Origin of the sequence: Pseudomonas sp. TWR1-1-3, assembly GCF_049896805.1 — a bacterium.
GTDB lineage: Bacteria > Pseudomonadota > Gammaproteobacteria > Pseudomonadales > Pseudomonadaceae > Aquipseudomonas > Aquipseudomonas bubulae.
In genome coordinates this window covers 738,731-793,709 of the sequence record NZ_JAFCUZ010000002.1, presented here as the reverse complement: position 1 = coordinate 793,709, position 54,979 = coordinate 738,731, and the positions used below count along the sequence as shown (strand labels likewise).

The following is a 54,979-nucleotide window of genomic DNA, read 5'->3' as shown; positions in this document are numbered from 1 at the left end:
CGCATGGTTTCATCGTCAAACAGATCGGCCAGTGGCTTAAGCAGCCCCGCAAGGTCGGGGTGCTGATCCAGATAGGCCTGACGCACTACCGGCGCGGCGGTGTAGTCCGGGAAGTAGTGCTTGTCGTCTTCAAGCAATTTGAGATTGAAGGCGCTCAAGCGACCGTCCGTGGTGTAGACCAGTCCGGCAAACACCTGGCCGTTTTTCAGCGCGGTGTAGACCAGCCCGGCGTCCATCTGGCGGATATTGCGACGGGTCAGGTCCATGTCGTAGAGCTTGACCATACCCAGCAAGCCGTCGGAGCGGTTGGCGAACTCGGTGTCCAGGGCCACCAGCGCATTTTTGTTGTCCGGTTCGCGCATTGCCTTGTTCAGGTCGCTGATGCTGTTGATGCCCGGAAACGCTTCGGCCACCTTTTGTGGCAGTGCCAGCGCATAGGTGTTGCTGAACTTGGACGGGTGCAGCCAGACCAGTCCTTGTTTAGCATCGACCTCTTTTACCCGGTCGTAAGATTGCTGGCTGTCGAGTTTGTCGGTGATGTGGTTGTAGGCCACCAGCGAAACGCCGGTGTATTCCCACACCATGTCCAGTTGCCCCGACTCCTGGGCCGAACGCGCCAGGCTGCTGCCCAGCCCGCCGGTGACCTGAGCGTTATAGCCCTTGCTGTTGAGGTATTGCGAAGTGATTTCCGCGAGCAGGGTTTGCTCGGTAAACACCCGCGCCCCAATGCGAATCAAGGGTTTTTCCGCAGCCTGGGCAATTCCTGCACACAGCAGGATGCAGCCTAGTAAAAAGCTAATTTTTTTCATGGTTATTCCTTTGCTCAGCCAGACCTTAAGCAGGTCGCAGACCGCGTTCCAACCACTGGCGGCTGATGAGTATCACCAGGCCGTCGAGCAGCAGTGCCAGCAGCGCAGTACAGGCGGCGCCGAGAATCAGTTGCGGCTGATTGTTGAGGGCAATGCCTGGAAAAATCAGGCTGCCCAGGCTGTTGGCGCCGATCAGGAACGCCAGCGGGGCGGTACCGACGTTGATCGCCAGTGCCACGCGCACACCGCCCATGATGATGGGCACGGCGTTGGGCAACTCGACCCGCCACAGCACCTGGCGCGGGGTCATGCCGATACCGACGGCGGCTTCCTTGAGCGAACCCTGGACGTTTTTCAAGCCTTCGTAGGTATTGCGCACAATGGGCAGCAACGAGGCGAGAAACAGGGCGAAGATGGCAGGGCCGCTACCGATGCCCAGGAAACCCAGGGCAATGGCCAGTACCGCCAGAGGAGGCACGGTGTTGCCGATGTTGAAGACTTGCATGAAGCGTTCCGCACGTCCGGCCATTGAAGGTCGGCTGAGGAAAATGCCGGCAGGTATCCCTACAAGGAGGGCGGCGAGCATTGAAGCGAGTACCAGGTACAGGTGGGCTTGCAGGTAGAACAACAAATCATCTTGATAGTGTTCGATAGTGCTGATGCCGATCCAGTGGACCAACAGGGCCAGAAGCGCGATAACGACCGCGCATCCTATAAGCCCTTTTCCATAGCGATTCGCCATAGACGGACTCCTTTTTTTTCAGTCGGCGAACACATCGTCGTGTGGCAAGGCCATTCCTGGCTGCCGGCAATATGTTCGCGAAGAGCAACAGGTGGTGGCGAAAATGCGCCCTCAACACCTGTCATTAGCGCAGCCTCGTCAGGCTAACTTGCTGATATTTCAGCCCCTGACGCTTTGTCGTATCAGGAGAGTGGACGCCTCCACTGTTTAAAAGGTTCACATTTTTTACGGCACATTGCCACCCTTGTCCGACGAGCCACGGTTCCAACGGTGGCTGTAGGCGCCTGATTTGAGCTATAATCCGCGCCCTTTTTTGAATCAATCGTCAGGCGATTTCCCATGACCAACCAGGCCGCCGAAGTCGCGAAACGCCGCACTTTCGCCATTATTTCCCACCCCGATGCGGGTAAGACCACCATCACCGAAAAGCTCTTGCTGATGGGTAAGGCGATTGCTGTCGCCGGTACGGTGAAATCGCGAAAGTCCGACCGCCATGCCACCTCCGACTGGATGGAAATGGAGAAACAACGGGGTATTTCGATTACCACGTCGGTCATGCAGTTCCCGTATCGCGACAACATGATCAACCTGCTCGACACCCCGGGCCACGAAGACTTCTCCGAAGACACCTACCGCACGCTGACCGCGGTCGACTCGGCGCTGATGGTCCTCGACGGCGGTAAGGGCGTTGAGCCACGTACCATCGCCCTGATGGACGTGTGTCGTCTGCGTGACACGCCAATCGTCAGCTTTATCAACAAACTCGACCGCGATATTCGCGACCCGATCGAGTTGCTGGACGAGATCGAAGCGGTCCTGAAAATCAAGGCGGCACCGATCACCTGGCCGATCGGCTGCTACCGCGATTTCAAGGGTGTCTACCACCTGGCAGACGACTACATCATCGTCTACACCGCCGGTCATGGGCATGAGCGCACCGAAACCAAAATCATCGAAAAGCTCGATTCCGATGAAGCCCGTGCCCACTTGGGTGACGAGTACGATCGTTTTGTTGATCAACTGGAACTGGTTCAGGGCGCTTGCCATGAATTCAACCAGCAGGAATTTCTCGACGGCCAGTTGACCCCGGTGTTCTTCGGTACCGCACTGGGCAACTTTGGTGTCGACCATGTGCTCGACGCGGTAGTGGACTGGGCGCCGAAGCCGCTGGCCCGTGTTGCCAACGAGCGTACCGTCGAGCCGGTTGAAGAGAAATTCACCGGTTTCGTGTTCAAGATCCAGGCGAACATGGACCCGAAACACCGCGACCGTATCGCCTTTATGCGCATTTGCTCGGGCAAATACGAAAAGGGCATGAAAATGCGCCATGTGCGCACCGGCAAAGATGTTCGTATCGGCGATGCGCTGACGTTCTTCTCCTCCGAGCGTGAACAGCTCGAAGAGGCTTTTGCAGGCGATATCATCGGTTTGCACAACCACGGCACCATCCAGATCGGTGACACCTTCACCGAAGGTGAGAGCCTGAGCTTCACCGGTATTCCGCACTTTGCCCCGGAACTGTTCCGTCGCGTACGTCTGCGCGATCCACTCAAGTCCAAGCAATTGCGCCAGGGCTTGCAGCAACTGGCCGAAGAGGGCGCCACCCAGGTGTTCTTCCCGGAGCGCAGCAACGACATCATCCTGGGCGCCGTGGGTGTGCTGCAGTTCGACGTGGTCGCCAGCCGCTTGAAAGAAGAATACAAAGTGGAATGCTCCTACGAGCCGATCACTGTGTACTCGGCTCGCTGGATTGATTGCGACGATAAGAAGAAGCTCGAAGAGTTCAGCGTCAAAGCTGTGGAAAACCTGGCCGTGGACGGTGGCGGTCACCTGACCTATCTGGCTCCGACCCGCGTCAACCTGGCGTTGATGGAAGAGCGCTGGCCGGATGTGAAGTTCCGCGCAACCCGCGAGCATCACTAAGCACTCAGGTGTCTGGTTGATAAAAAGCGAAGCCCTTGGGCTTCGCTTTTTTTTGCGCAAATTTTGTAACCGCTGCCGCAGACTGCGATCGAGCCCTTAGGAGCGCAAAGGCCTGCGGACCTATTCGCGCCTTGTCCGGTTTATTCGCAGGCACAGCTTCGGGGTTTTTGGTGGGGGTGTCTGCCTTGGTGTATTCGCCCAAACTGGCAAATGGCGAATTGCCTGAGCGCTATGCATTTAGTAGGCCGCTCTCGGATCTGGCACCTGGGCTCAACGACGATCTATCAGCAATTGCTGCCGCCAATGGCAATGTTGATCTGCCAGTGCGTATCAGTTCAAAAACAGCCGCAGATGGGCAGTCTGAAGTTTTTGTCGCTTTGGCGGATGGCGTAACTGTGCCGTCGAAAGTCAGGGTTGTAGCTGCAACGTTTAACGCACAGCTGAATGTTTACAGCGTAACCACCGAAGATGTGCCACCAAGGACGTTGACCTGGACACCCATCGTCGATCCGTGGAATAGCTCGACTACTTCCCCTGCCGAGCAACCAGTGCCAACGGTTTACACTGGCGCCACTGTCACGCCAGTGACGGGTATCTGGCTGGGGGCTGCGGCGCAGGGTGAGGGTGCTGCGGTGCCGTCACAGATTGCTGATCGGCTTCGGGGGAGGGAGTTCAAGAATTTCAAGGCGTTTCGAGAGGCGTTTTGGGTAGAAATAACGAAAGATCCGGTGCTGTCACAGCAGTTTATAGCTCCAAATAGAGCCCGAATGAGCATCGGTAAAGCAGCTAAGACCAGGAAAAGTGATGCAGTGGGCAAGCGGTCCTCATTTGAAATACATCATGTCCATGAAGTCGCTAAGGGGGGAGATATTTACAATGTTGAAAATATGTTGATTTTGACCCCTAAGCGTCACGTGGATATTCATAAAGGAGCGAAATGATGGAGCTGAAAAGTAGTTTCTCTGAGTATACGGAAGCCGAGTTCTTGGTGTTTATGAAAGAAATATTCCAGGAGAACATTGCTGAAACTGATGAACGCCTTGACAAGCTTCTGGCGCATTTTGAAAAAGTCACTGAGCATCCTGAAGGTGCAGACCTTATCTACTATGCCGCATCTGATTTGAACAGCACTCCAGAAGCTATAACCAAGAAAGTCAGTGAATGGCGAGCCGCCAACGGTAAGCCTGGCTTCAAATCTGCTTGATTTTTGCTTGTTCAGCCCAGCCATCCAGTGATCATGGGTGGCTGGGCTTTTTATTGGCTAAATGTCTACGGCTATCAATTCAACTATCTAACGCACGTGTCTTCAGTAGTCGCTGCCGAAGGCTGTGATCGCGTCCGAAGCAGTTTACGACTGCTACGCAGCCGGACGTAGCCTCGCGCTGCTCGTCAACGGCTACAAGTGAGCGTATGGCCCACCACACAGTATCGACAAACGCGGCTGCGTTACTCCGAATGGGTATATCCCAGCCTGTGAGTTTCTGGAAAAGCTGAGAGGGGCGGACTAGGTTTAAAGGGTGCTTTTCTCATAACAGGATGGAAATCGCGATGAAGCTTTTTCAACGCATTGTGCTGTTGCTCAAGGTGCTGGTGCTGCTGACGGTGAGTGCCTCGGCGGCTTGGGCGAGCAACCCGCTGAGCAGCACGGGGGCCGGGTTTTCAGTAACAGGCGTGCCGGGGCCGACACTTCATGCCATCTACAAGTCGGATTCCGAACCTGGGGACCAGGGGCAGGGCGGCAGTTCGGGGGATGATGACCAGACCGATGGTGATGGCGGCGGTGACGGTGGGGATAACGGCGATGAGGGCGATGAAGGCGATAGCCAGACGTAATGCATTACCCCTATGTGTAGCAGCTGCCGAAGGCTGCGTTCGATTGCGAAGCAATCGTAAAACCTGAGCTTGCGGTATGTCTGTTACTCCGCGGGCCTCGATTTTACGACGGCTGCGCCGCCGAACGCAGCCTTCGTTCCTCGGCAGCTGCTACGGGTCGTGTTTAGCTCTGCAAAAACTGCTCCGCGTGATGGCAGGCAACCTGGCGGTTGTCGAGCAGGCGCAGTACAGGTTCGTCTGTGCTGCACAACTCGGTCGCATACGGGCAGCGCTTGTGAAAGGCACAACCTGATGGCGGGTTCAGCGGGTTGGGCAGCTCGCCGACGATCTTGATTTTTGGCTTGAGCGGATCGGGGTGGATCGTCGGCGTGGCCGACAGCAGCGCCTGGGTGTAGGGGTGCAACGGCCGGGTGTAGATCTCTTCCTTGGGGCCCATCTCTACCGGGCGACCGAGGTACATCACCAGTACCGTGTCGGCCACATGCCGCACCACCGCCAGGTTGTGGGAAATGAACACGTAGGCGGTGTTGAACTCCTGCTGCAAATCCATAAACAGGTTAAGCACCTGCGCCTGGATCGACACGTCCAGCGCCGAGGTTGGTTCGTCCGCCACCAGCACCTTGGGTTGCAACATCATGGCCCGGGCCAGGGCGATACGCTGGCGCTGGCCCCCCGAGAACATATGCGGGTAGCGCTGGTAATGCTCGGGGCGCAAGCCGACCTGTTTCATCATGGCCTGGACTTTTTCGCGGCGCTCGCTGGCGCTCAGGCTGGTGTTGATGAGCAGCGGCTCGGCCAGTTGATCGCCGATTTTCTGCCGCGGGTTGAGCGAGGCGTAGGGGCTCTGGAACACCATCTGCACGTCTTTGCGCAGTTGTTTGCGCTCGGCCTTGTTGGCCCCTGCAACTTCTTGCCCGGCAATTTTCAGCGAGCCCGAGGAGGGCTCTTCAATCAAGGTCAACGCGCGGGCCAGGGTGGATTTTCCGCAACCGGACTCTCCCACCACGGCAAGGGTTTTACCGGCTTCCAGTTCAAATGACACGCCGTTGAGTGCGCGTACCAGCGCATGGCCTTTGAACATGCCACGGGATACTTCGTAGTGACGGGTTAGGTCGCGGGCGGTAAGAACAACAGTCATTACGCCACCTCCTGATTCAAGGGGAAGAAGCAGCGCACCTGGCTGTGAGCCTGTTGCTCCAGCGCAGGACGTTGTTGACGACATTGCTCTTGTACATACGGGCAGCGCGGTGACAGCAGGCAGCCTTTGGGCCGGTCATAGCGACCGGGCACGATGCCGGGCAAGGTCGACAGACGGGCAGCGCCCATGCTGTGTTCCGGGATCGCAGCCAGCAGCGCCTCGCTGTACGGGTGCGCGGGCACATCAAACAGCCCCGGCACGTTGCCGACTTCCACGGCCTGGCCGGCGTACATCACGCATACCCGCTGGGCGGTTTCGGCGACTACGGCGAGGTCGTGGGTAATCAGCACCAGGCCCATGTTCTGTTCGCGTTGCAGGCTCAGCAGCAGGTCCATGATCTGCGCCTGGATGGTTACGTCCAGGGCCGTGGTAGGTTCGTCGGCGATCAGCAGTTTGGGTTCACCGGCAATCGCCATGGCAATCGCCACGCGCTGGCTCATGCCGCCTGACAGTTGGTGCGGGTAGGCGTCCATGCGGCTGGCAGCCCCCGGGATTTCAACTTTTTCCAGCAGCTCGATGGCCCGTTTGCGCGCCGCCTTGGCGGACATTTTTAGGTGCAGGCGCAGCACTTCCTCGATCTGGAAACCCACGGTGTAGCTGGGGTTCAGTGCGGTCATGGGGTCCTGGAAGACCATCGCCATGTCCTTGCCGACGATCTGGCGGCGCTGACGCGCGCTGAGGGTCAGCATGTTCTTGCCGTCGAAGGTCAGCGCGTCGGCGCTGACGATACCGGGGTGCTCGATCAGGCCCATCAGCGCCATCATGGTCACGGACTTGCCCGACCCCGACTCACCGACAATTGCCAGTACTTCGCCTTTATCCACAGACAGGCTCAGGCCGTCTACCACCGGCACGGCCGTAGCGTCGCCAAAACGGACATTGAGATTCTTGATTTCTAACAGTGACATGGGAATCTCCTCAGGCGGCGTTCTTGAGTTTCGGGTCCAGCGCATCGCGCAGGCCGTCGCCCATCAGGTTGATTGCCAGCACGCTGAGCAAAATGGTCAAGCCAGGCAGGCTGACGACCCACCACGCGCGTTCGATATAGTCGCGGGCCGAAGCCAGCATGGTGCCCCACTCAGGGGTTGGCGGTTGTACGCCGAGGCCAAGAAAGCCCAGTGCTGCGGCGTCGAGGATCGCCGAGGAGAAACTCAGGGTGGCCTGCACGATCAGCGGCGCCATGCAGTTGGGCAGCACAGTGATAAACATCAGGCGCGGCAGACTGGCACCGGCCAGGCGGGCAGCGGTCACATAGTCGCGGTTCAGCTCGCCCATCACGGCGGCACGGGTCAGACGCACGTACGATGGCAACGACACCACGGCAATGGCGATCACGGTGTTGATCAGGCCAGGGCCGAGGATGGCGACAATCGCCACGGCCAGCAGCAAGGAAGGCAGGGCCAGCATGATGTCCATCAACCGCATGATGCCCGGGCCGAGAAGGCGCGGAAAAAAGCCGGCAAACAGGCCCAGGATCACGCCCGGAATCAGCGAGATGACCACAGACGACAAACCGATCAACAGCGACAGCCGTGAACCTTCGATCAGGCGTGACAGCAGGTCGCGACCCAGTTCATCGGTGCCCAGCAGAAATTGCCAGTTGCCGTCTTCCAGCCAGACCGGCGGGGTCAGCAGAAAGTCGCGGTATTGCTCACTCGGGCTATGGGGGGCGACCCACGGGGCGAAGATCGCGCAGAACACGATGATGGTCATGAAAATCAGACCCGCCACAGCGCCCTTGTTCCGGGAGAAGGCATGCCAGAATTCTTTGTACGGTGATGGATAAAGCAGGCTTTGATCCACTTCGGTCGTGCTTGGGGAGGTGCTCATGGTCAGGATCTCAGCGCTGGTGACGGATGCGTGGGTTGGCAAAGCCGTAGAGGATGTCGACTACGAAGTTGACCAGAATCACCAGGCAGGCGATTAGCAGGATGCCGTTTTGCACCACGGGATAGTCCCGGGCGCCAATGGCTTCGATCAGCCATTTACCGATACCGGGCCACGAAAAAATGGTTTCGGTCAGGACTGCACCGGCCAGCAGGGTGCCCACTTGCAGGCCGACCACGGTCAGTACCGGGATCAGGGCGTTGCGCAGGCCGTGCACGAACACCACGCGGGCGGGTGACAGGCCTTTGGCGCGGGCGGTACGGATGTAGTCTTCGCGCAGCACTTCAAGCATGGATGAGCGAGTCATCCGCGCGATCACGGCCAGCGGAATGGTACCCAGCACAATGGCCGGCAGAATCAGGTGGTGCAACGCGTCCCAGAAGGCTTCGGGCTCGTCGCTGAGCAGGGTGTCGATAAGCATGAAGCCGGTTTTGGGCTCTATGTCGTAGAGCAGGTCGATACGCCCGGACACCGGGGTCCAGCCCAGGCCCACGGAGAAGAACATGATCAGGATCAGGCCCCACCAGAAGATCGGCATCGAATACCCCGCCAGGGAGATACCCATCACGCCGTGGTCAAACAATGAGCCGCGTTTGAGTGCCGCGATCACTCCCGCCAGTAGCCCGAGGATGCCGGCGAACAACAGGGCGGCGCTGGCCAGTTCCAGCGTGGCGGGGAACAGTGCGGAAAATTCGCTCCACACGCTTTCACGGGTGCGCAATGACTCGCCCAGATCGCCATGTGCCAGTTTGCTGACGTAGTCGATGTACTGCTCGTGCAGCGGCTTGTTCAGACCCAGGCGCTCCATGGCCTGGGCGTGCATTTCAGGGTCTACCCGGCGCTCACCCATCATGACTTCGACCGGGTCACCCGGGATCATGCGAATCAGGGCAAAGGTGAGCAAGGTGATGCCGAAGAACGTGGGGATCAACAACCCCACTCGGCGGGCAATAAAACTAAACATCGTGTGGTGTTCCTTATCAGCCGGTCAGGCAGGTCCGCCGGGGTTGAGGTAAACCCTGGCGGGTTTTTATTGTTCTACTTCACCTGGGTTGTGGCGAAGTTGTTGTTGGTCAGGGGGCTAAGGGTATAGCCCTCGACGTTTTTGCGCATCGCCGTGAACAGCATAGGATGGGTTACGTTGATCCAGGGTTGGTCCTGATTAAAAATCATCTGTGCCTGTTGATAGAACTCGGCCCGTTGCGAGGGTTCAGTGATACCACGGGCTTTGGTGATCAGGCTTTCGAAGTCCTTGTTGCACCAGCGGGCGTAGTTCTCGCCGTTTTTGGCCGCCTCGCAGCTAAGCAGCGGGGTCAGGAAGTTATCCGGGTCGCCGTTATCGCCGCCCCAACCGGTCGACACCAGATCATGTTCGCCATTTTTGGCGCGTTTGAGCATTTCGCCCCATTCCATGACCCGGATATCCAGCTTGAGGCCGATTTGTGCCAGGTCGGACTGCAGCAACTGCGCACCCAGCATCGGGTTGGGGTTGGTCGGGCCGCCGCCGTTGCGGGTGAAGAGGGTCAGTACCGTGCCTTCAGGTACCCCGGCTTCCTTGAGCAAGGCCCGGGCCTTGTCCAGGTCGCGGGGCGGCCGTTGGATGCTGGTGTTGTAGCCCAGCATGGTCGGCGGGTAAGGGTTGACGGCCAGCAGTGCGTTGCCTTCGCCGTGGACGGAGTTCAGATAGGTCTGCTTGTCGAAGGCCATGTCGATGGCTTTGCGTACGCGCACATCGCTCAGGTACTTGTGACTGGTATTCATGGCGATATAGCTGGTCATCAGGGCGGCCAGCTCATCGACCTTGAGGTTGGGGTCCTTGCGGATGTTCTTGACCTCATCAGGCTTGGGGTACAGCGCGATCTGGCATTCGTTGGCCTTGAGCTTTTGCAGGCGCACGTTGCTGTCGGTGGCGATGGCGAAGATCAGCGCATCACTGGGCGGTTTGCCACGGAAGTAGTCCGGGTTGGCCTTGAAGCGTACCTGGGCATCCTTGTTGTAGCGCACGAAGATAAACGGGCCGGTGCCGATCGGCTTGGCATTGAGGTCGGCGGTTTTGCCGGACTTGAGCAACTGGTCGGCGTATTCGGCGGAGTAGATGGAGTTGAACGGCATGGCCACGTCGCGCAGAAACGGCGCTTCAGGGTGGTTGAGAGTGATTTTTACCGTCAGGTCGTCAACTTTCTCGACGCTCTTGAGCAGGTCCTTGAAACCCATGCTTTCAAAGTAGGGGTAACCGACCAGCGACAGTTTGTGCCACGGGTGATTCGGGTCCAGCTGGCGCTGAAAACTCCAGACCACGTCATCGGCGTTCAGGGTTCGGGTCGGTTTGAAATAATCAGTGGTGTGAAACTTTACGTCGGGACGCAGGTGAAATGTGTATTCAAGCCCGTCCGGGCTGATGTCCCAGCGCTCGGCCAGGGCGGGCTCCACATCCGTGGTGCCGGGGGCAAAGTCGACCAGGCGGTTGAGTATGGTCTCGGCCGAAGCATCGGCAGTCACGGCGGTGGTGAACTGAACGATGTCGAACCCTTCAGGGCTGGCTTCAGTGCAGACCACCAGGGTTTTCGCGCTGACACTCACAGTGGTGCAGAGCAGTGCCGCGGCCAGGGCAGTGCGTAGTGGGAATCTTTTCATTGCAACCCTCTCCAGAGTCGGGTGAGCCAGCGTAACGGCTGCGGCTGATTCGTCGAATCAGCCGCAGCCTTCGGGTTTGAGCAGTTTTTTACAGAATGTTGAACGGAATGGTGGTCACCAGGCGGAATTCGTTGATGTTGCCGTCAGACTGGTTTTTGCTGGCGCGGTGCGTGGTGTACGTCGCGCGAATCGCGGTGGCTTTCAGCGGGCCACTTTGGATTGCATAGGACGTGCCAACGCTGTACTCGTAATGGGTTTCGCCGTCCATGTTCTTCACGTCGTAGGCGGTGCCGGTGTACTTGGTGCCATCGATATCCCAGCCGCGGGCGTGGTAGGCGTTGAACTTGAGGCCCGGAATGCCGTACTGGGCCATGTTGATGCTGTAGGCCAGTTGCAGGGATTTCTCGTTCGGGCCGTTGAAGTCCGAGAGCAGGGAGTTGGCCAGGTAAATGCCGTTGGTTTCGTGCAGGTAGTCGAAGTATTCGTCGCCGACGATCTGCTGGAACGACAGGCTCAGGGTGTGGGCCTGGTGGGTCAGGGCGAAGGCCAGGCTGTAGGCGTCGTTGTTGATGTTGCCCAGGGCCTTGCTGCCGGTATCCAGGGTCTTGTAGTAGTTGAAGTTGGTATTCAGGCCCAGGGTGGCGTTGTCGCCCATGTCGTGTACGGCGCCGAAGTAGTACTGGTTCCAGAAGTCTTCAACGTGGGTTGCGTACAGCGTGGTCTTCAGACTCTTGAACGGCTGGTAGTTGAGGCCGGCGACGCTGGCGCGATCGGTTTCAACCCCGGTTGCGCCGTATTCGCTGCGGAACTTGCTCAGGCTCGACTCGGTACGCGGGGACACGCGGTCAAAGGAGCCGGCATCGAACGACAGGTTGTTGAACTCTTCACTGTGCAGGCCCACCCCTTGAAAGCTGGAAGGCAGTGCGCGGTTACCGATCACGTCGATGGTCGGGCTGCTGAAGTTCTGTCGGCCTACGGTCAGCGTGGTGTTGGAGATGCGGGCGCTGAGGTTGGCCAGGCCCAGCTTGCTCCACTGGCCGACGGCGTCGCCGTCGCTGTGGGTCAGGGTGCGGTTGTTTGGCCCGGCGATGTCCTTGGCGTCGCGATCCAGGGCAATGGCGTTGTAAGCCGCGACCTGGGTGCTGAAGCCTACGGTGCCTTCGGTGAAGCCCGACTTGTAGTCGAGGATGGTGCCCTGTACCCAGTTGATCCGGCGCGGGGTGGATTCACGGGTGCCGTGGTTGTTGTAGCTGAAACGGTCATCGCGACGCTTGAGCTCGTTGGCGTACCAGTTGCGGGTAGTGCCGCCAAGGGTCTGGTCTTCGACAAAGCCCTTGGTCTCGCTTTGAGCGCTGCTGGCTTTGAGTTCGGTCGGCATGAATTCATCGGCATTGGCCATCGCAGTGATGCTGCTGATGGACAAGGCCAATAACGCGCGGCTGGTGAGTTTCATGGTTGAGGCTCCTCTTTGGTTTCTTCTTTTTATGGCCGGTCTTTTTTGTGATGACTCGGCTGTTGTGAAACGATTTAAAGCATTGCAAACGTTTGCCTGGTGCAGATTTGGCGAAGTTTTAGCGGGCCATGGGTTAAGTGACCTGCTGAAAGAGCGGTGTTGTTTGTGATCTCTGTTGTGGGAGCGAGCCTGCTCGCGAAGGTCGTTGGCGATACCGCGCTGCTCTTGAGTACTTCGCGAGCAGGCTCGCTCCCACAGTGGCACTGTTCTATTGGAGTAATCAGTCCTTGAGGCTGACACCTGAGAAGGCGTTACGGCCAAAGGGGCTGACCGTGAACCCTTCGACTTTGGCGCTCAGCGGCTGGTTGACCGTGGAGTGCGCAATGGGGGTGATCGGCACCTGTTGCTTGAGCAACTGCTGGGCCTGTTTATAGAGCACTGTGCGCTGATCGCGATCGGTCACGACCTTGGCATTTTTGACCAGGCTGTCGTACTCCTTGTTGCACCACATGGAGTAGTTGTTGCCGCCGATTGCGTCGCAGCTGTAGAGGGTGCCGAGCCAGTTGTCCGGGTCACCGTTGTCGCCGGTCCAGCCAATCAGGCTGATGTCGTGCTCACCATTTTTGGTGCGTTTGATGTACTCGCCCCATTCATAGCTGACGATCTTGACCTTGAGGCCGATTTTGGCCCAGTCCGACTGCAGCATTTCGGCCATCAGCTTGGCGTTCGGGTTGTAGGGGCGCTGTACGGGCATGGCCCACAGGGTTATTTCGGTGCCGTCCTTGACCCCAGCGGCTTTGAGCAGCTCTTTGGCTTTTTCCGGGTTGTAGGGGGCGTCGGTAATGGTTTCGTCGTAGGACCATTGCGTTGGCGGCATGGCGTTGACGGCTTTTTGGCCTGCGCCCTGATACACCGCCTTGAGGATCTCGTCCTTGTTGACCGCCATGTCTAGGGCCTGGCGCACCTGCAACTGGTCGAACGGCTTGTGCTGCACGTTGTAGGCAATGTAACCGAGGTTGAAGCCGGGCTTTTCAATCACCTGCAGCTTCGGATCGGCCTTGAGGCCGGCAACGTCGGCCGGGCGCGGGTTGAGCGAGACCTGGCATTCGTTTTTACGCAGCTTTTGCATGCGCGCCGAGGCATCGACGCTGATCGAGAAAATCAGGTTGTCGAGCTTGACCTGGCTGGGGGCCCAATAGTCCTTGTTGGCGGCGTAGCGGATGTTGGAGTCTTTCTGATAACGCTGGAACACATACGGGCCGGTGCCGACAGGCTTCTGGTTGATATCGCTGGGCTTGCCGCTCTTGAGCAACTGGTCGGCGTATTCGGCCGACAGGATGGCGGCAAAGCTCATGGCCAGGTTTTGAATAAAGGCGGCGTCTACCGAGTTGAGTTTCATGACCACGGTCATGGGACCGGTTTTTTCGACGCTGGCGATGTTCTTGTCCAGGCTCATGCCGTTGAAGTACGGGAACTCGGTGGGGTAGGCCTTGCGGAAGGGATGGTCCGGGTTGAGCATACGGTTGAACGTAAAGAGCACGTCATCGGTATCGAAGTTGCGGGTCGGGGTGAACCATTTTGTGGTGTGGAACTTGACCCCGTCACGCAGGTGGAACGTCCACGTCAGGCCGTCTTCGGAAACATCCCAGCTCGTTGCCAGGGCCGGAACGGCTGCGGTGCCACCTTTTTCAAACTCAGCGAGGCGGTTGTAAATGGGCTCGGCCGCGTCGTTGTCGGTGGCGGTGGTGTACTGCGCGGTGTCAAAACCGGCCGGGCTGCCTTCGGAACAAAACACCAGGCTGTTGGCTGCGTTTGCGAGTGGGCTGCCGGCAAGTACGCCGGCGCCGATCAATACTGATAAAACCAGAGGGTTGCGCATGGCGTTCCCTATCCTTTTTTTATTTTTGAGTCCTGAGCGCGCCTTGATCGAAGGCGTACGGTTCAGGGCGTCGATGCCATCAACTACTGCGCCTCACCCGCTGCAATAGACTGCCCTTGGCCGAAGTTAAGCAGCCGGCGCTCAGCAGTAAATACATGGGATCTGACAATCTTGTAGGAATCGTCTTGGCTTCCTATAGCCTCTGATGTAGTCAGATATGGCTTTAGGCTGTAGGTGATTTCCACCGTCCTGGTAGATAAGTGAATGCAGCCTTGTAGCCGCATTCACCGGTCCTTGTTATTTGCCGACGCTGACCCCGTAGAAGGAGTTCAGGCCAAACGGGCTGATCTTGAAATCTTCTACGTTTTTGCGCATCGGTTGATACACCGTCGAGTGTGCGATAGGTGTCATCGGAATCTGGCTTTTGAGTCGTTGCTGCGCCTGTTGGTACAGTTTTGTGCGCTCTGCAATATCAGTGGTGGCCTTGGCGGCTTTGACCAGTTTGTCGAACTCCGGGTCGCACCATTTGGAGAAGTTGTTGCCTTCCAGCGAGTCGCAGCCAAACAGGGTGCCGAGCCAGTTGTCCGGGTCACCGTTGTCGCCGCTCCAGCCAATCAGCATCGCGCCGTTCTCGCCGCCTTTGGAGCGCTTGATGTACTCGCCCCATTCGTAGCTGGTGATCTTGGCCTTGATGCCGATCTTGCTCCAGTCCGACTGGAGCATTTCAGCCATCAGCTTGGCATTGGGGTTATACGGGCGTTGCACCGGCATGGCCCACAGTACGATCTCGGTACCTTCCTTGACGCCTGCTTCCTTGAGCAGTTGTTTGGCTTTTTCCGGATCGAAAGGTGCGTCCTTGATGCTGGTGTCATAGGACCATTGGGTCGGTGGCATGGCGCCAACAGCCAGTTGGCCTGCACCCTGGTACACCGAATCGATGATCTGCTGCTTGTTCACCGACATGTCCAGGGCCTGGCGGACCTTGAGCTGGGACATCGGGTTTGGTTCGTTGCTGCCCTTGATCTTGTCCATCACGTTGTAGGCGATGTAACCGAGGTTGAAGCCCGCTTGATGGGGCATCTTCAGATTCGGGTCTTCACTCAGGGCCTTGAGGTCGGCCGGACGCGGGAAGAGGGTGACCTGGCACTCGTTCTTCTTGAGCTTCTGGACGCGTACCGAGGGGTCGGTGGTGATGGCGAAGATCAGGTTGTCGATCTTGACGTCTTCTGGCTTCCAGTAGTCCTTGTTGCCGGTGTAGCGGATGTTCGAGTCTTTCTGGTAGCTCTTGAACACAAACGGGCCGGTGCCGATCGGTTTCTGGTTGATGTCGGCAGGCTTGCCATCCTTGAGCAGTTTGTCGGCGTACTCGGCGGACTGGATGGATGCAAAGTGCATCGCCATGTTCTGGATAAACGCGGCATCGACCGAGTTCAGGGTGAACTTGACGGTCTTGTCGTCGATTTTTTCCACCTTGGCGATGTTTTTGTCCATGCCCATGTCGGTGAAATAAGGGAATTCGGTGGGGTAAGCCTTACGGAACGGCATGTCTTTGTCGAGCATGCGGTTGAACGTGAAAAGCACGTCGTCGGCGTTGAAATCGCGGGTTGGCTTGAAGTAAGGGGTGGTGTGGAACTTGACGCCATCACGCAGGTGGAAAGTCCATGTCAGGTTATCTGGCGAGACATCCCAGCTGGTCGCCAGGCCGGGCTCAACCTTGGTGCCGCCACGTTCGAACTGGCTCAGGCGGTTAAAGATGGTCTCGGCCGACGCATCAAAGTCAGTACCGGTGGTGTACTGGCCAGGGTCAAAACCTGCCGGGCTGCCTTCAGAGCAAAACACCAGGTTGGAAGCAGCGTGGGCGAAAGGTGCACTTGCCAACAGGCTGGCGCCTACTAAAAACGGAATGACCGCGTGTTTGAACATGGTGGCCTCATGATTTTTGTCATTTTTGGTTTGAGGGCGACCTTATGAGTCGACCCGGCGATACTTATGCACAGCCCATACCCAATGCAATATGTGGAAGCAGTTGAAGCTTGAAAAGGTGGGACGATCGTACAGGAATGTCGCTTTTATATAACTTATGACGCATTTGATCGTTTGCGCATGGCATTTCGACTCATTTGCTTACATCTGCGGGGGGCTTTTGCGACCTTCTTGCACTGTTTTAGGACAGTGTTGTTACTAATCAATACCCTTGTGCGGGAAACATTGTTGTGAAGGGCAGCGCTGCTGCAGGTAATCACCTTGAAATTCTAGAACGATTGCAGGCGTTTTCCCGGGGGCATAAAAAAACCCCTGAAACGGTCTGGCTTCAGGGGTTGGCAGGGCGTATCAGGCTTACTGCATCTGCACTTCAATCACGCCATCGGCACTCATGCTGACTTCACTGGTGCCGGCTTCGACTTCCGGGGTAGGCGCCGAGTCCATCGCCGGGGCTGCGGCCTTCATCATCATTGCGCTGCGCAGGTAAGGTTGCGGGTAGCCGTTGGTGTTGAGGTTCAGGTTGACGATCTTGTAACCCTTGCCGCCCAGGGCGTCGGTGGCCAACTGGGCGCGAGCCTTGAACGCATTTACAGCGTCCTTGAGCAGCGCGTCTTCGCTGGTTTTGCGCGTGGCATTGGCGACGGTGAACTGCATGCTGCCCATTTTCAGGGTTTGCATCAGATCGCCGGTGAGCTTGGACAGAGCTGCAAAATCGGTGCTTTCAAGGCGCAGTTCTGCGCGTTCACGCCAACCGGTGATCTTCTGGGTTTTGTTGTCGTAAATCGGGTAGCTGTTGCGATTGCCCTGGCGCAGGGTGACTTCCTTGACGGATTTGGCCTGGCCGATGGCTTTGTTCATCGACGTAGTGATTTCTGCGGCCAACTTGGCGGCGTCGGTATTTTGCGCTTCGGTATAGAGCGTCACGATCATCAAGTCGCGAGGCACTTCCTGGCTGGCTTCGGCACGCAGGGAAATCTGGTTGTAATGAATGTCGTCTGCCAGGGCCGGCAGGCTGGCAAGTGCGCCGATGCTCAGGGTCAAAAGGGCAGCGGTGCGTTGGAAGTTGGACATGGAAGCTCCTTGATTGAGAACAGCAATGGCCATATGACTCTAATCAGTGGCCATCAGTTCGCCCAATTACATTTTCGATACATATGGTCTCCACAGATTGCGTAGCAGTTGCCGAAGGAACGAGCTGCGTTCGAGCGCGAAGCGGTCGTCAATGCTGAGAACCAGGTTTAACTGATAGATCGCAATGTCTGATTTCGCGACTGCTTCGCAGCCGAACGCAGCCTCGTTCCTTCGGCAGCTGCTACGAGGGCGTTTTTTGCGCAGGCTTTTAGCCGCATTTCCATAAAAAACACTGTGGCTGTTTGCCGCACTTTTGCCTGCGGGGCCGCCTGCTTGGTTATACTCCCGGTGATCCGCCTGGAGCGCTCATCAGGAGAGCTCATGCTCGCCCCCGTTCAGTTATTGTCCGCAACACGCCAGAACCTCTGGCGTCTTACGTTTATCCGCATGTTGGTGCTGGCCGCGCAAGCGGGTTCAGTGGGCTTTGCCTATCTATTCAACCTGCTGCCATTACCCTGGTTTCAGCTCAGCATCACCCTTGGGTTTTCCATGCTGTTGTGCGCGTTTACCGCGATCCGGTTGCGCACCACCTGGCCGGTGACTGAGCTGGAATATGCGCTGCAACTGGCCTGTGACCTGTTTATCCACAGTGCCCTGCTGTACTTTTCGGGTGGCTCGGCCAACCCGTTTGTTTCGTATTATCTGGTGCCGCTGACCATCGCCGCCGTCACGCTGCCCTGGCGCTATTCGCTGGTGCTGACCGGGATTGCGCTGGCGCTGTATACGCTGCTGTTGATGCAGTTCTACCCTATAGATACCGTGCCGTTCTTCCGCGAAAAGCTGCAGATTTATGGCATGTGGTTGAGTTTTGCGCTGTCTGCGGCCGTGATTACATTTTTTGCAGCCAAGATGGGCGAAGAGCTGCGCCGTCAGGAAGAACTGCGCGCCCTGCGCCGTGAAGAAGGCCTGCGCGACCAGCAATTGCTGGCCGTGGCCACGCAGGCGGCCGGCGCAGCCCATGAACTGGGGACGCCGTTGTCGACCATGAGCGTGCTGCTCAAGGAGATGCGTCGCGATCACCTTGACCCGGATTTGCAGGACGATCTGAGCGTGCTTCAGGACCAGGTCAAACTGTGTAAGGAAACCCTGCAGCAACTGGTGCGTGCCGCCGAGGCCAACCGTCGGCTGGCGATCGAGGTTCAGGACGTTACGCAATGGCTGGATGAGGCTCTGAACCGCTGGCACTTGATGCGGCCTGAAGCCACTTATCGCTTCCAGTGCCTGGGCCACGCGCCGGTTCCGCGCCTGGCGCCGCCACCTGACTTGACCCAGGCGCTGCTCAACCTGCTCAACAATGCCGCCGATGCCTGCCCGGAAGGGCTGGAAGTGACAGTCGACTGGGATGCGGTTGATCTGACAATCAGTATTCGTGACCACGGTCCGGGTGTACCGTTGGCCATCGCCGAACAAATCGGCAAACCCTTTTTTACTACCAAGGGCAAAGGCTTCGGTCTGGGCCTATTCTTGAGCAAGGCCAGCGTGACCCGCGCTGGCGGCTCGGTAAAACTCTACAGTCATGAGGATGGCGGTACGCTCACTGAGCTGCGCCTGCCACGTGTCGCCCGAGGAAATGAAAATGAGTGAAGAAATTCAGGTCGAAGGCGAAGAACTGCCGCATTTGTTGTTGGTAGATGACGACGCCACTTTTACCCGTGTGATGGCTCGCGCCATGAGCCGACGCGGTTTTCGCGTGAGCACGGCAGGTTCCGCCGAAGAGGGGCTGATCCTGGCACAACAGGATCTGCCCGATTTTGCCGCGCTGGATCTGAAAATGGACGGCGATTCCGGCCTGGTCCTGCTGCCCAAGCTGCTGGAACTCGACCCGGAGATGCGGGTGGTGATCCTCACCGGTTATTCGAGCATCGCCACCGCCGTTGAGGCGATCAAGCGCGGAGCCTGCAACTACCTGTGCAAACCAGCCGATGCCGATGACGTGCTCGCCGCCTTGCTGTCCCAGCATGCCGACCTGGAAACCCTGGTGCCGGACAACCCGATGTCGGTTGACCGCCTGCAGTGGGAACACATCCAGCGCGTGCTGGGTGAGCATGAAGGCAATATTTCGGCCACTGCCCGCGCCCTGGGCATGCATCGGCGTACCTTGCAGCGCAAATTGCAGAAGCGTCCGGTGCGACGCTGAACGGGAGCTGTAGCATTTGCATTGCGCCTTGCATGCTGACGGCTACAGCTTCTAACCTGTAACAAGACGTGTCCCAGCGTCGTGGGCCGGTTGTCCTGACCGGCTTGCAGGTTGCTCTTTACTCCGAACGAGCCTGAACGATGAATCAGAACGCCGAGCCTTCTGTAGTGAATGATGCTGTGCGTGGGGATTTCATCCCTCGGGTGTGGCGCCTTATAACCCCCTACTGGCGCAGTGAAGAACGCGCCAGGGCGTGGTTGCTGTTGATCGCCGTGGTTGCCTTGTCGCTGGTCAGCGTGGGCATTTCGGTGTGGATCAACCACTGGTACAAGGACTTCTACAATGCCCTGGAAAACAAGGACGCCAAGGCGTTCTGGAGCCTGATCGGCTACTTCGGCATCATTGCCGCGGCGGGTATTGTCGGCGCGGTGTATCGGCTCTATTTGACCCAGATGCTGACCATTCGCTGGCGCCGCTGGCTGACCGAGCAGCACTTCGCACGCTGGCTGGCCCACAAGAACTATTACCAGCTGGAGCAGGGCGGCTATACCGACAACCCTGACCAGCGCATCAGTGAAGATATCAATTCGTTCACCGACAGCACCTTGACCCTGGGCCTGGGGCTGATCCGTAACGTGGTCAGCCTGGTGTCGTTTTCGATCATCCTGTGGGGCGTTTCTGGCAGCATCGAAGTCTTTGGCGTCACCATCCCCGGCTATATGTTCTGGTGCGCGCTGTTGTATGCCGCTGTGGGCAGTTGGCTGGCGCATCTGATCGGTCGGCGGCTGATTGGCTTGAGCAACCAGCAACAGCGCTTCGAAGCTGACTTGCGTTTCTCGATGGTGCGGGTGCGCGAGAATGCCGAGAGCATTGCCTTGTACAACGGCGAAGCCAATGAGCATGAGCAACTGAGCACGCGTTTCAACAAGGTCTGGAAAAACTTCTGGACGCAAATGAAGGTACAAAAACGCCTGACGTTTTTCACCGCCGGTTACTCGCAGATCGCCATTATCTTTCCGTTTATCGTCGCGGCCCCGCGTTACTTTTCCGGCAAGATCGAGCTGGGTGAGCTGATGCAAATCAACTCGGCCTTCAGCAATGTGCAAGAGAACTTCAGCTGGTTTATCGATGCCTACGTGACTCTGGCGGCATGGCGTGCCACCTGCGACCGGTTGCTGAGTTTTCGTCAGGCCATGACCGACAACGAGCAGCGCAGCCCGGCGATTGATGTGCAGCATCTGGGCGAAAACTTGCAGATCCATGACTTGAGCCTGGATCTGGCCGATGGTCGCCCGCTGCTGCATGACGCCAGCCTGCAGGTGCAGGAGGGTGAGAGGCTGATGCTCAGCGGTCGCTCCGGCAGTGGTAAGAGTACCTTGCTGCGGGCGATGGGCGGGCTTTGGCCTAGAGGGGGCGGGGCGATCTGCATGCCCCGCGAGCGTGCGCTGTTTCTGCCGCAAAAACCCTACTTGCCCATAGGCACCTTGCGCGATGCCCTGAGTTATCCACAGACCGGGGACACCTACACCCTTGAGCGTTATGAAGAGGTGCTGCGTACTTGCCGGCTTGAGCACCTGATTCCCAAGCTTGATGAGATCAATCACTGGCAACGGTTGCTGTCCGGTGGTGAGCAGCAGCGCCTGGCTTTTGCCCGCGCGCTGCTGTATCGCCCGCAGTGGCTGTATATGGATGAATCAACCTCGGCAATGGACGAGGAAGACGAGGCCATGGTGTACCAGGCCCTGATCGATCAACTGCCGGGCTTGAGCATTGTCAGCGTGGGCCATCGCAGCAGCCTTGCGCGCTTTCATCCGCAGCATGTGCGGATCGTGGCGGGGCAGCTGGTTGCACAGTAGAAGAGGCGGGCGCGCGACATGCTAGAGTGCTGCTTCCCGTTTTCTGGAACCTGACATGAGTCTTCTATTTCGCAGTGTTGCCCTGAGCCTGCTGCTGGCCAGCCTGCCTCTGGCGGCGGCTCCTGTGGCCACACCGCTGTTGCACGGGCAGTTTCTGCCTGCCGATGATCTGCAAGTGCGCAGCGAAGTGCCCGAGCAACAGCAGTTGATGCTGGTGACTTCGTACTCGGTGGTGGTGGGTAGCCAGCGCCAGTCCAATCAGCAGCCAATCCCGGTGACTTCGCCACTGCTGGTGCGCTTGAAGGGCAAGCCGATGAGCCAGGGCGCTACCGTGCGCCAGGTGCTGATTTCATTTGATGGCGAAAGCAAAAGCCTGAAAAAGCCCGTGTTCGACAGCAAGACGCGAACCCTGAGCTTGTCTTATCCACAGAGCCAGTACCGGGTCGTGATTGATTTGCTGCGTAATGACACGCTTTATGTCCAGTTCTTGACCTATGCCAATGGCCATATTTGGGCCGACTTGCACACCGGCAGCGTGCGCGCACGATAAGCCTTGGGTAAACTGCGGGCCCCGTGAAGTATCAACAGGCTGGAGCCGGACATGCGTAAAGACAAAAAGCAGTTGATTGGTGATGAGATCGGCGACGAGCAGATCAAGTTGTTCCTGGACTTTGAGCCTGTGGACGCTACTTCACCGTCGCTGCACAAACTGATCAAGGCTTATCGTGGCCTGCGCATCGATGACTTCGGGCGCTTCCTGGCTTTCTTCAAGGAAGCTGGCTACGACCTGGATGGCAAAGACGAACAGGGTCAGACGTTCGTGGACATCATCAAGGACCAGCGCAATGCTGACGAGTACATCGAGCTGATCAACCAGGCTCGCGGTTGATCCACACCCTGTAGATACTCTGTTGCAGGTCAAGCCCTATTGTGGGAGCGAGCCTGCTCGCGAACGACCTTCGCGAGCAGGCTCGCTCCCACAGTTGCAGTGTTCCTGCAGCTGCTACGGATCTTGTTTCATGTTCTGATTCACGAGTTACCTTGCATTGGGCTTACGCCTTTGCAGTGCCCCGAATCAGGGCAACAAAAAAGCCCCTCGCCCTGAAATAGGGCGAGGGGCTTTTTATGACGCATGAAACGTCAATGTTGCATTAAGCGATACTGGTGCTGGCTGTTTTAGGCGTAACCAGTTCCAGCAGCTCGGAGTTGCGGGTGCTGATTTCGCGGTACAGGTCGGCGTCGGTTTCGAGGACCTTTTCCCGTGCAGGGAAGATTTCCTTGAGCTTGGTCGCCCACTCGCCCGTGGCTTTCTGCGCAAAGCAGCGCTCGATCAGGTCCAGCATGATCGAAACGGTTACCGAGGCGCCCGGCGAAGCCCCCAGCAGAGCGGCCAGCGAACCGTCTTTGGCCGCAACCAGTTCGGTACCGAACTGCAGCACACCGCCTTTTTTCGGGTCTTTCTTGATGATCTGTACCCGTTGCCCGGCAATCTCAAGACGCCAGTCTTCAGCCTTGGCCTGTGGATAGAAACGACGCAGGGACTCCAGGCGTTGTTCCATCGACTGGCGCACTTCGCTGACCAGGTACTTGGTCAGGTCCATGTTGTCGCGAGCCACGGCCAGCATCGGCCCGATATTGCCCAGACGGATCGACATCGGCAGGTCAAGGAACGAACCATGCTTGAGGAACTTGGTGGTGAAACCGGCATAAGGTCCGAACAGCAGCGACTTTTTGCCATCGACCACACGGGTGTCCAGGTGCGGCACCGACATCGGCGGCGAGCCGACGGCAGCCTGGCTGTAAACCTTGGCCTGATGCAGCTTGACCACTTCCGGGTTATCGCAACGCAGCCATTGGCCGCTGACCGGGAAGCCGCCATAGCCTTTGCTTTCTTCGATGCCCGAGGCTTGCAGCAGCGGCAAGGCCGCGCCACCGGCGCCCAGGAATACGAACTTGGCATCAACGTGGCGAGTATTGCCGCTGTTGGTGTCCTTGATGCTTACTGTCCAGCCGTTACCGTTACGCTTGAGGCCGGTGACTTTTTTGCTGTACTTGATCTGGGTGTCCGGTGCACTGGCCAGATGCTTGAGCAGTTGCTGGGTCAGGGCGCCGAAGTTGACATCGGTGCCATGTTCCACGCGGGTGGCCGAGATGAGCTGATCCGCAGGGCGGCCCGGCATCATCAGGGGCATCCACTCGGTCATTTTGGCCTTGTCTTCGGTGTATTCCATGTCGGCAAACGCATGGTGCTTGCTCAGCACGTCAAAGCGTTTTTTCAGGAACGACACGCCTTTTTCGCCTTCAACGTAGCTCAGGTGAGGAACCGGGCTGATGAAGGACTTGCAGGAACCGAAGGTGCCTTTTTGCGCCAGGTAGGCCCAAAACTGTTTCGACACTTCGAACTGGGCATTGATATGCACAGCCTTTTTGATGTCGATCGAACCATCAGCCGCCTGCGGCGTGTAGTTCAGCTCACAAAGGCCGGCGTGACCGGTGCCTGCGTTGTTCCACGGGTTGGAACTCTCCGCAGCACCTGAGTCCATTTGCTCAACAACTTCCAGCTTAATGCCGGGGTCGAGCTCTTTGAGCAGTACGGCGAGGGTGGCACTCATGATGCCCGCCCCAACCAGTACTACGTCGACTGCTTCGTTATGCGCCATTAACGCGTCTCCAAAATCTACGGCACCAAATTGACGGCATAGCTGCCAGGTGTCCGGGGCGTGGTTCTGATTAGCCCCGGGCCACTCATGGCCAGGATCGCCATGTCCGATTCTTCGCAATTTCTTGCAACTTTAGCGGACGCCACCAACCGGGCCTTCAAGGTTCATATGAACGCATTTCAGTACTCGGGAGGCAATTCGACTTAATGTCTAGAGCGTCCGTTTGTGCAACCAAATCCGTAAGCGGACAGGCTTTCAGTCTCGTGCTGTGGAGCCGACTTCGATCCTGCTTGGTGAGGCAATATCAGACGCTAATGGTGCATGTTCAGACGCAAAACTTTTCATTTGCTCGCCACACTCTTGTGAAGTTGTGAAACCCGTTTTTTTCACGCTCTCTTGAAGACGTGAACCTCAAAAAAGGGCTACCGCACGCTGGGCACCGAACCAGTGGCCGAGCGTTGTGGCAGCTCTGGCAGACCATGCAGAAAGTGGGGGTTACGCAATGAAATTCAAGCGCGCCAGCTTCACATGATCTGTGTGGGCGGCTCTCTGTGGGCGGTTTTGGGGTGCCAATACAAGCGCATTAGCGATGTTGCGGGGCCCGATCAGGAGACGTCCTTATAATCGGGGGGAGATTGTAGCGAAGAAACGTGGGCAATTGATCCTGTTAAATGACTTTTATTGGTGCGCCGTTCAGAGGCCCGGCAGCGGGTGCCCTGACGAATGCCTTGCGGGCGAGGCAATACGGGCGTTGGCAGGTAGCACCTGGTGCAACCAGTTAAGGCGGATTTCTTCGATTTCGACCCAGCTGTTGCCGACCGGCGGTTGTTTGCACTGCTTGAAGGCCTGGCAGCGACCTGCCGAATCCAGGCGGGCGAAGCAGCGCTCGGGGCGGTTGAAGCCGAGCAGGGTCAAGAGCATGTTCATGGCGGCACCTGTTGAGTCAGTCGTCGAGACTATGCCCTGTGCAGGTGACATACGGATGAATTGGCGATGACAGGCGGGTGACGGCAAGCCGCTAGTTCGCAGGCGTCCGGCACCCTATACTGACGGCCTGTTATACCCAGTCCTGGAGAGATAAGCATGTTGCAACGCCTGTTGTTCGGTTTGATTACTGTGACCAGTTTGACCCTGGTCGGCTGCGCCCACAGCCCGCAACAACTCAGCCCGCAACCCAAGCTGACCACCCAGCTTGCGCCAGTGGGTCGTGGCCAGCCGGTGGTTGTGCGTGTGGTGGACGGTCGTCCTTCCCCAACCCTGGGGACTCGTGGTGGCATGTACCCCGAGACCAGCGCGATCAGCGTCAGCAGTGCCGACCTGGTTCCCAAGCTGCAAGCCCAGGCTGAAGCAGCCGTGCGCTTGCTGGGTTTCACTCCGACAGCCAATGCGATGAACGCGCCAACGCTGACCGTGACCCTGGCCGAACTCAAGTATCAGTCGCCCAAGGACACCATGTACGTGACTGAAGCCACCATTGGCGCGACCTTCCGTTCCGATGTGAAGAACGGTGGTCGTACCTACAGCGGCCGTTATGGCGCGTCCCTGGATCAGCGCTTCGGCATGGCGCCGAACCAGGAGACCAACACCAAGCTGGTGAGCGATGTGTTGAGTGATGCCCTGACCCGTGTGTTCAAGGACCCGTCCATCGGTCGTTTGCTCAGCGAGTAAGCCGGTAAAATAAAAAGCCCGAACTCAGTGAGCTCGGGCTTTTTTGTGTTCGAAACATTCAGGCCGCTTCGGCATACAGCTCCAGGCGGCTGACGCCGGTGAGCAGGTCCGTCTCGGGCAGGTCGGCATGGGCGTGGCCGCTCAGGGCGCAGTAAACCAGCCAGTGGCGGTCTTGCACGTTAAAGGCCAAACCCTCGATCAATGCCTGTTGTTCGTCGCTGGGCGCGATAAGGTAAAGGCGGTCCTGGTTTTCTGCGTGCAGCATGACAAGCTCCGTGTCGGTGTCGAGGGGCCACAGAGTGGCCTCTCAATATGACGATACGGTGACAGCAGAATTTAAGCCCTTCTGTGGGAGCGAGCCTGCTCGCGAACAACCTTCGCGAGCAGGCTCGCTCCTACGGGTTTATTGGGTTACAGCGCCAGGCCAGCCTTGATCCGATACTGGTTACGCACCGGCATCGCGTATTGCAGCACCAGATACGGACGGTGCTCGGCCGGGCAGGCGTCCAGGCGGCGTTGCCATTCTTCCTGGGCCTTGGCCAGTTCTTCGGCACCGAATACCTCTGCGGCCGTCGGCACTTGTAACTCGGGGTCGTGGTCGCTCCACTGTGCATACGCCAGGTAGTGCGCGGGGAACAGGCGGTAGCCACCGAGGATATGACGATCCATTTCGGCGGCCAGCAATTTGCTGTCTTCGAACAACTCGGTCACCGGCGCCCCGAAGTTCACGTGCACGCGACCCTTGTAGCCGGTAATGCCGTTGGCGATGCTGGTGTCGTCCTCGCCAGGAGCCTTGCTGTAGGTGCCGGTAGTGGCGCGGATAAACAGCTCGCGGGCCTTGGCCTGGTCACAGGGGTCGTATTCGTAGCTGATGGAAACCGGGGTCAGGTTCAATGACTGAATGACCTCGGCAAACGGCTCGTTTTTACGGCTCATATGAAACATCTTGAGGATCGCCGAATCGGTACGGTCATCACCGTCCTTGGCCCGGCCTTCAGCCTGGGCGATCCAGATTGACTGGCAGTCGTTGCGGATCGAGTGGTTGATGTATGCCGACAGCAGTTGATAAGCCGCGAGCTTTTCCCGGCGCCCGGTGATCGAGCGGTGCACGATAAAGCTCTTGTTCAGGCGCATCAGATCGCTGACAAACGGCTTTTGCAGCAGGTTGTCGCCAATGGCGATGCGCGGCGTTGGCAGGCCGGCGTGGTACACGGCGTAATTGACGAACGCCGGGTCCATCACGATATCGCGGTGGTTGGCCAGAAACAGGTAGGCGCTGCCGGATTTCAGTTGCTCGACGCCGGTATAGGTTACGCCGTCGGTGGCATGTTCGATGGTGCGATCGACGTACACCTCGACCTTGTCCTGCAGGGCCGCGACCGAATTGACGCTGGCGAACTCTTTGCGCAGGCGATGAGCTATAAGTGGTTTTAACAGCCAACCGAAAGCGCCGGCCAGGCGCGGAAAGCGAAAGTGGGTCAGGATATCCAGAAACGCCTTGTCGCTGAGCAGCCGGGCCAGCACTGCTGGTACTTCGGCGTCGTCGTAAGGTCGGATGCTATCGAATTGGCCCATCATGCTCTCTTGTTGGAAACGACTAGGGTTGGTACGCAGGGCAGGGCAAAAATAATAGCCCTGCTAATAGACCGGCGATTATACGCACAAGTCACTCTGGAGACCGCGATGCTTGAAACTGAACACTATGAATGCCCCTATTGCGGCGAGCCGGCTGAAGCGGTGCTCGACCTGTCGGGGGGTGATCAGAGCTACATCGAAGACTGCCCGGTGTGCTGTCGGCCGATCCTTTTTCACCTTCAGACCGATGGCCATGAATGGATGCTCGATGTGCATACCGAGAATGAGTAGTGAGTGAAGACCATGCAACGCATCTACGAGCCGGAAAACCTGATGGAAGCCGAACTGTTGCTGGGCATGCTGGCCAGTGAAGGGGTCGAGGCCCGGCTACAGGGCCGTGATCTGGTCGGCGCCACGGGGGAGCTGCCGGTGTTCGGCTTGCTTGGCCTGGCGGTGGCCAATGATCGGGCGCAATACGCACGGGAGTTGATCGATGCGTACAATGCCGCGTCACCGGTGGCTGGCGATGAGCCTGAGAGTTTCCCCGATGTGCTGGATTGCTGATACCAGCGACGGTTTATTCATTGCTATACAAAAGAAGAGTTGTGCTGCCCCATGTGTGGACGTTTTGCCCTGTTTCGCTGGAACCCTGCATTTGCAGCCTTGCCCGGTTTCCCGGCGGATCAGCAGGCCCAGTGGAATATTTCGCCGAATGATTCGGTATTGATTCTGCGCGCAGGTGCTGAGCCTGGCCAGCGAGAACTGGCGCGAGCGCGCTGGGGTCTGACCCCGGCGTGGCTGACCGACCTGTCACGGACTCCGGCCCATGCCCGTGCTGAAACCGTGGCCGAGCAGCCCATGTTCCGCGATGCCTTGCGTGAGCGCCGCTGCCTGATCCCGGCCAACGGCTTTTATGAATGGCGCGGCACGACCCGTAAGCGCCCCTACTGGCTGACGCCGGGTGAAGGCTCCTCGCTGTTTTTTGCCGGTATCTGGGAGGCATACCCCGTTGAGGAGCATGTGTGGCTGAGCACCGCCGTGATTACACAGGCAGCGGCCAGTCAGCGCCGCCCGCTGATTCTGGATGAGGCCGGCCAGCAGGCCTGGCTTGACCCTCAGACTCCGCTGCAGGCCTTGCAGGCACTGCTGGCCAGTGCGCAGATGCCGCTGCGTGAAAGGCCGCTGGCCAATCTGGTCAACGATCCAAAACTCAACGCGCCCGAGTGCCTGACACCGGGTTGAGATACGATACGCGCCATCTTTATGGAGACTTTTGATGGGTAAGTTAGCGGTAGTGTGCGCCGTGGGCGCCGGGTTGTTGCTGGGTGGATGCCAGGCGGTGAATACCACCAATGGCGGCGCCGTGGGCGTAGAGCGCAAGCAGTACATGTTCAGCATGCTGTCGAGCCAGCAGGTTGACCAGATGTACGCCCAGTCGTATCAACAGACCGTCAGCGAGGCGGGCACCAAGGGCGTCCTGGACAAGACCAGCGCCAACGCCAGGCGCCTGCAGGCGATCGCCAACCGACTGATTGCCCAGGCGCCGGCCTTTCGCCCGGATGCCGCGCAATGGAACTGGGAAGTCAACCTGATCAAGAGTGACGAGCTCAACGCCAACTGCGGCCCTGGCGGCAAGATCATCTTTTATAGTGGGATCATCGAGCAACTCAAACTGAGTGACGATGAAATTGCCGCGATCATGGGCCATGAAATCGCCCACGCCTTGCGTGAGCACGGGCGTGAATCCATGTCCAAGGCCTATGGCATCGAAATCGCCAAGCAGGGTGCTGGCGCCTTGTTGGGCCTGGGCCAGGACAGCCTGGGCCTGGCCGACACGGTGGTGAACTACAGCCTGACCTTGCCCAACAGCCGCAGCAATGAAAACGAAGCGGACCTGATCGGTCTGGAGCTGGCAGCCCGTGCGGGCTACAACCCGAATGCGGCGATCACCCTGTGGCAGAAAATGGCTCAGCAATCACAGAATGCGCCGCCTGAATTCATGAGCACCCACCCGGCTTCAAGCAGCCGGATTGCTGCGCTGGAGGCGGCCATTCCGAAGGTGATGCCGCTGTATCAGCAAGCGCCGAAATCGTGACGCTTGTTGTGGGGGCGGGCTTGCTCGCGATGGCGTCTACGCGGTTCAACTGAAAGACCGCAGTGCCTGTATCGCGAGCAAGCCCGCTCCCACACAAAGTGTGGGTTACACCCAGCCGCTGATCTGCATCGCCTTGTACACGGCCACTACCGCCAGTACTACGAACGCGGTGGCAGCCAGTCTGCGGATCAGGGTCAACGGCAGTTTGTCAGCGGCAAAGTTGCCCGCCAAAACCACCGGTACGTTGGCAATCAGCATGCCCAGGGTTGTACCGATAATCACCAGCCACAGATCCGGGTATTGTGCGGCGAGCATCACCGTCGCAACCTGGGTCTTGTCACCGATTTCGGCAATGAAGAAGGTGATCAATGTGGTCACGAACGGCCCGTACTTGCGTGCGGTGCTGGCTTCGTCGTCGTCCATCTTGTCCGGCACCAGGGTCCACAGCGCGGTGGCGGTAAAGCTCGCGGCGAGGATCCAGTGCAGCATGGCGTCACTGAAGAACGTGCTGAACCAGGCGCCTACAGCACCGGCGGCGGCATGGTTGGCCAAGGTCGCGACCACGATACCGGCGATTATCGGCCAGGGTTTGCGAAAGCGTGCGGCCAGAATAAGGGCGAGCAGTTGCGTCTTGTCGCCGATTTCGGCCAAGGCAACGATTGCAGTAGGGACAAGCAGGGAATCGAGCATCATCAGGTGGTTTCCAGGGGCGGGTCGACACGGCTATGACACGTACAGCCTCCCCGCCCCGGGTAAGGTGTTCGTGTCATAGGTCTTGTCAAACCCCGGTCCGTCTGTGCGGACACCTGGGTCGCATACGCCATGGTCTGTTGACCAAGTATGTTGACGTATGCCGGACGAGCTTGACGCTCGTGGGAGACTACTCCCCTAGGACGGAGCGGATTCTGCCTAGGCAAATCCGATCCGGCAAGCTCTTATTTTTCCGCAGGCTCAACGGCGCTTGGCGCTGTAAATCCGGAAACCCTGGCCCTCGGCCTTGACCGTGCAGGCACCGAAATGCTCTTCGATCAGCGGTTGATATCGCAGGAAGCTGTTGGCGACAATCCGTAGTTCGCCACCTGATTTCAGATGTTTCACTGCTTTTTGCAGCAAGTTTTCGGTGGCGTGGTAATCGGTATGCACCCCCACGTGGAACGGCGGGTTGCTCAGAATCGTGTTCAAACCCATGGGCGCGGCGTCGATGCCGTTGCCGGTAATCACTTCCCCTTCCAGACCGTTGGCCGCCAGGGTCAAACGGCTGCTGGCGGTGGCGAAGGCATCCACGTCGAGCAGGGTGACGTTGTTGTGCGGGTAGCGACGTTTGACCGCAGCCCCGAGTACGCCCGCACCGCAGCCGAAGTCCAGCACGTGGCCGCTGGGCAACTTGTCCAGATGCTCAAGCAGCAGGGCGCTGCCGCGATCCAGGCGCCCGTGGCTGAACACGCCCGGCAGGCTCACGACCTTGAGCGGGCCTTCGGGCAGCGGCAGTTCGTAATGTTGCGCCAGGTCGTGCAGTACCGGCACGGGCGGGGCGTTATCCACCGTCACTTGCCACAGCTGGCAATGCCGCGCGCTGTCGAGTTTGCGTGGCTTGCCGAACGGGATCAACTGTTTGGACGCGCCTTCAATGCCACCCTTTTTTTCACCGACCAGAAACACGTCGGCACCCGGCAGGCGAGCAGCCACGGCCTTGAGCACGTAGTCGCTCAGTTCCTTGGACTTGGGCAGGAACACCACGGCGGTGTCGAACGCCCGCTCAGGGATATCGACACCGAACTGCACGCGCCCGGCAAAGCGGGCGTCGAGCGCGGCCTGGTCGCCGGCATGCCAGCACCAGCCATGGGCATCGGGCAATTCGCCCAGCAGTTCGTCAGCGGGCAAGCCGACCAATAGCACCGAGCCTTGAAAGTATTCAGGCTGACGAAGCAGTACTTCACTGCGCGGATCCATAATCTGCTCCTCAAAAAGGGGCGCAGTCTATCAACTGACGACCCGCAGCGCTGTACCGTTGAAGAACGCTTCGGCATTTTGCGCCAGTTGGCCGACGATGCGCTGGCGTGCTTCACGACTGCCCCAGGCACTGTGCGGGGTGATGATCAGGCGCGGAATGTCGGCCCCCAGCAATGGGTTGCCGTCGCGTGGTGGTTCGACGCTGAGCACGTCGGTGGCCGCGCCACCCAGATGGCCGCTACGCAGGGCGTCGGCGAGAGCCTGTTCGTCGATCATGCCGCCACGTGCGGTATTGACCACAAAGGCCCCGGGTTTGAGCAGTGCCAGTTCGCGGGCGCCGATAAAATTACGCGTATGCTCGGTGAGCGGGCAGTGAAAGGTCAGCGCGTCGACCTGGGGCAGCAGTTCGTCCAGCGTCAGGCGTCCGGCACGGGCCGGGCGCCCCGGGATCTGACCGATCAGCACGCGCATGCCGAAGGCTTCGGCCAGTTTCGCGACCGCACTGCCCAGCTCGCCGTGACCGAACAGGCCCAGGGTCTTGCCTTCCAGCTCGACAATCGGGAAGTCCAGCAGGCAGAACTGCTTCGCTTGCTGCCACTGGCCGTCGGCCACGGCCTTGTTGTAATCGACCAGGCGCGTAGCCAGTGCCAGCAGCAGGCCGAGGGTGTGCTGCGCCACCGATGGCGTGCCGTAGCCATGGCAGTTGGCCACGGTGATCCCCAGGGCTCGGGCGGCCTCAAGGTCGACGTTGTTGGTGCCGGTGGCTGCCACCAGAATCAACTTCAGCTCCGGGCAGGCAGCCAGGGTTTGGGCGTTGAGCAGCGCTTTGTTGCTGATGGCCACACTGGCGCCTTGCAGACGCTCGATCACATTGGCTGGCGTGGTGTCTGCGCACAGCTGCAAGTCGCCGAAGCTGCGACGCAGCGGGTCGAGGTCGAGATCGCCCAGGTCCAGTGAGGTGTAATCAAGGAATACGGCGCGCTGAGTGTTAGTCATCAACTGTACCTTTTGTGCTGTGAAATGAAGGCGTAATGTGGCGAGCCTAACAGAAGAAACAATTTGTAATGGAGCCGTGCATGTACTGGACAGAATTTTTGACCGTAGCCTTGATTCACCTGTTGGCGGTGGCCAGCCCCGGGCCTGATTTTGCCGTGGTAGTGCGCGAGAGCGTCACTCACGGCCGCCGTGCCGGGATGTTTACCGCGTTTGGTGTGGGCACGGCGATTTTTGTCCATGTCGGCTATTCATTGCTGGGTATCGGCATCATCGTGTCGCAATCGATTGTGCTGTTCAACGCCCTGAAATGGCTGGCAGCGGCTTATCTGCTGTATATCGGCATCAAGGCACTGCGGGCCAAACCGGCCGATCCTGCGGCGTTGGCGGCCAGCTTGCCGGTGGGCGAGCGCACGGCACGCGGGGCTTTCACGTCGGGCTTTGTGACCAACGGCCTGAACCCCAAGGCGACGCTGTTTTTCCTGTCGCTGTTTACCGTAGTGATCAACCCGCACACCCCGCTGTCGATCCAGGCCGGTTATGGCGTGTACCTGGCAGTGGCAACCGGTGTGTGGTTCTGCATGGTCGCGATGCTGTTCAGCCATCAGCGCGTGCGTACAGGCTTTGCCCGCATGGGTCACTGGTTTGACCGCACCATGGGGGCGGTACTGGTGGCGTTGGGCGTGAAACTGGCGTTTACCGAGATGCATTGACACACCTTGGTTCCGTAGCAGCTGCCGAGGAACGAAGGCTGCGTCCGGCAGCAGCTACGGGGAGATGGTCGGGTTCTTGTCAAAATCTGGATTTGCTTCATCCTTGCGGGCTTATTGCAGTGTGCCCACGGAGAAGTATCGATGTCCTCAGTCCACCGGTCCTGGCGCCGCGCCAGACTGGCGCTGGCAGTCAGCCTTGCGTCGACGTCCGCTTGGGGCGTGAGCTTCAATGTCGGCCCGGTTGAGGGGCAGATCGATACCGAGCTGTCCATCGGCGCCAGTTGGTCCACCGCCAGGGCCGACAGCAAACTGATAGGCGCCAACAATGGCGGCACGGGGCAATCGGCCATTTCTGACGATGGCCGCCTTAACTTTAAACGCGGCGAAACTTTTTCGAAAATCTTTACCGGCATGCACGCACTGGAACTCAAGTACGGCGACAGCGGCCTGTATGTGCGTGGCAAGTATTGGTATGACTTCGAGTTGCAGGACGACAGCCGCCCCTTCAAGCCCATCAGTGACTCAGGCCGCCGAGCCAGCGCGCAATCGGCCGGCGCGCAACTGCTCGATGCGTTCGTTTACCACAACTACGCCATTGCCGATCAGCCCGGCGCAGTCCGCTTGGGTAAACAGGTGGTCAGTTGGGGCGAAAGTGCGTTTATCGGTGGCGGCATCAATGCGATCAACCCCACCGACCCTGCCGCCTATCGTCGGCCTGGCACTGAGTTCAAAGATGGCCTGGTGCCGGTCAACCTGTTCTATCTCTCGCAAAACCTGACCGACAACCTGTCGGCTGAAGCCTTTTATCAGCTGGATTGGGAGCCGTCCGAAGCGGACAACTGCGGGACGTTTTTCTCCCGGTCAGACGTGATGGCTGACGGCTGCAGCGGCAATTACCGGGTCATGAGCAAGCGTTCGGCACTCGATGTGGCCGACCTCGCCGCGCTGAACGGTGCCGGGGTTGAGGTGAACGAGGAGGGCGTGCTGGTACGCCGTGGCGCCAATCGTTATGCGCGCAACAGCGGGCAGTTCGGGGTGGCCATGCACTATGTGTTCGAGCCGCTGGGCACCGAGTTCGGCGCCTACTTCATGAACTACCACAGCCGCGACCCGATCCTCAGCGCCAGCGCAGCGCCGCAGTCGGCCTATAACGCGGCAGCAGGCACCGGAGGGCTGGCGCCGATGGTTGTTGCCGGCAATTCGGGCTATTACGTTGAATACCCTGAAGACATCCGCCTTTACGGCCTGAGCTTCTCCACCACGTTATCCACAGGCACGGCCTGGAAGGGCGAGTTGAGTTACCGTCCCAATGCGCCGGTGCAACTCAACAGCAACGACTTGCTGTACGCCAATGTCACGTTGCTGCCCGGGCTTGCCGATGCATCGCCACTGAGCGTCACTCCCGGCGCAGATGTGCAGGGCTATCGGCGCAAGGAAGTCACCCGGTTCCAGACGTCCCTCAGCCATGTGTTCGACAACGCGATGGGTGCCGATCACCTGACCGTGACCGGTGAGGTGGGGGTGACCCGGGTTGGTGGCCTGGATAGCCCTTCAGGGCTGCGTTACGGGCGTGATCCGGTGTTTGGCTCTGAAGGTAATGACGGCTTCACCACGGCCACCTCCTGGGGCTACCGTGGTCGCGCCGTGTGGGAATACAGAAGCGTTGTTCCCGGGGTGAACCTCAAGCCCAATCTGGGCTGGTCCCATGATGTCAGCGGCTATTCGCCGGGGCCCGATGCCAGCTTCGAAGAGGGCCGCAAAGCCATCTCCCTGGGGCTGGAGGGTGACTATCAAAGCACCTACACCGGCAGCCTGTCGTACACCAATTTTTTTGGTGGGCGCTACAACACCCTCAGTGACCGCGACTTTGTGGCGCTGACGATGGGTGTGAAGTTCTAGGCCGGAATTTGTTGGGAGGCGTTCGGGCGACTATTGTTTGTGGGGTGCGAATGTTTACGACCCAAGGAATTTTTACCGTTGGTCGTGTTCCAAGATTTATAAAGGTCTAATGCCAATGGCCTTTGCCCCTAGAAAGATTGATCAGGAGCTTCACCATGTTCATTTCGCGTCGTTTGATTGTTGCTGCAAGTGCGGTGGCCTTGCTGGCTGGCTGCGCTACGCCTAACCCGTATGACAACCAGGGCCAGGGGTCTTCCGGGACGGGCTTGAGCAAGACTGCCACCTACGGTGGCCTGGGGGCTCTGGCGGGTGCTGTGGCGGGTGCTGCCATCGACCATAACAACCGTGGCAAGGGCGCGCTGATCGGTGCTGCCGTGGCAGGCCTGGGTGCAGCCGGTTATGGCTATTACGCCGACAAGCAGGAAGCAGCCCTGCGTGCGAGCATGGCCAACACGGGCGTTGAAGTTCAGCGTCAGGGCGACAACATCACCCTGGTGATGCCAGGCAACATTACCTTCGCGACCAACTCGGCCAACATTGCGCCCAGCTTCTATCAGCCGCTGAACAACCTGGCGAATTCGCTCAAGCAGTTCAACAACCAGAACCTGATCCAGATCGTGGGTTACACCGACAGCACCGGTAACTACAACTACAACATGCAGCTTTCCCAGCAGCGTGCGCAAAGCGTAGCGACCTACCTGACGTCTCAAGGTGTGAGCGGCCAGTACCTGTCAGTCAAAGGTATGGGCCCGGCTGATCCGATTGCCAGCAACGCCACCGCAGATGGCCGCGCACAGAACCGTCGCGTACAAGTGACACTGGCGCCAATCCCGGGCATGCAATACCAGCAGCCGGGCCAGGTGCAGCAGTACCCTTGATCATTACCTCGTAGCAGCTGCCGAAGGCTGCGTTCGGCTGCGCAGCAGTCGTAAACCCTGAGTGCGGGGTTTGGCTGATATTGCGACCACTTCGTCGTCGAACGCAGCCTGCGGCTGCGGCTGCGGGGGGCGCAAGACACACAACAAAAAGCCCCGCGATCCTTGCAGATCGCGGGGCTTTTTATTGGGCATCCGGCTGGGGAAATTACTTCTTCAGGCCGTAATGCTCATCCAGCATGCCAGGACCGTTCGGGCTTTTTGGTGCGTAGTCCAATGGCGGCTCGGTGCTGTGCGGCGGGGTAATGCGCTCGCGATGCGGTTGTGGCACATCCGGGTGCAGGGCAGCCAGCAGGCGTTGGCGAGTCTGCTCGTCCAGGGCCAAACGGTTGGCGCCCTCGGCGAGGTGTTCTTGCACGTCCTGATAGCTCTGTGTGAGTTTCTTCACCAGGTTGGCGGTGGTGTTGAAGTGGGTAACCACTTCACTTTGGTAACTGTCAAAACGTTCCTGGATGTCGTCCAGCTGACGCTGCGTGCGGTTAGGCACGGCATTGGGCAGCAGACGAGCAACCAGAAAACCAATGGCGACACCGGCAACCAGGGCGAGAGTCGGCAACAACCAAATCAAGAGCGAGTGTTCCACGAGTCCTTCCTCTATAAACGGCTTTGCTTTACGTTAACGGCTCGGACCTGCGCTGTATACCGCGATGCACTCGCAAATATGTCAGACAGAATCTATCAGCTAGACGAGTCGACCCAATCTGAGGTCACGGAGTTCCCTCTTGCTTACCCGCGAAACCCCTGTAGTAATTGCTGGCCCGGTCGGCCAACTGGAAGCCTTGTACCTTGATTGTGCTGAGCCAAAGGGCCTTGCGCTGCTGTGCCACCCCAATCCGGTACAGGGCGGCACCATGATGAATAAAGTGGTTTCGACCTTGCAACGCACTGCCCGCGATGCTGGCCTGATTACCTTGCGATTTAATTACCGCGGCACCGGCGCCAGTGAAGGCAGCCACGATATGGGCGCCGGCGAAGTCGACGATGCCTTTGCAGCAGCCCGGTGGTTGCGCGCCAGACACCCTGACTTGCCGATCACCCTGTTCGGTTTTTCGTTTGGTGGTTTTGTTGCCGCCAGCCTGGGTGGTCGCCTTGAAGCCCAGGGCGAAAAGCTTGAGCGCGTGTTTATGATCGCCCCTGCGGTGATGCGTTTGCGTGACGAAGATGCCTTGCCACATAACTGCCCGCTGACCGTTATCCAGCCTGAAACCGACGAAGTGATCGACCCGCAGCTGGTCTATAACTGGTCAAACGACCTGTCGCGCCCCCATGAGCTGCTGAAAGTGGCAGAATGCGGACACTTTTTTCACGGCAAGCTGCCCGAGCTCAAAGAGTTGGTAGCGCCACGCCTTTCGAATTGATTGCAGCCTGATAAGCGATTACCCATGACCTCTCGTACTCGTATCCTCACCGGCATCACCACCACCGGTACGCCGCACCTGGGCAACTACGCCGGGGCCATCCGCCCTGCGATCGTGGCCAGCCGCGACCCCAACGCCGATTCGTTTTACTTCCTGGCTGACTACCATGCCCTGATCAAGTGCGATGACCCGCTGCGCATCCAGCGTTCGCGTCAGGAAATCGCTGCAACCTGGCTGGCGGCCGGCCTTGATGTCGAGCGTGTGACCTTCTACCGTCAGTCCGATATCCCGGAAATCCCCGAGCTGACCTGGCTGCTGACCTGCGTAGCGGCCAAGGGCCTGCTCAATCGGGCCCATGCCTACAAGGCCTCGGTAGACAAGAACCTGGAAAACGGCGAAGACCCGGATGCGGGCATCACCATGGGCCTGTACAGCTACCCGGTGCTGATGGCTGCGGACATTCTGATGTTCAATGCCAACAAGGTGCCTGTGGGGCGTGACCAGATCCAGCACGTTGAAATGGCCCGTGACATTGGCCAGCGCTTCAACCACCTGTTCGGCAATGGCAAAGAGTTTTTCGCCATGCCCGAAGCGCTGATCGAAGAAAGCGTGGCCACTTTGCCGGGTCTGGACGGTCGCAAGATGTCCAAGAGCTATGACAACACCATTCCGTTGTTCAGCAGCGCCAAGGACATGAAAAGCGCGATTTCGCGCATCGTTACCGACTCCCGTGCACCGGGCGAGGCGAAGGATCCGGACAACTCGCACCTGTTCACCCTGTACCAGGCATTCTCCACGCCTGAGCAGTCGGTTGAGTTCCGCAGCGAGCTGTTGCAGGGCCTGGGCTGGGGCGAAGCGAAAGAGCGCCTGTTCAAGCTGCTGGACGCCGAGCTGGGCGAGTCCCGCGAGCGTTACCACGACTTGATGTCGCGTCCTGATGATATGGAAGACATCCTGCTGGCTGGCGCCCAAAAAGCTCGCAAGATCGCAGCGCCTTTCCTTGTCGAATTGCGTGAAGCCGTTGGCTTGCGCTCGTTTGTCAGTGCCGCGCAAACCACTGCTGCGAGCAAAAAGAAAGCCGCCAAGGGCCCGCGCTTTGTCAGCTTCCGCGACGAAGACGGCAGCTTCCGTTTCCGCCTGCTGGCCGCTGCTGGCGAACAATTGCTGCTGTCGCGCAGCTTTGCCGACGGTAAAACCGCCGGTCAAGTGACCAAGCAGCTGCAATCCGGCGAGCCTCTGGATGTGCGCAGTGACGCGTTGAGCTTCAGTGTCTGGCTGGGCGACACCTGCGTGGCTGACAGCCCGGTATTTGCCGATGCCACAGCCAGAGATGAGGCAATCGAAGCGTTGCGCCTTGCGCTGGTACCCGCTCAAGACTGAGAAAGTGCGACGTTTCGTCTCAGGTTTGATTGCCATTCCCAAGGGTCGTCGCTACAGTGTCGGCCCGTTTTTGTTGCCTTGCTAACGAATTATGACGCCTCTAGAACGATATCAAGCAGATCTGAAACGCCCGGACTTCTTCCACGATGCCGCGCAGGAAAACGCTGTGCGCCATTTGCAGCGCCTGTACGACGACCTGGTCGCTTCCTCGCAGAGCAAGCCGGGCCTTTTCGGCAAGCTGTTCGGCAAAAAGGAGCAGACGCCGGTCAAGGGCCTCTACTTCTGGGGCGGTGTAGGCCGTGGCAAGACATATCTGGTCGATACGTTTTTCGATGCCCTGCCGTTCAAGGAGAAGGTGCGTACCCACTTCCACCGCTTCATGAAGCGCGTGCATGAAGAAATGCGCACCCTCAATGGCGAAAAGAACCCGCTGACCATTATCGCCAAGCGTTTTTCTGACGAGGCGCGGGTGATCTGCTTTGATGAATTCTTTGTGTCGGACATTACCGACGCCATGATTCTCGGCACCTTGATGGAAGAACTGTTCAAAAACGGTGTCACCCTGGTGGCTACGTCGAACATTGTGCCTGACGGTTTGTACAAGGACGGCTTGCAGCGTGCGCGCTTCTTGCCCGCCATTGCGCTGATCAAGCAGAACACCGAAATCGTCAACGTCGACAGCGGCGTCGACTATCGCTTGCGTCACCTTGAGCAGGCCGAACTGTTTCACTTTCCGTTGAACGAAGAGTCCGAGAAGAGCTTGAGAGAAAGCTTCAAGGCGCTGACTCACAACTCCAACAGGGCGATCGAAAACGATGATCTGATCATCGAGAACCGCACCATCCGTGCCTTGCGTACCTGTGATGATGTGGCCTGGTTCGAGTTTCGCGAGTTGTGCGACGGCCCGCGCAGCCAGAATGATTACATCGAGCTTGGCAAGATCTTCAACGCTGTAATCCTCAGCGGTGTAGAGCAGATGGAAGTGAAAACGGACGACATCGCCCGACGCTTTATCAACATGGTCGATGAGTTTTACGACCGCAACGTCAAGCTGATCATCTCGGCTGAAGTCGAGCTGAAAGACCTTTACAAGGGCGGGCGCCTGAACTTCGAGTTCCAGCGTACCCTCAGCCGTTTGCTGGAAATGCAGTCCCATGAATATCTGACGCGGGCGCACAAACCCTAGTCAAAAAAACGGCCTGCATTGCAGGCCTTTTTTATGCCCGCCTCAGGCCTCGGCGGCCTTGAACCCCAGGCGCTGCACGTACTTGGCAATGTCGCGGGCATGCCCGCAACCTATCAGCAGCCATATCAGGATCCGCGCCTTGTACGGGCAGAGAAACCCGCACATCAGCGCGCCGCGGTCGATCAGGTCCATCTCGCTGCCGATAAACCCGTAAGACGCTTCGGCGGTGGGGCCTGAACCTGTTCGTGACGCCACCAGAACCGGAATTTCCGTGGTGACCTGTTCGATCAGGTCGACCCATTCGACACTGACATGCCCGGCCCCGAAAGCACTGACCACCAGCGCGTCATACCCCAGGGCCAGCACATGCTCCAGCAGTACCGTGTCGGCAGACAGTGTTGCTGGCAGCAATGCGACCTTGTGATGAATGCTGCGGGGCATGGGCAGGACAGTGCGTGCGCAGGCTTTGCGCAGATAAAGCACGCGATTTTCGAGCATTAGCCCGGCAGGGCCGAAAAACGGCGAGTTGAAGGCGTCCAGCGTTATTGATGAGCATTTGCGCACATGCAGCGGCTGGTGAATCTGGCCGTTCATTACCACTAGAACGCCTCGCTTGCGGCTCTGTGTATCGAGCGCAACCCTGGAGGCATCCAGCAGATTGGCGGGGCCATCTGCGCCGGGATGATCGCTGGGGTGCATGGCGCCGGTCAGCACAAGTGGCACATCGGCATCCCATAACAGGTCAAGGAAGAATGCAGTTTCTTCCAGGGTGTCGGTGCCTTGGGTGATGACGATGCCCAGCGCGCCCAGCTTCACTTGCTCCTGGGCCCAGATCAGCACTTCAAGCAGCAGATTGAAATCCAGGGAGGCGCTGGGAACCAGGCACAGGGTCTCGATATGAACGTCCAGCCCTTCGTGCAGCTGCGAAATGCCGTCAAGCAGTGCTTCGCCAGTGATCACGGGTTGTGCGCCTGAGCCGGGCTGTGTTGTGCGCATGCTCACGGTGCCACCCAGGGCTCCTATGGAAAGGATGGGCAGGGAGTTGTGATTGAGTCTTTGCGCCATGCTGCGTACCTCCGCCAGTGGCCGGTGAAGCCTCTTCTTGTGAGTGCCCCTGGTTGGAGGGCATTTCATCAGAGGCTTTTTGGGCTGGCGGAGAAATCAGATTGTTCCGCTTGGTGTGTAGTACAACGCTTAGATTTAAGCGACCTGATTGAGGCCTGCATGCAGGAACTGCTGACGATACTGGTTTGGTGAAAGCTCTGTGTGTTGGCGAAACAGGCGCGCGAAGAAGCTTGCGTCGTCGTAGCCCACGTCATAGCTGATGGTCTTGATGCTTTTGCGGGTGGCCGAGAGCAGGCCCTTGGCGGTTTCTATGCGCAGGCGTTGCAGGTAGTGCAAGGGTTTGTCGCCGGTGGCCAGCTGAAAGCGGCGCATGAAGTTGCGGATGCTCATGCCGTGATCGCGGGCGACATCTTCAAAGCGGAACTTGTCGGCGAAGTGCTCTTCGAGCCAATGCTGGATTTGCAGGATGATCACGTCCTGGTGCAGCTTCTGGCCGCCAAAGCCGATGCGCCCCGGGGTGTAATTGCGCTGTACTTCGTAAAGGATGTCGCGGGCCACGGCCTGGGCGATATTGGCGCCGCAAAAACGCTCGATCATGTAAATGTAGAGGTCGCAGGCTGAGGTAGGCCCGCCAGCGCAATAGAGGTTGTCGGCGTCGGTAAGGTGTTTGTCCTGGTTGAGGTGCACCAGGGGATAGCGCCGGGCAAAGGTGTCGAAGAAACGCCAGTAGGTGGTGGCCTCTTTGCCATCGAGCAGCCCGGCTTCAGCGAGCCAGAAGACTCCGGTGGCTTCAGCGCACAGGACAGCGCCGCGGGCATGCTGTTCGCGCAGCCAGGGCAGTACTTGCGGATAGCGCTGGCAGAGGGTGTCGAAATCGTCACCGAAGGCCGGCAGGATAATGATGTCGCTATCCTCCAGACCGCCGTCCACAGGGAGCACCACATTGCTGAAGCTGGTGGCCGGTTTGCCGTCGGGGCTGACCAGGCGTGTCTCGAAAGTGGGGGTCAGGCCTTGTCCCAGCTGCTTGCCGTGACGCAGGCTGGCGAGGTGAAAGAAATCCTTGGCATGCATCAGGGTCGACGCGAAAACCCGATCGATGGCCAAAATGCTGACACGCCGCAGCGGCGTGGAGAGTTGATTAGACATAGACATATTTTGATTATTCTTATAGGTGAAATTGGTCAACTTACGGCTGGATCGTCTTATGTTTTTTCCTGTGTGTCCAGAGGTTGCTGCTTTTGTAGCCGCGGGCTTGCTCGCGATGGCATCCATGGGGTTTCTCTGAAACACCGCGTCGCCTGCATCGCGAGCAAGCCCGCTCCCGCAAGGGGGTGGTGGGTCAAGGTGCCGGGTTTGGCTGGTCCTTGTGGATGGCGTCGATACCGGCCAGCACCTCATCCGACAGTTTCAGGTCGAAGCTGGCGATATTGCTTTCGAGTTGCTCCATGGTCGTGGCACCAATGATATTGCTGGTGACGAACGGTTGGCGGGTGACGAAGGCCAGGGCCATTTGCGCAGGGTCCAGGCCATGTTCGCGGGCCAGTGCCACATAACGCTCGCTGGCAGCCACGGCCTGCGGGTTTGAATAGCGCGAGAAGCGGCTGTAGAGGGTCAGGCGGCCTTTTGGTGGTTGGGCGCCGCCGCCGTACTTGCCCGAGAGCATGCCGAACGCCAGGGGCGAGTAGGCGAGCAGGCCGCACTGCTCGCGAATGGCGATTTCCGCCAGGCCCACTTCAAAGCTGCGGTTGAGCAGGCTGTAGGGGTTCTGGATCGATACGGCGCGCGGCCAGCCGCGACTTTCGGCCAGTTGCAGGAACTTCATGGTGGCCCACGGCGTTTCATTAGACAGGCCGATGTGACGGATCTTGCCGGCCCTGACCTGCTCGTCGAGTGCCTCGAGAGTGTCTTCCAGCGGGGTGAAGTCTTCGTCGGCGTTGTGGGTGTAACCCAACTGGCCGAAGAAGTTGGTGCTGCGCTCGGGCCAGTGCAACTGGTAGAGGTCGATCCAGTCGGTTTGCAGGCGCTTGAGGCTGGCGTCCAGGGCTTGCACGATATGGCTGCGGTTGTGCTTGAGGTGGCCGTCACGGATGTAGTCGATGCCGTTGCCGGGGCCGGCGATCTTGCTCGCCAGCACCCAGTCGGCACGATCACCGCGTTCCTTGAACCAGTTACCGATAAAGCGCTCGGTGGTGGCGTAGGTTTCGGCCTTGGGTGGCACCGGGTACATTTCGGCGGTGTCGATAAAGTTGATGCCGGCATTTTTGGCGCAGGCGATCTGCTCAAAGGCTTCGGCCTGGGTGTTCTGTTCACCCCAGGTCATGGTCCCGAGGGCGATTGCGCTTACTTTCAGATCGGTACGGCCAAGCTTTCGGTAGTCCATCGGGAGCTCCTTCGGGTAAACAAACATAAAAGCAGGTTGTAATTTTTTGCGCAATCTGGATAATTGCCCACCTCTTTCTGCAGTGGAAGTGATGCGCCGCCTGCCGAAGAATCTTGCCGTTGAACGGACGCGCTGACCCGAGCCCCCGATAGCGTCTGTATCCGGCTGCCTTTGACTTGTCAAAGTACGCACTATTCAGTAAGATCCGCCGTCTAATTTACAGGGCGGCCCCTGAGGCTATAAAGAATGAAAACTTTTACTGCTAAACCAGAAACAGTAAAGCGCGACTGGTTTGTCGTCGACGCTGCTGGTCAGACCCTGGGTCGTCTGGCCACCGAGATCGCGAGCCGTCTGCGTGGCAAGCACAAGCCGGAATACACTCCGCACGTTGACACCGGTGACTACATCGTTGTTATCAACGCTGAGCAAATCCGTGTTACTGGTGCTAAAACCACTGACAAGATGTACTACTCTCACTCCGGTTTCCCGGGCGGGATTAAGTCGATCAACTTCGAAAAGCTGATCGCCAAAGCTCCTGAGCGCGTGATCGAGACCGCGGTTAAAGGCATGCTGCCTAAAAACCCACTGGGTCGCGACATGTACCGTAAGCTGAAAGTCTATGCGGGCGCTGCTCACCCTCATACTGCTCAGCAGCCCCAAGAACTGAAGTTTTAACGGAATAGTTCATTATGTCGGCGACTCAAAACTACGGCACTGGCCGTCGTAAAACCGCAACCGCTCGCGTTTTCCTGCGTCCGGGTACCGGTAACATCTCCATCAACAACCGCACTCTGGAGAATTTCTTCGGTCGCGAAACTGCCCGCATGGTAGTTCGTCAGCCGTTGGAACTGACTGAGACTGTCGAGAAATTCGACATCTACGTCACCGTGATCGGTGGTGGTGTAAGTGGTCAAGCTGGCGCAATCCGCCACGGTATCACTCGCGCACTGATGCAGTATGACGAAACCCTGCGTGGCGCTCTGCGCAAAGCTGGCTTCGTTACTCGCGATGCTCGTGAAGTTGAACGTAAGAAAGTCGGTCTGCGTAAAGCGCGTAAGCGTCCGCAGTACTCGAAGCGTTAATTCGCAGCTTCGTTCAAAAAAGCCCAGCCTCCTTCGGGAGCTGGGCTTTTTTTATGGGCGATGATTTAGCGGTGTGACAACTTGCCACATCCAGCAAACGCCTATACTACAAGGCCTGTAGCCGCCCCAGAGCGGTAATTACCTTGTAAGACTAGGGGCTTTTCATTACCATTCTGCAAAATTTTTATAAGTAATAGATGCATATTTAGTAGATGCCTGATTTAACAGGCCACAAAGCTGATGGGAGAGGACTGAATGAGCAATGACGGCGTAAATGTCGGCCGGCGTCGCTTCCTCGTAGCAGCCACATCCGTGGTGGGTGCTGCAGGAGCGGTGGGGGCGGCGGTCCCGTTCGTGGGGTCGTGGTTTCCCAGTGCCAAGGCGAAAGCCGCTGGCGCACCGGTGAAAGTGAATATTGCAAAGGTTGAGCCAGGTCAGCAAATGATTGCTGAATGGCGTGGCCAGCCGGTATTCATCGTACGTCGCACCGAGGAAATCCTGGCAAATCTGAAGAAGATTGAAGGGCAGCTTGCTGACCCGGATTCCAAGCAATCTGATCAGCCTGCTTATGTAAATCCGGAGCTGCGGTCGATCAAGCCAGAAATTCTGTTGTTGATCGGTATTTGCACCCACTTGGGTTGCTCGCCTACGTTCCGTCCCGAGGTCGCGCCGGTTGATCTTGGCAAGGACTGGGTAGGCGGCTATTTCTGCCCTTGTCATGGTTCGCACTATGATCTGGCCGGCCGCGTGTACAAGGCCCAGCCAGCGCCGCTGAACCTGCCAGTGCCGCCGTACTACTATGAGACGGACAACATTGTCGTCGTTGGCCTCGATGGGGAGAACGCGTAATGAGCAAGTTCATGGATTGGGTAGATGCCCGCTTCCCCGCCACCAAAATGTGGGAAGACCACCTCAGCAAGTATTACGCTCCGAAGAACTTCAACTTCTTCTATTTCTTTGGTTCTCTCGCACTGCTCGTTCTGGTCAACCAGATCGTTACCGGTGTGTGGCTGACCATGAGCTACACGCCATCGGCAGAAGAGGCGTTTGCTTCTGTCGAATACATCATGCGTGACGTCGAATACGGTTCAATCCTGCGCTTGCTGCACTCTACCGGTGCATCGGCGTTCTTTATCGTCGTCTACCTGCACATGTTCCGCGGCCTGCTCTACGGCTCTTACCAGAAGCCCCGTGAGCTGGTCTGGCTGTTCGGCATGATGATTTATCTGGCCCTGATGGCTGAAGCCTTTATGGGTTACCTGCTGCCTTGGGGGCAAATGTCCTACTGGGGCGCCCAGGTGATCATTTCGCTGTTCGGTGCGATCCCGGTTATCGGTAACGACCTGACCCAGTGGATTCGTGGTGACTACCTGATCTCCGGTATTACCCTCAACCGCTTCTTTGCCCTTCACGTCGTGGCCTTGCCTATCGTAATCCTGGGCCTGGTGGTGCTGCACATTCTTGCCCTGCACGAAGTCGGCTCCAACAACCCGGACGGCGTGGATATCAAGAAACACAAAGACGAAAACGGCATACCGCTGGATGGCATTCCCTTCCACCCGTACTACACCGTGAAAGATATCGTCGGCGTAGTGGTATTCCTGTTTATCTTCTGCTCGATTGTGTTCTTCTTCCCGGAAATGGGTGGTTACTTCCTGGAAAAACCGAACTTTGAACAGGCTAACGCCTTTAAAACGCCGGAACACATTGCCCCTGTCTGGTACTTCACGCCGTTCTACGCGATCTTGCGTGCCATCCCGGACAAGCTGCTTGGCGTGATTGCCATGGGCGCCGCGATTGCCGTGCTGTTCGTGTTGCCGTGGCTTGACCGCAGTCCGGTCAAATCCATGCGCTACAAAGGCTGGATGAGCAAGGTATGGCTGTGGGTGTTCTGCATCTCCTTCGTGATTCTGGGTGTGCTGGGTGTCTTGGCTCCTACCCCGGGCCGCACGCTGCTGTCGCAGGTGTGTACGTTCCTGTACTTCGCCTACTTCATTCTGATGCCGTTCTACACCAGGCTTGAGAAGACCAAACCGGTTCCGGAAAGGGTGACTGGCTGATGAAAAAGCTATTTGCTGTATTGATGTTCGCGGTAATGCCTGTGTTCTCCTTTGCGGCAGAGCAAGGCGTGCAGCTCGACAAGGTCGACATCGATGTTTCTGACAAGGCGGCCCTGCAGGATGGTGCGCGTACGTTCGCCAACTACTGCATGGGTTGTCACAGTGCCAAGTTCCAGCGTTATGAGCGGGTCGCTGATGACCTGGGCATTCCCCATGAGGTCATGCTCGATAACCTGGTGTTCACCGGTGCCAAGATTGGCGACCACATGAAAATCGGCATGCAGCCCAACGACGCCAAGGCCTGGTTCGGTGCTGCACCGCCGGACTTGACGCTGGTAGCCCGTGTGCGTGGCACAGACTGGCTGTACAGCTACCTGCGTGCCTTTTACGAAGACCCGTCGCGCCCTTGGGGTGTGAACAACAAAGTGTTCCCGAACGTGGGCATGCCCAACGTGCTGGCACCGTTGCAGGGTCGTCAGGTTATCGGTTGCAAGCAAGTACAGATCGTCGAAGACGGCAAGAAGCAGTATGATCCGCTCACCGGCACGCCTTTGACCCATGAAGCGTGCGACCAGCTGACAGTGCTGCCAAAAACCGGCGCCCTGACTGAAGAGCAGTTCGATGAGAAGATCAAGAACCTTGTGACCTTCCTGGCCTACTCGGCCAACCCGGTGAAGCTGGAGCATCAGCGCATCGGTACTTACGTGCTGATCTACCTGGCCTTCCTTTTTGTATTCGCTTATCTGCTCAAGCGCGAATACTGGAAAGATGTGCACTGATATAGTTACACGCAATGCTGTTAATCGTGCGCGCCCAAGGGTGTCTCTGAAAAGGTAACAGTGCAGGGCGGGTGACAGGCGGGGTCAATGACCTTGCCAGTCACCTGGCCTGTGGTTATCAGAGGCTTTCCTTGGGCGCGTTCGTTTTTCCGCTCCCGATAATTTCAACAAGCGAGGAGGACCGCCATGGGCGTGACCAATCGGTTGGCCTGTTACTCCGACCCCGCCGACCACTATTCCCACCGAGTGCGCATTGTGCTCGCAGAGAAAGGTGTCAGCGCCGAGATCATCAGTGTGGAGGCGGGCCGTCAGCCGCCGAAGCTGATCGAAGTGAACCCCTACGGCAGCCTGCCAACCCTGGTCGATCGTGACCTGGCGTTGTGGGAGTCGACTGTGGTGATGGAATATCTGGATGAGCGCTATCCGCATCCGCCGCTGTTGCCGGTGTACCCGGTGGCACGGGCCAATAGCCGCCTGCTGATTCATCGTATTCAGCGCGACTGGTGTGCGCTGGTCGACCTGATTCTTGATTCGCGGACCAAGGAGCCGGCGCGCGTGCAAGCCCGCAAGGAGTTGCGCGAGAGCCTGACGGGTGTTTCTGCATTATTTGCCGACAAACCTTTTTTCCTCAGTGATGAGCAAAGTCTGGTCGACTGCTGTCTATTGCCGATACTCTGGCGTCTGCCTGTTTTGGGTATTGAATTGCCGCGGCCAGCCAAGCCGTTGCTCGACTATATGGAGCGCCAATTTGCGCGTGAGGCTTTCCAGGCGAGTCTGTCTGGTGTCGAACGCGACATGCGCTAAAGCTTTAGGAGCCCTCGATGAATTCAAGTCGACCTTATCTGGTGCGTGCGCTCTACGAGTGGATCGTTGATAACGACTGCACTCCGCACATGCTGGTTAACTCTGACTACCCCAAGGTGCAAGTGCCTGCGGGTTTTGCCAGTGACGGGCAGATTGTCCTCAATGTTTCGCCAACCGCCGTGCGTCAATTGCACATGGACAACGAAGCAGTAAGCTTTGAAGGGCGCTTTGGTGGTGTACCACACACCTTGTACGTGCCTATTGCAGCCATTCTGGGCGTTTACGCCCGTGAGAACGGTCAGGGCATGGTGTTTGACCTGGAAGAGCCTCTCGAGGCTGATGACGAGGTTGAGCCGGGTGACGATAGTCCGCCGCCAGGATCCGAGCCGCCGCGACCTACAGGTCGGCCAAGCCTGAAAGTGGTGAAGTAATAAAAAAGGCGACCTGAAAAGGTCGCCTTTTTTGTGTCTGGCAGCCGTGGCCGTCAGTCGATGTACTCAAACAGTTTGACGATTTTCTGCACCCCGGAAACACCTTGCACCAGGCTGGTGGCGCGGGCGGCCTCCTGTTTGGTGACCAGGCCGAGCATGTAGACGATACCGTTCTCGGTGACGATTTTGATGCGTGAGCCAGGGATGGCGCTGTCAGTCAGCATCTGGGTCTTGATTTTGGTGGTCAGCCAGGCGTCGTTGTTGCGCGCCAGGATTGACGAAGGAGCCATGACCTGCAGCTCGTTGTTGACCTTTTTCACCCGCTGGACTGAAGCTGCCGCCTGTTCGGCCTGGGCCTTGAGGTCTGCACGCGGGGTCTGGCCGGCCAGCAGCACGATACCGTTGTAGCTGGTGACGACGATGTGCGAACCGGTATCCAGATCCGGATTGGCCTTGGCCACGTTCACGGCGACCTTGGTTTCGATCAGCGAGTCATCGATTTTGCTGCCGAAGGTGCGGGTGCCGCGATCATCCTCGATAGGGGTGTCGCGGGTAGCGGTCAGTACCGAGCTGCAACCGGCGGTCAGACCAAGACACAGGGTCAGGGCTACCAGGCCTAGGCGATTTAAAGTCATTCTTCACTCCCGAACAGTTGGCTGTCGATCAGATCGCACAAGCAGTGGATCGCCAGCAGGTGGACTTCTTGGATGCGTGCAGTGACGCTGGAAGGAACGCGGATCTCCACGTCCTCGGGTAGCAGCAGCGAGGCCATGCCGCCGCCATCACGGCCCGTCATTGCGACCACGATCATTTCGCGATCGTGGGCCGCCTGGATGGCCTGGATGATGTTGGCCGAGTTGCCGCTGGTGGAAATGGCCAGCAGCACGTCGCCGGGCTGGCCCAGGGCGCGGATCTGCTTGGAGAAAATTTCGTTGAAGCTGTAGTCGTTGGCGATCGAGGTGATCGTCGACGTGTCGGTGGTCAGTGCGATGGCAGGCAGGCTCGGGCGCTCGCGCTCGAAGCGGTTGAGCAGCTCGGATGAGAAGTGCTGGGCGTCGCCTGCCGACCCGCCATTGCCGCACGAGAGCATCTTGCCTTCATTGAGCAGTGCGTTAACCATCACCTGGCTGGCTTGCTCGATATGAGGGGCAAGCACTTCCATCGCCTGCTGCTTGGTGTCGATGCTGGCCTGAAAAAGCTGGCGAATCCGGGATTGCATGTCCATCTATGTGACCTTAAGTAGGGCGGCTGGTCGGGCGTGAACCAGGTGTTCCTGGGTGACTTCCCGGCACAAGAATGTGCAGCCCGCAAAGCAAAGCAAAATCGTTGAAAAAGGGAGCTGGAATCGGCCTGGCAGCGCTACTGGCTGTCAAAGGCATTCCGTAGCCAGTTCAGTCGGGGTGTTGTGCTGTCCATCGTCACCACGTCAAAGCGGCACGGGTGATTGGCCCAGCGTGTCTGTTGCTGCAAGAAATGCTGGGCGGCAAGTATCAGTTTTTGACGCTTGCGGCCGTCAATACTGGCCAGTGCGCCACCCCATTGCGCATGTTGACGGTAACGAACTTCGACGAATACTACTGTATCGCCGTCAAGCATGACCAGATCCAGCTCGCCGCGCCTGCATGCCCAGTTCTGTGCCAGCAGGCGCAAACCCTGTTGCTCAAGATGCCGCAGCGCGAGGCGCTCGGCATCCTTGCCAGTTTGCTGGCTTGAGCGTTCGGGCATCAGTTGGCGGTAGCCGGCAGGCGTTGAGGCTGGCCATTGGCGAATTCGGCCCATTGCAGTTGACGTTCTACACGTTGGGTCGGGCTCATGCTCAAGCTGCCGGACATACCGTCGATCCGGCTGTCGGGCAGGGCTTTAAGCTGGCCCAGGCTCGGTGCCAGGCGATAGGCGTCGATACCCATCGCATACAGGCGGCCCAGGCTGCCGCCTGCTTGCGGCCATTGTGCGGTCACTTGCTGGCGTAGCGGGTTGTTCGGGTCGAGGAGCCAGGGGGTCTCGCAAAAACGGATGCCGTTCATGTCGTTGTACTGGTTCTGGTCGCCGCTGGCGCTGAATACGTGGGAGGTTGCGTATACCGGCAGATCACCTGCGTACTGGTAGTTCAGCGTGGGTTTGATCTGCTGGGCCTGCTGCGGGGTCGCGGCGAGGAACAGGAACTGCATGTCCTGGCGACGCGTTGGTTCGCTCGAGCCGCCGTTTTTGCGCAGTTGCACCAGATCGGCCACTTGCTGGGCGAGGGCTACAGGTTTGTCGATATGTTCAACGCCAACGACGGTGCCGCCATGGGCTTCCCATTCCTGGCGGAATGCCTTGAGCACGCGATCGCCCCACTCACCGACCGGGACCATGGCGCCAGCGCGGGTCAGGCCGTCGGCCCGGGCGCGGCGAGCCACTTCGCGGGCTTCGTCTTCAGCCGCCAGACCGAACTGAAACAGTTGCGCCGGGCCTTGGGTGCCCTCGCTGTAGTTCAGGGCCAGGGTGGTAATCGGCAGTTGCGGGCGGCTGTTCAGTTGCTTGACCAGGTTTTTTTCCAGTGGGCCAACCACCAGTTGCACGCCGTCGGCTTGTGCCTGGCGGTAGAACTCGTCCAGCGAGGTCAGGCGCGAGCTGTCATAGAACTGAATGCTCGGCGGGTTCTGGCCGGCTTGCTGGGCCTGATAATGTGCAGCCATAAAGCCATCACGCAGTGCTTTGCTCACCGAGGCCAGTTGGCCGTCCTGTGGCAGCAGCAGGGCGATCTTGGTCAGGGGCTGGCTGGCCAGCTCCTTGAGCTTGACCAGTGGGGTCGGCAGCTGGATAGCGGCCGGGTGGGCCGGGTTCTGTGCGCGCCATTGATCAATCGCGTTCTGTTGGTCTTGCAGGGTGCCGGCGCTTTTCACCGCCAGGGCCAGGGACATCCAGCCGCTCAGTACATCATTGCCCTGGGCGTGCAGTTGCTCGGCCGGCAAGCTGGCCACCAGTGCCCAGATAGCGTCGTTGTTGCTGTTGGCGGCATCGCCGGTCAGGTTCGGGCTCAGCGCTGCGCGTTCACGGGCGGCGGCCAGGGCCTGGCCGTCAGCCTCCAGGGCGCGGGCATGTACGGTACGGGTGCGCACTTGCAGGTCGACGGGCAGCTCGCCCAGGATCGATGTGCTTGGATGATTCAGGGCGGCGACTGCGGCCTTGGGATCATTGCGGTTCATCGCCAGTTCGGCTGCCAGGGTGTTGGCAAAAACCTGTTGTGCGGGCTTGAGCTGGTCCAGCGGGACCATGGCCAGGATCTGCGCGGCGCGGGCGTTGTTTTGCTGGCGCAGGGCAAGGTCGGCTGCCGACAGGCGCAACAGGGCGGCCTTTTCCGGATTGGTGCTCTCGGTGGCCTGCTGGAGCAATTGCTCAAGGCTGGCATCCGGGGTCCGTGGAAGTTCGCCAAGGCTGGACGAGGGCGAGCTGGCGCAAGCCGCCAGCAGGGCAGCAAGGCAGAGGGCAGTGAACAGCCGCAGGCAAGCGATCATGTAGTGTTCCTGATACTCGATCAAATGAGTTGGGAAGTGTACCCAAGCACTGGCCGGGGCGCGATGTTAGAGGCAATAAAGCCTGAATTTAGATGCGTTATGTACGTTGTGGCATTAAAAGTTTACCCGGTTGGCGTTTTGCGGCCTGCAGGGTGGGTGCGTTCATGAGGGCTCTACGCGCTACAATGGCGCCTTTAACTCTTATGAGGTGTGCGTTTTGACTGCTCCAGGTGATATGAATTCCGTTCTTGGCTCACTTTATGTGGTGGCCACGCCCATCGGTAACCTGGACGACATCAGTGCGCGTGCGCTCAAGGTATTGCGTGATGTATCGCTGATTGCGGCCGAAGACACGCGCCACTCCCTGCGCTTGATGCAGCATTTTGGTATCTCCACGCCGCTGGGTGCCTGTCACGAGCATAACGAGCGTGATGAAGGCAGCCGGTTTATCCAGCGTTTGCTGGCGGGTGAAGATGTGGCATTGATCTCGGATGCCGGTACCCCGCTGATCTCCGACCCCGGCTATCACCTCGTGCGTCAGGCGCGCGCTGCCGGGATCAAGGTCGTGCCCGTGCCGGGAGCCTGCGCCTTGATCGCCGCCTTGTCGGCTGCGGGGCTGCCTTCTGATCGCTTTATCTTTGAGGGGTTCCTGCCGGCCAAGGCGGTTGGGCGTCGTTCGCGGCTGCAATTACTTAAGGAAGAGCCGCGCACACTGATTTTTTACGAGGCCCCGCACCGTATTCTTGAGTGCCTGCAAGATCTTGAATTGGTATTCGGGCCCGAGCGCCCGGCATTGCTGGCGCGTGAGCTGACTAAAACATTCGAGACGCTCAAAGGTTTGCCCCTGTCCGAGCTGCGCGCTTTTGTTGAAAGCGACAGTAACCAGCAGCGCGGCGAGTGTGTGGTTCTGGTTGCCGGCTGGACTGCGCCAGAAACGGAAGACGCGGTCAGCAGTGAGGCAATGCGTATTCTCGACTTGCTGCTTAAAGAAATGCCGCTCAAGCGTGCTGCTGCACTTGCAGCTGAAATAACCGGTGAGCGCAAAAACGTGTTGTACCAAGTTGCACTTGAAAAGCAGAAAAGTGAGTAACAATTGATATCGGGTGATGGCACTTTGATATTTCTTTGTGTTCTAGCCCGTGGCTAAAGGCCGCAAGTCAGGCAAATCAACCTGCCTTGCGGCTTTTAACGCTTGTTCTATACGCTCTGTACAGTTAATCTTCGCGCCGGAGAGTCGATTGGACAGTCGCTGCCCTCTATGAAAATTAGGGGGGGGAGGAAAGTCCGGGCTCCATAGGGCGAAGTGCCAGGTAATGCCTGGGAGGCGTGAGCCTACGGAAAGTGCCACAGAAAATAACCGCCTAAGCGCTTCGGCGCCGGTAAGGGTGAAAAGGTGCGGTAAGAGCGCACCGCACGACTGGCAACAGTTCGTGGCTAGGTAAACCCCACTTGGAGCAAGACCAAATAGGGTCCCAAGGCGTGGCCCGCGCTGGGACCGGGTAGGTTGCTAAAGATGTCCAGTGATGGCCATCGTAGACGAATGACTGTTCACGACAGAACCCGGCTTACAGATCGACTCTCCACCTTTTTTTCTTCTGTCTGCGCTGCAGGCAGATTGCTATATTCGCAATTGCCTTATCCCCCCTGCAATTCATCGCAAGATTATTTCCCGACGTAATGCCGAAAAGTTCTTACTCTTAACAAACTACTTTAAGTTTGAAGTCCAGAGCTTTGAATTTGCGGCACGTCGCGGGTCAAAAAATCTCTCCGCTTACTGCTCCACGTCTATTTCCCCTCCTAAATCTCCGTTATGTAAGGGTTTTCCTGTAGGCCGCTCCTTGACGGTGGTGTGGGCGCATTCCTATAGTGTGCATAAGTGGTGAAAAGTGGCGTGAAGTGGGTTTTTTAGACGTAAAACGCTAATATTTGGAGATGCGGCCAGTGTTTCGCGGAGCCAACGCAATCAGTCTCGATGCCAAGGGCCGTCTCGCAATGCCGAGCCGGTACCGTGACGAGTTGAATTTGCGCAGTTCCGGGCAACTGATCGTGACCATTGATGCCGTTGATCCCTGCTTGTGTGTGTACCCCCTCGATGAGTGGGAGTTGATTGAAACCAAGCTTCGGGCGTTGCCTTCGCTGCGTGAAGAAAACCGCCGCTTGCAACGTCTGTTGATTGGTAACGCCGTCGACCTTGAGCTCGATGGCAGTGGTCGTTTTCTGGTACCGCCCCGCTTGCGTGAATATGCCCGACTGGACAAGCGCGCAATGCTGGTGGGCCAGCTGAACAAGTTTCAACTGTGGGACGAGGATGCTTGGGAGGCGGTTTCTGCCGCTGACCTTGCAGCCATTCAACAACCGGGCGCGATGCCTGACGAACTGCGTGATTTAATTCTGTGACTATAGATAGCGGCTTCAACCACATCACCGTACTGCTCGACGAAGCCGTAGAGGCTCTCGCCGTACGCCCTGATGGATGCTATCTGGATGGCACCTTCGGTCGCGGCGGACATAGCCGCCTGATACTCCAGAAGCTGGGCCCTGAGGGGCGTCTGCTCGGGTTCGATAAAGATCCACAAGCGATTGCCACCGGGCAAGCGCTGGCGGCCGAAGACGGCCGCTTTGTCATTGTGCAGCGCAGTTTTGCGGAAATGGGATCCGAAATTGCCGAGCGCGGTCTGGCTGGCAAGGTCGACGGCGTGTTGCTTGATCTGGGTGTCTCCTCACCACAGCTTGACGACCCGGAGCGCGGCTTCAGCTTTATGAATGACGGCCCGCTGGACATGCGTATGGACCCTGATCGCGGTATCAGCGCGGCCGAGTTCGTCAACACTGCCTCCCAGGAGGAAATCGCCCGCGTATTCAAGGAATACGGCGAAGAGCGGTTTTCCGGTCGCATGGCCCGTGCGGTTGTCGAACGTCGCGATATCAAGCCGTTCGAGCGTACAGGCGACCTGGCCGAAGTGCTGAAAGTGGCCAACCCGGCCTGGGAGAAGGGCAAGCACCC

The 54,979-nt window shown here is 58.4% G+C and carries 56 protein-coding genes, 1 other RNA gene and 1 riboswitch (2 of these 58 cut by a window edge); of the genes, 31 read left to right on the top strand and 26 right to left on the bottom strand.

Annotation, left to right across the window (positions count from 1 at the left end):
* Both ACP7BE_RS11165 and ACP7BE_RS11160 read right to left on the bottom strand, forming a co-directional pair.
* On the bottom strand, positions 1–809 hold the 5' portion of the coding sequence (locus ACP7BE_RS11165) for a glycine betaine ABC transporter substrate-binding protein (RefSeq protein ID WP_095001583.1). It extends 85 nt beyond the left edge of the window; the window shows 809 of its 894 coding nt (coding positions 1–809); it begins with the start codon at positions 807–809; the stop codon falls past the left edge of the window.
* Between the two features lie 25 nt (positions 810–834).
* Entirely contained in the window at positions 835–1,551 is a 717-nt protein-coding gene (locus ACP7BE_RS11160; protein ID WP_095001582.1) for an ABC transporter permease, read from the bottom strand.
* Between the two features lie 339 nt (positions 1,552–1,890).
* Here ACP7BE_RS11160 and ACP7BE_RS11155 point away from each other — a divergent pair, with 339 nt between their 5' ends.
* The 4 genes from ACP7BE_RS11155 (at position 1,891) to ACP7BE_RS11140 (ending at position 5,307) form a co-directional block, all read left to right on the top strand.
* Positions 1,891–3,474, top strand: coding sequence for a peptide chain release factor 3 (locus tag ACP7BE_RS11155; protein WP_016779471.1), 1,584 nt, complete (start codon positions 1,891–1,893; stop codon positions 3,472–3,474).
* A 131-nt stretch (positions 3,475–3,605) separates the two neighbouring features.
* Entirely contained in the window at positions 3,606–4,415 is an 810-nt protein-coding gene (locus ACP7BE_RS11150; RefSeq protein WP_345789925.1) for an S-type pyocin domain-containing protein, read from the top strand.
* Positions 4,415–4,678: a bacteriocin immunity protein gene (locus tag ACP7BE_RS11145; RefSeq protein ID WP_426106080.1), complete on the top strand. Its 264-nt coding sequence runs from the start codon at positions 4,415–4,417 to the stop codon at positions 4,676–4,678. The genes ACP7BE_RS11150 and ACP7BE_RS11145 overlap by 1 nt, the downstream gene beginning before the upstream one ends.
* 344 nt (positions 4,679–5,022) lie before the next feature.
* Positions 5,023–5,307 carry a hypothetical protein gene (locus ACP7BE_RS11140; RefSeq protein ID WP_178102596.1) on the top strand — a complete coding sequence of 95 codons (285 nt, stop codon included), beginning with the start codon at positions 5,023–5,025 and terminating at the stop codon, positions 5,305–5,307.
* Positions 5,308–5,470: 163 nt separating this feature from the next.
* Here the strand turns inward: ACP7BE_RS11140 and ACP7BE_RS11135 are convergent, their stop codons facing one another.
* The 9 genes from ACP7BE_RS11135 to ACP7BE_RS11095 all read right to left on the bottom strand — a co-directional run bounded on the left by ACP7BE_RS11135 (position 5,471) and on the right by ACP7BE_RS11095 (position 17,412).
* A complete protein-coding gene (locus tag ACP7BE_RS11135) occupies positions 5,471–6,445 on the bottom strand; it encodes a peptide ABC transporter ATP-binding protein (RefSeq protein ID WP_095001579.1) in 975 nt (324 codons plus the stop codon).
* Positions 6,445–7,413 carry an ABC transporter ATP-binding protein gene (locus ACP7BE_RS11130; RefSeq protein WP_095001578.1) on the bottom strand — a complete coding sequence of 323 codons (969 nt, stop codon included), beginning with the start codon at positions 7,411–7,413 and terminating at the stop codon, positions 6,445–6,447. The genes ACP7BE_RS11135 and ACP7BE_RS11130 overlap by 1 nt, the downstream gene beginning before the upstream one ends.
* Before the next feature lie 10 nt (positions 7,414–7,423).
* The gene (locus tag ACP7BE_RS11125; protein WP_426105847.1) at positions 7,424–8,335 is read right to left on the bottom strand and encodes an ABC transporter permease subunit; all 912 of its coding nucleotides are present in this window, start codon (positions 8,333–8,335) and stop codon (positions 7,424–7,426) included.
* Positions 8,336–8,345: 10 nt separating this feature from the next.
* Complete coding sequence (locus ACP7BE_RS11120) at positions 8,346–9,356, bottom strand: ABC transporter permease subunit (RefSeq protein ID WP_095001576.1); 1,011 nt, start codon at positions 9,354–9,356, stop codon at positions 8,346–8,348.
* Positions 9,357–9,430: 74 nt separating this feature from the next.
* Positions 9,431–11,026, bottom strand: coding sequence for an ABC transporter substrate-binding protein (locus ACP7BE_RS11115; RefSeq protein WP_095001575.1), 1,596 nt, complete (start codon positions 11,024–11,026; stop codon positions 9,431–9,433).
* Between the two features lie 88 nt (positions 11,027–11,114).
* Positions 11,115–12,479, bottom strand: a complete 1,365-nt coding sequence (locus ACP7BE_RS11110; RefSeq protein WP_095024053.1) for an OprD family porin — start codon at positions 12,477–12,479, stop codon at positions 11,115–11,117.
* 280 nt (positions 12,480–12,759) lie between these two features.
* Positions 12,760–14,358 (bottom strand): ABC transporter substrate-binding protein, encoded by a 1,599-nt coding sequence (locus tag ACP7BE_RS11105; RefSeq protein WP_426105844.1) that lies wholly within the window; start codon positions 14,356–14,358, stop codon positions 12,760–12,762.
* Between the two features lie 297 nt (positions 14,359–14,655).
* The gene (locus tag ACP7BE_RS11100; protein ID WP_150628282.1) at positions 14,656–16,281 is read right to left on the bottom strand and encodes an ABC transporter substrate-binding protein; all 1,626 of its coding nucleotides are present in this window, start codon (positions 16,279–16,281) and stop codon (positions 14,656–14,658) included.
* Positions 16,282–16,695: 414 nt separating this feature from the next.
* Positions 16,696–17,412 carry an SIMPL domain-containing protein gene (locus ACP7BE_RS11095; protein WP_095001570.1) on the bottom strand — a complete coding sequence of 239 codons (717 nt, stop codon included), beginning with the start codon at positions 17,410–17,412 and terminating at the stop codon, positions 16,696–16,698.
* Positions 17,413–17,793: 381 nt separating this feature from the next.
* Between ACP7BE_RS11095 and ACP7BE_RS11090 the strand changes: the two genes are divergently transcribed.
* From ACP7BE_RS11090 to ACP7BE_RS11070, 5 genes are all read left to right on the top strand, one after another.
* A complete protein-coding gene (locus tag ACP7BE_RS11090; protein ID WP_095001569.1) occupies positions 17,794–19,056 on the top strand; it encodes an ATP-binding protein in 1,263 nt (420 codons plus the stop codon).
* The gene (locus ACP7BE_RS11085) at positions 19,049–19,609 is read left to right on the top strand and encodes a response regulator transcription factor (protein WP_016779485.1); all 561 of its coding nucleotides are present in this window, start codon (positions 19,049–19,051) and stop codon (positions 19,607–19,609) included. Before ACP7BE_RS11090 ends, ACP7BE_RS11085 begins: the two co-directional genes overlap by 8 nt.
* A gap of 140 nt (positions 19,610–19,749) precedes the next feature.
* The gene (locus ACP7BE_RS11080) at positions 19,750–21,465 is read left to right on the top strand and encodes an ABC transporter ATP-binding protein/permease (RefSeq protein ID WP_095024051.1); all 1,716 of its coding nucleotides are present in this window, start codon (positions 19,750–19,752) and stop codon (positions 21,463–21,465) included.
* Positions 21,466–21,520: 55 nt separating this feature from the next.
* Positions 21,521–22,015 (top strand): hypothetical protein, encoded by a 495-nt coding sequence (locus ACP7BE_RS11075; RefSeq protein WP_095001567.1) that lies wholly within the window; start codon positions 21,521–21,523, stop codon positions 22,013–22,015.
* 51 nt (positions 22,016–22,066) lie between these two features.
* Complete coding sequence (locus ACP7BE_RS11070) at positions 22,067–22,354, top strand: PA4642 family protein (protein ID WP_095018285.1); 288 nt, start codon at positions 22,067–22,069, stop codon at positions 22,352–22,354.
* Between the two features lie 262 nt (positions 22,355–22,616).
* On the opposite strand, the gene mqo is transcribed toward ACP7BE_RS11070, so the two are convergent.
* Both mqo and ACP7BE_RS11060 read right to left on the bottom strand, forming a co-directional pair.
* Positions 22,617–24,125 (bottom strand): malate dehydrogenase (quinone), encoded by a 1,509-nt coding sequence (mqo, locus tag ACP7BE_RS11065; protein ID WP_095001565.1) that lies wholly within the window; start codon positions 24,123–24,125, stop codon positions 22,617–22,619.
* A gap of 693 nt (positions 24,126–24,818) precedes the next feature.
* The gene (locus ACP7BE_RS11060) at positions 24,819–25,052 is read right to left on the bottom strand and encodes a hypothetical protein (protein WP_426105839.1); all 234 of its coding nucleotides are present in this window, start codon (positions 25,050–25,052) and stop codon (positions 24,819–24,821) included.
* A 156-nt stretch (positions 25,053–25,208) separates the two neighbouring features.
* Between ACP7BE_RS11060 and ACP7BE_RS11055 the strand changes: the two genes are divergently transcribed.
* Positions 25,209–25,793, top strand: a complete 585-nt coding sequence (locus tag ACP7BE_RS11055) for a YajG family lipoprotein (protein WP_095001563.1) — start codon at positions 25,209–25,211, stop codon at positions 25,791–25,793.
* 58 nt (positions 25,794–25,851) lie between these two features.
* Here the strand turns inward: ACP7BE_RS11055 and ACP7BE_RS11050 are convergent, their stop codons facing one another.
* Both ACP7BE_RS11050 and ACP7BE_RS11045 read right to left on the bottom strand, forming a co-directional pair.
* On the bottom strand, positions 25,852–26,058 hold the full coding sequence (locus tag ACP7BE_RS11050; protein ID WP_016779492.1) for a hypothetical protein: 207 nt from the start codon (positions 26,056–26,058) through the stop codon (positions 25,852–25,854).
* 146 nt (positions 26,059–26,204) lie between these two features.
* Positions 26,205–27,371: a 1-acyl-sn-glycerol-3-phosphate acyltransferase gene (locus tag ACP7BE_RS11045; protein WP_095020337.1), complete on the bottom strand. Its 1,167-nt coding sequence runs from the start codon at positions 27,369–27,371 to the stop codon at positions 26,205–26,207.
* A gap of 105 nt (positions 27,372–27,476) precedes the next feature.
* Between ACP7BE_RS11045 and ACP7BE_RS11040 the strand changes: the two genes are divergently transcribed.
* From ACP7BE_RS11040 to ACP7BE_RS11025, 4 genes are read left to right on the top strand one after another with little or no spacing between them, the layout of a single operon-like run.
* Positions 27,477–27,659: a CPXCG motif-containing cysteine-rich protein gene (locus tag ACP7BE_RS11040; protein ID WP_095001561.1), complete on the top strand. Its 183-nt coding sequence runs from the start codon at positions 27,477–27,479 to the stop codon at positions 27,657–27,659.
* 12 nt (positions 27,660–27,671) lie between these two features.
* Positions 27,672–27,932 (top strand): putative signal transducing protein, encoded by a 261-nt coding sequence (locus ACP7BE_RS11035; RefSeq protein ID WP_095001560.1) that lies wholly within the window; start codon positions 27,672–27,674, stop codon positions 27,930–27,932.
* Positions 27,933–27,983: 51 nt separating this feature from the next.
* Complete coding sequence (locus tag ACP7BE_RS11030) at positions 27,984–28,610, top strand: SOS response-associated peptidase (protein WP_426105835.1); 627 nt, start codon at positions 27,984–27,986, stop codon at positions 28,608–28,610.
* 34 nt (positions 28,611–28,644) lie between these two features.
* Positions 28,645–29,463 (top strand): M48 family metallopeptidase, encoded by an 819-nt coding sequence (locus ACP7BE_RS11025; RefSeq protein WP_095001558.1) that lies wholly within the window; start codon positions 28,645–28,647, stop codon positions 29,461–29,463.
* 105 nt (positions 29,464–29,568) lie between these two features.
* On the opposite strand, the gene ACP7BE_RS11020 is transcribed toward ACP7BE_RS11025, so the two are convergent.
* From ACP7BE_RS11020 to ACP7BE_RS11010, 3 genes are all read right to left on the bottom strand, one after another.
* Positions 29,569–30,153 carry a TMEM165/GDT1 family protein gene (locus ACP7BE_RS11020; RefSeq protein ID WP_086799543.1) on the bottom strand — a complete coding sequence of 195 codons (585 nt, stop codon included), beginning with the start codon at positions 30,151–30,153 and terminating at the stop codon, positions 29,569–29,571.
* Positions 30,154–30,243: 90 nt separating this feature from the next.
* A riboswitch (yybP-ykoY riboswitch) is annotated at positions 30,244–30,365 on the bottom strand.
* 49 nt (positions 30,366–30,414) lie between these two features.
* A complete protein-coding gene (locus ACP7BE_RS11015) occupies positions 30,415–31,413 on the bottom strand; it encodes a class I SAM-dependent methyltransferase (RefSeq protein WP_095001557.1) in 999 nt (332 codons plus the stop codon).
* A gap of 30 nt (positions 31,414–31,443) precedes the next feature.
* On the bottom strand, positions 31,444–32,409 hold the full coding sequence (locus ACP7BE_RS11010) for a 2-hydroxyacid dehydrogenase (protein ID WP_426105832.1): 966 nt from the start codon (positions 32,407–32,409) through the stop codon (positions 31,444–31,446).
* A gap of 80 nt (positions 32,410–32,489) precedes the next feature.
* On the opposite strand from ACP7BE_RS11010, the gene ACP7BE_RS11005 reads away from it, so the two are divergent.
* The 3 genes from ACP7BE_RS11005 (at position 32,490) to ACP7BE_RS10995 (ending at position 35,896) form a co-directional block, all read left to right on the top strand.
* Positions 32,490–33,119, top strand: a complete 630-nt coding sequence (locus ACP7BE_RS11005; RefSeq protein WP_016779501.1) for a LysE family translocator — start codon at positions 32,490–32,492, stop codon at positions 33,117–33,119.
* A gap of 141 nt (positions 33,120–33,260) precedes the next feature.
* Complete coding sequence (locus tag ACP7BE_RS11000) at positions 33,261–35,018, top strand: DUF1302 domain-containing protein (RefSeq protein ID WP_426105829.1); 1,758 nt, start codon at positions 33,261–33,263, stop codon at positions 35,016–35,018.
* 155 nt (positions 35,019–35,173) lie between these two features.
* Entirely contained in the window at positions 35,174–35,896 is a 723-nt protein-coding gene (locus ACP7BE_RS10995) for an OmpA family protein (protein WP_095001554.1), read from the top strand.
* A gap of 205 nt (positions 35,897–36,101) precedes the next feature.
* Here the strand turns inward: ACP7BE_RS10995 and ACP7BE_RS10990 are convergent, their stop codons facing one another.
* The gene (locus ACP7BE_RS10990) at positions 36,102–36,536 is read right to left on the bottom strand and encodes a YhcB family protein (RefSeq protein WP_016779504.1); all 435 of its coding nucleotides are present in this window, start codon (positions 36,534–36,536) and stop codon (positions 36,102–36,104) included.
* 139 nt (positions 36,537–36,675) lie between these two features.
* Between ACP7BE_RS10990 and ACP7BE_RS10985 the strand changes: the two genes are divergently transcribed.
* The 3 genes from ACP7BE_RS10985 to zapE all read left to right on the top strand — a co-directional run bounded on the left by ACP7BE_RS10985 (position 36,676) and on the right by zapE (position 39,877).
* Complete coding sequence (locus ACP7BE_RS10985; protein ID WP_426105826.1) at positions 36,676–37,311, top strand: alpha/beta hydrolase; 636 nt, start codon at positions 36,676–36,678, stop codon at positions 37,309–37,311.
* A 24-nt stretch (positions 37,312–37,335) separates the two neighbouring features.
* Positions 37,336–38,691, top strand: a complete 1,356-nt coding sequence (locus ACP7BE_RS10980) for a tryptophan--tRNA ligase (protein WP_426105824.1) — start codon at positions 37,336–37,338, stop codon at positions 38,689–38,691.
* Between the two features lie 91 nt (positions 38,692–38,782).
* A complete protein-coding gene (zapE, locus tag ACP7BE_RS10975; protein ID WP_095001551.1) occupies positions 38,783–39,877 on the top strand; it encodes a cell division protein ZapE in 1,095 nt (364 codons plus the stop codon).
* Positions 39,878–39,919: 42 nt separating this feature from the next.
* On the opposite strand, the gene ACP7BE_RS10970 is transcribed toward zapE, so the two are convergent.
* The 3 genes from ACP7BE_RS10970 to ACP7BE_RS10960 all read right to left on the bottom strand — a co-directional run bounded on the left by ACP7BE_RS10970 (position 39,920) and on the right by ACP7BE_RS10960 (position 43,322).
* Complete coding sequence (locus ACP7BE_RS10970) at positions 39,920–40,942, bottom strand: asparaginase (RefSeq protein ID WP_095001550.1); 1,023 nt, start codon at positions 40,940–40,942, stop codon at positions 39,920–39,922.
* A 135-nt stretch (positions 40,943–41,077) separates the two neighbouring features.
* On the bottom strand, positions 41,078–42,013 hold the full coding sequence (locus ACP7BE_RS10965; protein ID WP_169916835.1) for a GlxA family transcriptional regulator: 936 nt from the start codon (positions 42,011–42,013) through the stop codon (positions 41,078–41,080).
* Positions 42,014–42,281: 268 nt separating this feature from the next.
* On the bottom strand, positions 42,282–43,322 hold the full coding sequence (locus tag ACP7BE_RS10960; protein ID WP_095020340.1) for an NADP(H)-dependent aldo-keto reductase: 1,041 nt from the start codon (positions 43,320–43,322) through the stop codon (positions 42,282–42,284).
* 246 nt (positions 43,323–43,568) lie between these two features.
* On the opposite strand from ACP7BE_RS10960, the gene rplM reads away from it, so the two are divergent.
* The 7 genes from rplM to ACP7BE_RS10925 all read left to right on the top strand — a co-directional run bounded on the left by rplM (position 43,569) and on the right by ACP7BE_RS10925 (position 48,478).
* Positions 43,569–43,997: a 50S ribosomal protein L13 gene (rplM, locus tag ACP7BE_RS10955; RefSeq protein ID WP_007917032.1), complete on the top strand. Its 429-nt coding sequence runs from the start codon at positions 43,569–43,571 to the stop codon at positions 43,995–43,997.
* Between the two features lie 14 nt (positions 43,998–44,011).
* On the top strand, positions 44,012–44,404 hold the full coding sequence (gene rpsI, locus ACP7BE_RS10950; RefSeq protein ID WP_003216038.1) for a 30S ribosomal protein S9: 393 nt from the start codon (positions 44,012–44,014) through the stop codon (positions 44,402–44,404).
* Between the two features lie 255 nt (positions 44,405–44,659).
* A complete protein-coding gene (gene petA, locus ACP7BE_RS10945; RefSeq protein WP_083369776.1) occupies positions 44,660–45,253 on the top strand; it encodes a ubiquinol-cytochrome c reductase iron-sulfur subunit in 594 nt (197 codons plus the stop codon).
* Positions 45,253–46,464: a cytochrome b gene (locus tag ACP7BE_RS10940; protein WP_016779512.1), complete on the top strand. Its 1,212-nt coding sequence runs from the start codon at positions 45,253–45,255 to the stop codon at positions 46,462–46,464. Before petA ends, ACP7BE_RS10940 begins: the two co-directional genes overlap by 1 nt.
* Positions 46,464–47,243, top strand: coding sequence for a cytochrome c1 (locus ACP7BE_RS10935; protein ID WP_095018292.1), 780 nt, complete (start codon positions 46,464–46,466; stop codon positions 47,241–47,243). Before ACP7BE_RS10940 ends, ACP7BE_RS10935 begins: the two co-directional genes overlap by 1 nt.
* Before the next feature lie 186 nt (positions 47,244–47,429).
* Positions 47,430–48,047 (top strand): glutathione S-transferase N-terminal domain-containing protein, encoded by a 618-nt coding sequence (locus tag ACP7BE_RS10930; RefSeq protein ID WP_016779514.1) that lies wholly within the window; start codon positions 47,430–47,432, stop codon positions 48,045–48,047.
* A 17-nt stretch (positions 48,048–48,064) separates the two neighbouring features.
* Positions 48,065–48,478 (top strand): ClpXP protease specificity-enhancing factor, encoded by a 414-nt coding sequence (locus ACP7BE_RS10925; RefSeq protein ID WP_095001547.1) that lies wholly within the window; start codon positions 48,065–48,067, stop codon positions 48,476–48,478.
* A gap of 53 nt (positions 48,479–48,531) precedes the next feature.
* On the opposite strand, the gene ACP7BE_RS10920 is transcribed toward ACP7BE_RS10925, so the two are convergent.
* From ACP7BE_RS10920 to ACP7BE_RS10905, 4 genes are all read right to left on the bottom strand, one after another.
* Positions 48,532–49,113: a BON domain-containing protein gene (locus tag ACP7BE_RS10920; protein ID WP_095001546.1), complete on the bottom strand. Its 582-nt coding sequence runs from the start codon at positions 49,111–49,113 to the stop codon at positions 48,532–48,534.
* A complete protein-coding gene (locus tag ACP7BE_RS10915) occupies positions 49,110–49,703 on the bottom strand; it encodes a phosphoheptose isomerase (RefSeq protein ID WP_095001545.1) in 594 nt (197 codons plus the stop codon). The genes ACP7BE_RS10920 and ACP7BE_RS10915 overlap by 4 nt, the downstream gene beginning before the upstream one ends.
* A 134-nt stretch (positions 49,704–49,837) precedes the next feature.
* On the bottom strand, positions 49,838–50,203 hold the full coding sequence (locus ACP7BE_RS10910) for a YraN family protein (protein WP_095001544.1): 366 nt from the start codon (positions 50,201–50,203) through the stop codon (positions 49,838–49,840).
* Complete coding sequence (locus ACP7BE_RS10905; protein WP_095018294.1) at positions 50,203–51,975, bottom strand: penicillin-binding protein activator; 1,773 nt, start codon at positions 51,973–51,975, stop codon at positions 50,203–50,205. The genes ACP7BE_RS10910 and ACP7BE_RS10905 overlap by 1 nt, the downstream gene beginning before the upstream one ends.
* A gap of 235 nt (positions 51,976–52,210) precedes the next feature.
* Here ACP7BE_RS10905 and rsmI point away from each other — a divergent pair, with 235 nt between their 5' ends.
* The 4 genes from rsmI to rsmH form a co-directional block, all read left to right on the top strand.
* The gene (gene rsmI / locus ACP7BE_RS10900) at positions 52,211–53,065 is read left to right on the top strand and encodes a 16S rRNA (cytidine(1402)-2'-O)-methyltransferase (protein ID WP_095001542.1); all 855 of its coding nucleotides are present in this window, start codon (positions 52,211–52,213) and stop codon (positions 53,063–53,065) included.
* 140 nt (positions 53,066–53,205) lie between these two features.
* An RNA gene (gene rnpB, locus ACP7BE_RS10895) (RNase P RNA component class A) lies at positions 53,206–53,559 on the top strand.
* A 357-nt stretch (positions 53,560–53,916) separates the two neighbouring features.
* Positions 53,917–54,372 (top strand): division/cell wall cluster transcriptional repressor MraZ, encoded by a 456-nt coding sequence (gene mraZ, locus ACP7BE_RS10890; protein WP_095001541.1) that lies wholly within the window; start codon positions 53,917–53,919, stop codon positions 54,370–54,372.
* Positions 54,369–54,979, top strand: the 5' portion of a protein-coding gene (gene rsmH / locus ACP7BE_RS10885) for a 16S rRNA (cytosine(1402)-N(4))-methyltransferase RsmH (RefSeq protein ID WP_165446504.1). Its footprint extends 337 nt past the window's final position; only the first 611 of its 948 coding nucleotides appear in the window; its start codon is at positions 54,369–54,371; its stop codon lies off the right edge, out of view. The genes mraZ and rsmH overlap by 4 nt, the downstream gene beginning before the upstream one ends.

Coding starts and splice junctions, on each gene's coding strand:
- ACP7BE_RS11030 (WP_426105835.1), top strand. CDS start 27,984: ATGTGTGGACGTTTTGCCCTGTTTCGCTGGAACCCTGCATTTGCAGCC.
- ACP7BE_RS10915 (WP_095001545.1), bottom strand. CDS start 49,703: ATGGACATGCAATCCCGGATTCGCCAGCTTTTTCAGGCCAGCATCGAC.
- ACP7BE_RS11035 (WP_095001560.1), top strand. CDS start 27,672: ATGCAACGCATCTACGAGCCGGAAAACCTGATGGAAGCCGAACTGTTG.
- ACP7BE_RS11080 (WP_095024051.1), top strand. CDS start 19,750: ATGAATCAGAACGCCGAGCCTTCTGTAGTGAATGATGCTGTGCGTGGG.
- ACP7BE_RS11105 (WP_426105844.1), bottom strand. CDS start 14,358: ATGCGCAACCCTCTGGTTTTATCAGTATTGATCGGCGCCGGCGTACTT.
- ACP7BE_RS11010 (WP_426105832.1), bottom strand. CDS start 32,409: ATGACTAACACTCAGCGCGCCGTATTCCTTGATTACACCTCACTGGAC.
- ACP7BE_RS11155 (WP_016779471.1), top strand. CDS start 1,891: ATGACCAACCAGGCCGCCGAAGTCGCGAAACGCCGCACTTTCGCCATT.
- ACP7BE_RS11125 (WP_426105847.1), bottom strand. CDS start 8,335: ATGAGCACCTCCCCAAGCACGACCGAAGTGGATCAAAGCCTGCTTTAT.
- ACP7BE_RS10970 (WP_095001550.1), bottom strand. CDS start 40,942: ATGGCGCAAAGACTCAATCACAACTCCCTGCCCATCCTTTCCATAGGA.
- ACP7BE_RS11160 (WP_095001582.1), bottom strand. CDS start 1,551: ATGGCGAATCGCTATGGAAAAGGGCTTATAGGATGCGCGGTCGTTATC.
- ACP7BE_RS11090 (WP_095001569.1), top strand. CDS start 17,794: ATGCTCGCCCCCGTTCAGTTATTGTCCGCAACACGCCAGAACCTCTGG.
- ACP7BE_RS11115 (WP_095001575.1), bottom strand. CDS start 11,026: ATGAAAAGATTCCCACTACGCACTGCCCTGGCCGCGGCACTGCTCTGC.
- ACP7BE_RS10905 (WP_095018294.1), bottom strand. CDS start 51,975: ATGATCGCTTGCCTGCGGCTGTTCACTGCCCTCTGCCTTGCTGCCCTG.
- ACP7BE_RS11135 (WP_095001579.1), bottom strand. CDS start 6,445: ATGACTGTTGTTCTTACCGCCCGCGACCTAACCCGTCACTACGAAGTA.
- ACP7BE_RS10940 (WP_016779512.1), top strand. CDS start 45,253: ATGAGCAAGTTCATGGATTGGGTAGATGCCCGCTTCCCCGCCACCAAA.
- ACP7BE_RS11075 (WP_095001567.1), top strand. CDS start 21,521: ATGAGTCTTCTATTTCGCAGTGTTGCCCTGAGCCTGCTGCTGGCCAGC.
- ACP7BE_RS11100 (WP_150628282.1), bottom strand. CDS start 16,281: ATGTTCAAACACGCGGTCATTCCGTTTTTAGTAGGCGCCAGCCTGTTG.
- ACP7BE_RS10965 (WP_169916835.1), bottom strand. CDS start 42,013: ATGCATGCCAAGGATTTCTTTCACCTCGCCAGCCTGCGTCACGGCAAG.
- petA (WP_083369776.1), top strand. CDS start 44,660: ATGAGCAATGACGGCGTAAATGTCGGCCGGCGTCGCTTCCTCGTAGCA.
- ACP7BE_RS11020 (WP_086799543.1), bottom strand. CDS start 30,153: ATGCTCGATTCCCTGCTTGTCCCTACTGCAATCGTTGCCTTGGCCGAA.
- ACP7BE_RS11060 (WP_426105839.1), bottom strand. CDS start 25,052: ATGAACATGCTCTTGACCCTGCTCGGCTTCAACCGCCCCGAGCGCTGC.
- ACP7BE_RS11095 (WP_095001570.1), bottom strand. CDS start 17,412: ATGTCCAACTTCCAACGCACCGCTGCCCTTTTGACCCTGAGCATCGGC.
- ACP7BE_RS10980 (WP_426105824.1), top strand. CDS start 37,336: ATGACCTCTCGTACTCGTATCCTCACCGGCATCACCACCACCGGTACG.
- ACP7BE_RS11110 (WP_095024053.1), bottom strand. CDS start 12,479: ATGAAACTCACCAGCCGCGCGTTATTGGCCTTGTCCATCAGCAGCATC.
- mqo (WP_095001565.1), bottom strand. CDS start 24,125: ATGGCGCATAACGAAGCAGTCGACGTAGTACTGGTTGGGGCGGGCATC.
- ACP7BE_RS11130 (WP_095001578.1), bottom strand. CDS start 7,413: ATGTCACTGTTAGAAATCAAGAATCTCAATGTCCGTTTTGGCGACGCT.
- ACP7BE_RS10925 (WP_095001547.1), top strand. CDS start 48,065: ATGAATTCAAGTCGACCTTATCTGGTGCGTGCGCTCTACGAGTGGATC.
- ACP7BE_RS11070 (WP_095018285.1), top strand. CDS start 22,067: ATGCGTAAAGACAAAAAGCAGTTGATTGGTGATGAGATCGGCGACGAG.
- ACP7BE_RS11040 (WP_095001561.1), top strand. CDS start 27,477: ATGCTTGAAACTGAACACTATGAATGCCCCTATTGCGGCGAGCCGGCT.
- ACP7BE_RS11055 (WP_095001563.1), top strand. CDS start 25,209: ATGTTGCAACGCCTGTTGTTCGGTTTGATTACTGTGACCAGTTTGACC.
- ACP7BE_RS11120 (WP_095001576.1), bottom strand. CDS start 9,356: ATGTTTAGTTTTATTGCCCGCCGAGTGGGGTTGTTGATCCCCACGTTC.
- ACP7BE_RS11145 (WP_426106080.1), top strand. CDS start 4,415: ATGGAGCTGAAAAGTAGTTTCTCTGAGTATACGGAAGCCGAGTTCTTG.
- ACP7BE_RS10960 (WP_095020340.1), bottom strand. CDS start 43,322: ATGGACTACCGAAAGCTTGGCCGTACCGATCTGAAAGTAAGCGCAATC.
- ACP7BE_RS10930 (WP_016779514.1), top strand. CDS start 47,430: ATGGGCGTGACCAATCGGTTGGCCTGTTACTCCGACCCCGCCGACCAC.
- rpsI (WP_003216038.1), top strand. CDS start 44,012: ATGTCGGCGACTCAAAACTACGGCACTGGCCGTCGTAAAACCGCAACC.
- ACP7BE_RS11085 (WP_016779485.1), top strand. CDS start 19,049: ATGAGTGAAGAAATTCAGGTCGAAGGCGAAGAACTGCCGCATTTGTTG.
- rsmI (WP_095001542.1), top strand. CDS start 52,211: ATGAATTCCGTTCTTGGCTCACTTTATGTGGTGGCCACGCCCATCGGT.
- ACP7BE_RS11015 (WP_095001557.1), bottom strand. CDS start 31,413: ATGGATCCGCGCAGTGAAGTACTGCTTCGTCAGCCTGAATACTTTCAA.
- ACP7BE_RS11005 (WP_016779501.1), top strand. CDS start 32,490: ATGTACTGGACAGAATTTTTGACCGTAGCCTTGATTCACCTGTTGGCG.
- ACP7BE_RS11045 (WP_095020337.1), bottom strand. CDS start 27,371: ATGATGGGCCAATTCGATAGCATCCGACCTTACGACGACGCCGAAGTA.
- rplM (WP_007917032.1), top strand. CDS start 43,569: ATGAAAACTTTTACTGCTAAACCAGAAACAGTAAAGCGCGACTGGTTT.
- zapE (WP_095001551.1), top strand. CDS start 38,783: ATGACGCCTCTAGAACGATATCAAGCAGATCTGAAACGCCCGGACTTC.
- ACP7BE_RS11050 (WP_016779492.1), bottom strand. CDS start 26,058: ATGCTGCACGCAGAAAACCAGGACCGCCTTTACCTTATCGCGCCCAGC.
- ACP7BE_RS11000 (WP_426105829.1), top strand. CDS start 33,261: ATGTCCTCAGTCCACCGGTCCTGGCGCCGCGCCAGACTGGCGCTGGCA.
- ACP7BE_RS10995 (WP_095001554.1), top strand. CDS start 35,174: ATGTTCATTTCGCGTCGTTTGATTGTTGCTGCAAGTGCGGTGGCCTTG.
- ACP7BE_RS10920 (WP_095001546.1), bottom strand. CDS start 49,113: ATGACTTTAAATCGCCTAGGCCTGGTAGCCCTGACCCTGTGTCTTGGT.
- ACP7BE_RS10910 (WP_095001544.1), bottom strand. CDS start 50,203: ATGCCCGAACGCTCAAGCCAGCAAACTGGCAAGGATGCCGAGCGCCTC.
- ACP7BE_RS11140 (WP_178102596.1), top strand. CDS start 5,023: ATGAAGCTTTTTCAACGCATTGTGCTGTTGCTCAAGGTGCTGGTGCTG.
- ACP7BE_RS11025 (WP_095001558.1), top strand. CDS start 28,645: ATGGGTAAGTTAGCGGTAGTGTGCGCCGTGGGCGCCGGGTTGTTGCTG.
- ACP7BE_RS10935 (WP_095018292.1), top strand. CDS start 46,464: ATGAAAAAGCTATTTGCTGTATTGATGTTCGCGGTAATGCCTGTGTTC.